The sequence below is a fragment of the Bacteroidota bacterium genome (assembly GCA_020161395.1).
In the GTDB taxonomy this organism is placed as follows: domain Bacteria; phylum Bacteroidota; class Ignavibacteria; order Ignavibacteriales; family Ignavibacteriaceae; genus UTCHB3.
Genome location: JAIUOE010000012.1, coordinates 1 through 57,671 on the forward strand (window position 1 = coordinate 1; position 57,671 = coordinate 57,671).

Genomic DNA, 57,671 nt, shown 5'->3' on the forward strand with positions numbered 1-57,671 from the left:
ATTCAGGATTTGATAACCGGTCTCTTAAGGATCAGGCAGACCGGAAATCTCTTTAAAGCAACCACAATGCTCTTAATGAACATTGACACGGAAAACATGGCTACATACAAACAGGAAATCCTGAATGTTGGGAACAACAAGATGAACGGAGCCGGGGATAACAGTGAACTGGTTATGACGATCTACAACAATCTTCTTGAGGAGAAGTACAACCCCGGCGGAGTGATAGATACAGCCGGCAAGGTGGCACCACTGCTTGCATACCTGAACGGGAACCATCCCGGATCGGAATACACGAAGATGGCAAACCTGTTGTTCAGCGAACTGCCGGAAGGTAACCTTACAAACAAACCCATGGTGAAACAACACCCCGGTGGGAACAAGCCGGAAACGGTGGTTTACGAGTACAACCTGTACAACAACTTCCCAAATCCATTTAACCCTGAAACGGTTATTAAATTCTCACTTAAGGAGAAGAGCAGTTTAATGCTAACAGTTTACAGCATCACGGGCCAGAATGTTGCAGAACTTGCCACGGGCGAGATGGAAAAGGGTCTGTATGAGAAGAAATTCAGTGGGATCTCTCACTCATCGGGTGTTTATATATTCAGGCTTCAAGCCCAATCGCTTGAGAGCAAAACAACATATTCCAAAACGATGAAGGCTTTGCTGTTGAAATAAGGCTGAGGGCAGAAGGCTGATCCGCCGCGGCGGACTGAAGTTTGAAGTCAGAAGTTTGATGTTTGAACATCTGAAGATTGAATTCAAGAGGCTGTCACGAAAGGGGCAGTCTTTTTAATGAATCGGTTCACCTGAAAAATTAGTGGGACACAAGTCAGGCAAAAAATTCGCTGCTCCTTCCCGGACTTTATTTTTTTCGATTCCAAAACTAAACCTTTTTCATCTTTGCCACTATTTATTCCTATAGGCTTTAATCATAAATAATTTTCTTGATTTCCTGATCTCTATTCCCTATATTTGTAAGCTATATTTCTTTAAATTTTTGGAACACCATGGATTCCGAAATTAAGGTCTTCTCAGGAAGATCAAATCGTCCGCTTGCCGAAAAAATTGTAAACTATATGGGCAGGCGTTTGGATGTCGATAAACGGCTTGGGGCATTGGAGATCAAAAAGTTCAGCGATGGCGAGATCTGGGTGAAATACGGTGAAAATGTTCGCGGAAGCGATGTTTACCTCGTCCAGTCAACCAACCCCCCTGCTGAAAATTTGATGGAGCTGCTCATAATGCTTGATGCAGCCAAAAGGGCTTCCGCTAAGCGGATCACGGCTATAATTCCATATTTTGGATATGCCCGGCAAGACAGAAAAGATCAGCCGAGAGTGGCAATTACTGCCAAACTCGTTGCAAACCTGATTACTTCTGCAGGTGCCGACCGTGTGATCACAATGGATTTGCATACCCCTCAGATCCAGGGATTCTTTGATATCCCCTTCGATCACCTTTATGGTTCAATTGTATTTTATAACGAGCTAAAGCATCTCAGCAGTAATCTTGCCGTAATTTCGCCAGATGTTGGTGGTATAAAAATGGCAAGAGCCTATGCCAACAAGCTTGACGCATCCCTTGTGGTGAGCGATAAACGCCGACCCACTCAGAATGTCGCCGAGATTGCACATATCATCGGTGATGTCGAAGGTAAGGATGTCCTCATCGTAGATGATCTCATCGATACCGCAGGAACATTCAAGGGAACCGTTGAATCTCTCAAAAAAAGAGGTGCAAACAAAATTTATGCCTCTGTTACACATCCCGTGCTTTCGGGTCCGGCGTGCGACAGAATTCTGGAATCAGATATTGAAAAAATATTTGTCCTCGATACTATCCCACTCGGAGAGGACAAAATCGAAAAATTAGGAAACAAAATTCAGGTACTTAGCGCTTCAGCCATTTTTGGTGAGGCTATATTAAGAATCAACAAACACGAGTCAATCAGTTCTTTATTCGACAAGGATAAGGGATAGTTGCCTTAACGGAGAAACAAATGGAAACAAAGGTTGTAAACGCGTCTGTAAGGACACTTTTCGGAAAATCAGGAAGGAATCAATTAAAGAGCCAAGCTAAAGTACCGGGCATCTTCTACGCTAACAAGACAGAGCCTGTTGCAATAGAAGCACTTGAAAATTCCATAAAACAAATCTACTTCACTTCTAAAAGCTACCTTATCAATCTCGAGATTGAAGGGAAGGAAACTCAGCAGTGCGTGCTTAAAGATGTGCAGGTTGACCCTGTTACCGACAGAATCATCCACTTCGACATGTACGGTCTCACCAAAGGTGAAAAAGTTACTATCGATGTTCCTGTTAAATATGAAGGAAACTCCATCGGCGTCATTCAGGGCGGTCAGCTCCAGATCAATCTTCACAAGCTTACCATTCAGTGCCTGCCAAAAGATCTGCCAAACGCATTTATTGTGGACATTTCACCATTGAAACTCGGACACAGCTTTAATGTCGGCAAATTGAATGTGGAAAATATTACAATTCTTCACCCTGCTGAAACAGTGCTTTGCACCATTACCATTCCTCGCGGTGTTGAAATTCCTGTAGAGACTGAAGAAGAAATGAAAGAGCCCGAGGTTATCTCGAGAGGCAAGGATAAAGACGACGAATAACTTTGAAGATCATTGTTGGGCTGGGGAATCCCGGCAAAAGATATGAGAAAACCCGGCATAACGCGGGTTTTATCTTTCTTGACTCGTTCGCAACTTTGCATTCTTTAAAGTTTTCTCCCTCTAAACATGATTATTACCAGGCACGGGGCTCCATTAACGGGAACCCCTTTCTGCTGGTTAAGCCTGTTACTTATGTAAATTTAAGCGGTAACGCCGTTAAAAGTGTACTCGACGAGTATGGCGCCTCTCCTGAGGAACTGCTCGTTGTCCATGATGAGATCAATCTGATGCCCGGCACCTTCAAAGTCAAAAAAAATGGCGGCGATGGGGGTCATAATGGTATCAGCTCAATTATTTATGCCATCGAAAACGACAACTTCCCGCGAATCCGGATCGGTATTGGTAACTCCTTCCGCCCCGGTGAAATGGCAGATTTCGTTCTTGAACCTTTTACCAAAGAGGAGGAAGAACTTCTGTCAGGCATTATGGAAAGTTGTTTTGTGTTAATGAACAGTTTCGTTGCTTCGGGAGTAAAAGGGCTTCTCGATGCCAACAGTAAAACGATAAATAAAAAAACAAACGGCGAATAATTAATCCGGGAGATTAAATGGAAAAATATATCATCTATATTTTGCCCCTCTTTGGTATTTTAAGTCTGCTCTTCACTTATATGAAGGCAAACTGGATATCCAAACAGGAAGTGGGCACTGAAAAGATGAGCCGCATTTCAGGATACATAGCAGAAGGTGCGATGGCTTTCCTGAAGGCGGAGTACAGAGTACTGGCAATTTTTGTTGCTATTGTAGCTGTCCTGCTGGCTGTAACCGCCAATATGAAAGAAGACTCGCATCCGCTGGTTGCTGTTTCTTTCGTTTTGGGAGCTTTTTGCTCGGCACTTGCAGGCTTTATTGGCATGAGAGCCGCTACAAAAGCAAATGTAAGAACAACTAATGCAGCACGGAAAAGTCTCGGTGCAGCACTAAACATCGCTTTCACCGGAGGCTCTGTCATGGGGCTGGGTGTTGTGGGTCTTGGCGTTTTGGGTCTTGGTTTGCTTTTAGCCATCTACTCGCAGTTATGGCTGCCACAGGATGTTTTTGCTGACAAGGCAAATCTCGCAAACGCTGTAAGTAAAGTAATTACTGTTATCACGGGATTTTCGTTCGGCGCCTCTTCGATTGCCCTTTTCGCAAGAGTCGGCGGTGGAATCTACACTAAAGCAGCCGATGTCGGCGCTGACCTTGTCGGGAAAGTGGAAGCAGGTATCCCTGAAGATCATCCGCTTAACCCCGCTACTATTGCTGACAATGTCGGTGATAATGTCGGTGATGTCGCCGGTATGGGTGCAGATCTTTTTGAAAGTTATGTCGGTGCTATAGTGGGAACCATGGTTCTCGGCGCCGCTTTTATCCCGGTTCAGACTTTTTCTGAACATTTTGGGGGACTTGGTGCAGTGCTTTTGCCTTTGGCAATTGCCGCCCTCGGAATTGTGATGTCAATCATTGGTACCTATTTTGTTAAGGTAAAAGAGGGCGGAAACCCTCAAAAAGCTCTTAACACGGGTGAATTTTTATCTTCGTTCTTTACAATAATCGGTCTTTGGTTCCTGATCCAGTATATGCTGCCGGGTTCATGGTCTTATAACGACCCCCTCTACGGTCAGGTAAGGGAATACACTTCCAACGGAGTATTCATTGCGACTGTTATCGGTCTTGTTTCCGGACTTTTGATCGGACTTGTAACCGAATATTACACAGGTACCGGTAAAGGTCCTGTTATGAATATTGTCCGTCAGTCGATGACAGGAACTGCAACCAACATTATAGCCGGACTTAGTACCGGTATGATGTCAACAGCAATCCCGATTATCATCATAGCTTTTGCTATTGTGGTTTCTTTCGAACTCGCGGGCCTTTATGGTATCGCAATTTCAGCTGTGGGTATGCTCTCCAATCTTGGAATCCAGCTCGCTGTCGATGCTTACGGTCCGATTTCCGATAACGCAGGCGGTATCGCACAAATGGCTGATCTGCCAAAGGAAGTGAGAGAAAGAACCGATAAACTTGATGCTGTAGGTAACACCACAGCAGCAATCGGTAAAGGTTTTGCAATCGGTTCTGCAGCACTTACAGCTCTGGCTTTGTTTGGTGCTTTTATGACCGCTGCAGATTTGAAGGTAATTGATATTTCGAAGGCAAAGGTTATCGCAGGCCTGTTCCTCGGCGGTGCTGTTCCATTCCTCTTCTCGGCTATGGCTATGATGGCGGTTGGTAAGGCTGCCATGTCGATGATCGAAGAGGTAAGAAGACAGTTTGCTTCGATTCCCGAGTTGAAAGCCGCACTTAATGTGATGCGTAAAAACGACGGAAAAGAAAGAGACACATGGTCGAAGGCTGACCAGGATACTTTTGACTCGGCAGAGGGGAAGGCAGAGTACGGAAAATGCGTTGAGATTTCAACAGCTTCCGCCATCAAACAGATGGTACTACCAAGCCTGCTCGCAGTTATTGTTCCGGTGCTTACCGGCTTCCTTGGCGGTCCCGAAATGCTCGGTGGCTTGCTTGCAGGTGTAACGGTAACAGGCGTTCTGATGGCAATTTTCCAGTCGAACGCAGGTGGAGCATGGGATAACGCAAAGAAAATGTTTGAAGAAGGCGTTGAATACAACGGTCAAATGTATTACAAAGGTTCTGATCCGCATAAAGCCGCTGTTGTTGGCGACACTGTTGGCGATCCGTTCAAGGATACCTCCGGTCCGTCACTCAACATCCTCATCAAATTGATGTCGGTTGTGGCTTTGGTTATCGCACCATTGATTAAGGTAATCAAATAATTTTTTTATTGTTCATTTATTTATTAACCCTACCCGGTTTCCCAAAACCGGGTCATTGCCCATAGGGAGGATTCTTGAGAAGAAATCACTATGAAACAGCCGTAATTATTAATGCGGCTTTGGATGACGAACAGATCGAAGCCGAATTGGTGAAGATCAGCGGTATAATCACCGATGGTGGTGGCGTTATATCGGAAACTGAAAAGTGGGGCAGGAAAAGACTTGCTTACACTATCAACAAAAACAGAATTGGCTACTATGTTATCTACAGGTTCGAAGCACCCGTGGATCTCATCGCAGAATTCGAAAGACTTCTTAAAATTGATGAGGCTGTTGTAAGGTTCCTTACCATCAGACTCGAAAAAGAGGCTCTCGAATATTTTGCAAACAGAAAAACCGAAGCTGAAGCTGCTGAACTTGAAGCAGTCGAATTTGAAGTGGTGGCTGATGATGAAGCAGATGTAATTGAAACCGAAGCTGATGAAGCAGAGGTCGAAGTTGAAGCTGAACCCGTTGCGGTTGTAGAGGAGCCGGTGGCTGAACCAGTCGTCGAAACTCCCGTTATTGAAGCAGCAGAAGAAGTTGTAGCAGAGAAGACAGACGATACCGGCGAACAGTCGAAGTAGATATGAACAGAGGAGATTAATTATGGCTGAGTTGAAGATGCCGGAAATTAACTATGTGGTTATTGCCGGTAATTTAACAAAAGACCCTGTTTACAGGCACACTACCAATGGTACACCTGTAGTCAATTTTACCATCGCATCCAACAGAAAATTTAAGGATTCCGGAAGCCAGTGGCAGGAAGATGTCTGTTTCGTTGGAATTGTCGCTTGGAACAAACTGGCTGAAAGTTGCCGTGAGCGTGTAAGAAAGGGATCAGCCGTACTCGTCGATGGTGAACTGCAATCCAGAACCTGGAGAGGTGAAGATGGCAGCAGCCGCAGTATCGTTGAAATCAAAGCAAGACGGATTCAATTCCTTAATAAACGATTTAAACCGACCGGTGAAGAGGTCTATGAAGAAGCCATTTCTGATTATGACGACGACTCTGCCGGTTACACATCCGATTCTTTCGACAAGTTCCTTACTCAAGAAGAATCTAAACTTATTAAAGAGTAATTATGATACATAACAACAACAATAACTTTAGCAACAACAGAAACAAAATGCGTATGTTGAAGCCCAACAAAGTCTGCAGATTTACTCAGATGGGCATCAAATACATCGATTACAAAGATGTAAAACTCCTCCAGAAATTCGTTACCGAACAGGGAAAAATTATCCCTAAACGAATCACCGGTACATGCGCTAAATATCACCGCCAATTAACAACTGCTATCAAAAGAGCAAGACACATGGCAATTCTGCCTTATGTCGCTGATTCTTTGAAATAACCAACAGGAGAAGTGATCATGAAAGTAATATTAAGACAAAATATCGATTCTCTTGGAAAGGTTGGCGATACCATCGATGTAAACGAAGGCTACGCTCTCAACTACCTCATCCCAAAAAAATATGCCTACGCTGCCCTCAAAGGCAACCTTAGAGCAATTGAAGATGAGAAAAAACTTATTGTTAAGAGAAGAGAAAAAGAAGTTGCCGCTGCTACACAGCTCGCTACTGCCATCGAAAATGTGAAAATTGAACTCACCGTTCAAGCCGGCGAAGAAGACAAACTCTTCGGATCCGTTACTTCACAGATGATTGCTGACGGTTTGAAAGAAAAAGGATTCGACCTCGACAAAAGATCAATCGAACTCCACGAACCTATCAAAGCTCTCGGCATCTACGATGTACCCGTGAAACTTCACTCATCCGTAACCGCAAAGATCAAAGTCTTTGTTGTGAAAGAACAAAACTGATAATTAGTTATGACTTATGACTTATTAGTTATGAGTTTTTGATTAAAGTCATCAGTAACTGCTGAAATAATTAAGCCCCGTCAGAAATGCCGGGGCTTTTTAATTAATAACTCATAATTCAAAACTAATAACTACTATTCCTTCCCTCCAACATAAAAGTTAAGTCCACCTGCGCCGATCCACTTGTTTTCATTTCTGTCGATTGCGATGGAGAGGGCAGAATTGTCTTTTATCCCCGAGTTTGCGGTGGTATATCGTTTGAATTTACCGTGAGTGAGGAAGAAAACTCCTGCATCGGCTGTTGAAACCCATACATTTCCGAGATTTGAAACTGCTATACCGGAGACGATCGAACCGGTTATTCCCGAATTTCCGGGAGTGTAATTCGTGAAATACTTACCGTTGAATGATGAAACACCTACCGGGGAGACTGCTCCAATGTACCCGATCCAAAGGTCACCTTTCTGATCGATTACTATTCTGTTTACGAACTGACCGGGAATGTTCGAGGTAACTGTGTTGTAAATTGTCCAGTTGCCAGTCGCCTGCGACAATAGGGCTATTCCCTCGCCGTGGGTACCACAGAAAACATTTCCAACACCATCGGATTTAACAGCATTAATCCTGTTGGTTGGCAGTCCGCTGTTGCCTGAATTATAAACTTTGAATGATACTCCGTCAAACTTCACGAGACCGGCAGTATATGTGCCGAGCCAGACATTTCCGTAGATATCAATATCTACCGAGTTGATGTAGTTATCAGGAAGGTTGCTGTTCGCTTTGTTAAAAACAGTCCATACACCATTGTCGTATCTGCCGAAGCCCTCTGTAGTGGCTACCCAGATTCTGTTTTGCTTCTCGATCACAAAATCTAGAATGTAATTGTCGGGTATCCCGGAGTTGGAGCGATCGAAGATGGTCCAAGCCTGCCCGTCATACTTTACAAGTCCCTTCCCGTTGGTAGCGAGCCATTTGTTGTCCTGATAATCAATCAGAATTTTATTGATTGTGTTCATCGGCAGTGGTGAATTGGAAGAGTTCCAGTTTTGCCACCAGTCGGCGGGATTTTCTTTCATCTCCAAAGCCATTGTATCCTGCTGGTCACGGGCAACAAGCGTATAGAAAGTGGTGTCCACATATTTGCTCAACTTCAGATCAATTTTATAGAATCCCGGCTCGAGCCCTTCAAGTACAGTTGGCGTGGTTTTCCCCGTATTTTTGTTGTTGAAGAAGACAACAGCACCCTGAGGTTGTGAAACAACAGTAAGACTGCTGAATTTCAAACCCGGAAGCACCGGTGGCTCTTCCTCACACCCGGCGAAGAAAACCGTGAGAAGCAGAAGGAAAAAGAGTGATTTACGCATTCGATCTTTGTTATTGAACGATTATTGACTGATTAATCCACTTGCTGAAAAAGAGATTCCAACAGGTTACAATTTACGAATTTTTTTTTACTTTAAAAGCTCCCAGATTGCCTCTGATAGAGAACTATCTTAAAATAGTGCGATGAAGCTATAATGTGTTCCAAAATCTGTGCCTGAAAATCCTCGTATTTCAGAAATGTGGTCTCTGATGTGAATGCATATATCTCCAAAGGAATTCCCGATTCCACGGGCTGAAGAAGTCTGGCAGAGATATTCAGATCACCCCTTATTTTTTCCTGACGGAGCAGGAACCACCTGATGTAGTTTCTGAACAGCATAAGATTGGTAACATCTATCTCCTTCGAGCCCAGATATGCGTCACTCATCAAAAACTCGTCGAGAAATGGTTTAATTCCCTCTTTTTCGTTGAGTGAAGCGAGTATTTCCGTATCAACACCCCTCACCGATGAGACATCTATTATCAGAGATCTCTTGATCCGGCGGGCGTTCAATTCCTGTATCCGTCTCCAGTTTTTGTATCCCACTTCCATAAGTTTGTAGGTCGGAATAATGGAGATGGTGTTGTCGCCGTTTTGAACCTTTATTGTATGGAGCGAAATGTCGGTTACCGAGCCATCCGCACCAAATGCCGGCACCTCTATCCAGTCCCCTTTTTCCACCAGATCATAGGAGTTTATCTGAATATTAACAATAAATGAAAGAATTGTATCCCTGAATACCAGCATCAGGATGGCAGTCAGAGCACTCAGTCCGGTAAGAATCGACCAGGGGCTCTGGTCCGTGAAAATACCGGCAATCACCACCAATGCCCAAAATCCAATCACTATCTTGATAATCTGGAGATACCCCTTCACTGGTTTTCTGTTCAGATTTTCATTTTTCTCGTAAATTTCAATCAGTGCATCAATCGCAGAAAACACGATCAGTGTGGCAAGTATCGAATACCAGACATAGAGGAAAGTTTTTACTTCGGCTGTATTTCCGCCAAGCAGGTAGGCAAACCTGTTCGCCACTATTGTGGGAAGAATAAAGATTGCCCGGCGGACAAATTTTTTGTTCAGTATAACATCGTCAAACTTTGTCGCTGTCTTTCTGACAAGTTTGCTCACCACTTTAATTGCAACTGCCTGCAGAATCGACCATGCGATTATTGCGACAGCCAGTATGCCAATGTATAAAAAAAGATTTTTGTCAGCCACACTGAAGTCTAAAAACTCCGGCATTTCATCTCCATTTCGTATCTTTGCTGTTTGGATCAGAATATAATAATACAGGAACAACAAAAATAATGAAGTCCATCTTCTTTTTACGCGAAAATGTCATATTTCTCAACCATGGTTCCTTCGGTGCTTGTCCCATGCCCGTTATGAAGGAATACCAGACGAGACAAATAGAACTCGAGCAACAACCCGTCGAGTTCATGGACAGAAGGCACGACGAGCTTCTTTCCTCAGCCAGAGGCTGCCTCGCCGGTTATCTGGGATGTGAAAAAGATGACATCGTATATGTTTCAAATGCGACCACCGGAGTAAATTCGGTCGCAAGGTCGCTCCCCCTTAAACCGGGTGATGAAGTGTTGATCAGCGATCAGGAATACGGTGCCCTCGAAAAGATGTGGAAATTCAGATGTGAAGAAACGGGTTCAAAACTCGTGAAAGCCACAATCCCTCTTCCTGTAACAAAAAGTTCAGAAATTCGTGACGCAATGCTTTCGGCTGTTACACCCGCAACAAAAGTTGTATTCATCAGCCACATTACCTCGGCGACCGCTCTTATTTTTCCCGTAAAAGAGATTGTGGATGCACTCCGCGGGAAAAATATTTATACGGTTATAGATGCCGCGCATGCTCCCGGACAAATACCTGTGAATATAAGCGAAATTGATCCTGATTTTTACACCGGCAACTGCCACAAATGGATGATGGCTCCCAAGGGAACCGCTTTCCTCTATGCGAGAAAGGATATGCAACACCTTCTCGTTCCATCGGTAATAAGCTGGGGAATGACTCACAAAGAACCGACTTCTTCCCGGTTCATCGACGAGTTCGAATATCAGGGCACCCGCGACATCTCCGGGTTCCTCGCAGTTCCTGCCGCAATCAAATTTATGAAGTTTCACGACTGGGAACAAATCTCTCTTAAATGCCACAAACTCGTCCTCGAAACGAAGGAAAGAATGGAGCAGATTAAAGGGATGGAGAGCATTTATCCCTCAGACAGTTCACTTATCAAACAAATGGCTTCGGTAAAACTTCCGAAATCAGCCCCCGAAGACCTGAAGCAAAAGCTTTACGATGAGTTCAATATCGAGATTCCTGTATTCAGCCATAATGGTGAAAGATTCATCAGGGTTTCGATCAACGGCTATAACACACTCGGCGACCTTGACAAACTAATAGAGGCGCTTCACCATTTCCTCGATTAGGAAACCATTTTGCTCTGTTTGTTGTCTAATATTTAAAGAATCCATTAATTAACGGGAATTTTTTGCGTCTCCTGATCATTCTTACCCTTTTTGCTATCACGATTTTTGCCCAGCCGGGTGATATTGGCAATAAAATTATGCTCGCCCAGCAGTTTGAGCAGTTGAACCAGTTCGAAAAAGCAAAAACCATATATCTTGATCTCTATAAAGTGAATCCCGGTGATTACATGTTGCTCGAGTCGGTAGTCAGAGTCTGCAACCGTCTGAAGCAGTTTGACGAGTCCCTCACCTGGCTAAACAAATGGAACGAACGCTCCCCTGGTGACATCAACGGTGTGAACCTCACAGGGAAAACCCTCTTCCTCTCCGGCAAAGAGAAAGATGCTCTTGACCTGTGGCATGGATTCCTCAAAAATGCCGGTTACGATATAAATTACACCAAAATACTCGCCTACTCCGCCATTGAAGTGAAGGGCTTCGAAACAGCGATCTCCCTCCTCGAAAAAGGGAAGGAAGTGTCGGGCAAACCAATTTACTTCCTCCTCGACCTCGGTTATCTCTACGGGTATGTAATGCAGTTCGACAAAGCTGCAGAAGCATATGTTGAATTGCTCCAACTCGAACCGGGGCAGGCGGGCCAAATTGAAGGAAGAATTAAAGCCACCTCCAATAACCCCGATGCTGTTAAGGAATATATCAAAGCTTTCGAGAAAGTTGACGACCCGGGTGAGGCTGCTCTCCGCGTCCTCTTCTCTCTCTATATCGACCAAAGAATGTTCGAAAAAGGGCTTCAAACTGCCCTGAAACTCGAATCTTTTGGCAGGGAAAACGGAGTCTCCCTCTTCAAACTCGGTGAGGAGTCCTTTTATGCGGGTGACTACCCCTCGGCAGTTACTGCCTATTCGACACTTCTCGAAAAATACCCCGGAAGACCCGATAAACCCGTCATCAATCTGAATCTCGTGAAAGCTCTCGAGGAACTTCTAAATCTGAAATACCTTGAGTTGAACCCGGAATGGAAACCGTACGACAGGGAAATTCTGCCTCCAAAAAGTGAATATGAAAAGGTAATCGGTAAATACAGCGAAATAATTTCCACATTCAAAAATTCTGAAACAGCCTCCGAAGCCATCTTCAGAACCGGCTATCTCTGGTTCAAGTTGAAGGATTATGACGAAGCTGAATCATTCTTCGATAAGCTGATTGAAGAGAGACCAAACTCACAGTTTACAGCAAATTGCAGGTTATATAAGGGACTGATTGCCATCAGAAAAGGTGAACCCGCACAGGCTGAACACGCATTCAAGGCGGCAATCACCTCTTTCACTACCGATCCCGATGTAAAAAACAGGGCAAAATTCAATCTGATGATGTGCAGTCTTTTTAAGAATGATATCCCTGCCACCACTTCACTTCTTGCCGAAATTTTAAGCGTGCCCTCGGATAATCTTGCGAACGACGCCCTCGAACTTTCCCCTCTCCTCAATAAAAACATGGCAGACTCACTCTCCTTAATAGCTTTCGCAAAAGGGGAAGAGGAGATCATGAAGGGAAATCTTGAGGAAGCTTATAAGATTTTCTCCGGTCTTGCAGCCGCCAATTCAAAAATCGTCGCATCTGTTGCTGTTTTTCGCACTGCGGAACTTGCAGCCTCTCTCGACCGTTACGATGACGCCATATCTGTCATCAATCAATCCGTCAAGGATCCAATGAACATATATGCGGATAAATCGTTATTTTTACAGGGAGAAATTTATAATTTTGGTAAAAAGGATATCCCAAAAGCTATCGCAGCTTATGAACAAATCCTCATAAACTTCCCAAAGTCCATCTTGTACGATAAAGCCAGGGAAACTATCTTGTCAATTAAAACCAACTGAGAAAATATGTCCAAAAGACTTTCAGAAAAAAATGCCAGGTGCTCTTTCTGCGGAAGAGACTCAGGCGAAGTCAGCCTTATTGCCGGTCCCGATGTTTACATTTGCGAAGTTTGCGTTGAAAGCAGCGTCGAAATTCTCCGCTCAAATATCAGCGCTGTTAGACCGAAACAAAAAAAATCGATGGATGTCACCCCGAGATTCATCTTCGACACACTCGGTGAACATGTAATCGGTCAGGAAAGAGCCAAGAAAACTCTCGCCGTCGCCGTCTACAACCATTATAAAAGAGTGAATCAGATGGATTCATTCATGACCCTGAGCGATGTCGAAATAGAAAAAAGCAACATTATGCTCATCGGACCTACAGGGACAGGCAAAACCCTGCTCGCAAAAACACTCTCAAAAATCCTCGATGTCCCTTTTGCAATTGCGGATGCAACCACCATAACCGAGGCAGGATATGTCGGTGATGATGTCGAGACTGTGCTCGTCCACCTCCTTCAGGCTTCCGACTACAATCTCGAAAAAGCACAGCGTGGCATAGTTTACATCGATGAAATCGACAAAATTGCCCGCAAAAGCGAAGGTTCATCCATAACCCGTGATGTGTCGGGCGAAGGTGTACAGCAGGCACTTCTTAAAATTCTCGAAGGAACTGTTGCCGGTGTCCCTCCAAAAGGCGGAAGAAAACACCCCGAACAAAGCCTTATTTATGTAAACACAAAAAACATCCTTTTTATCGTTGGCGGTGCTTTCGAGGGAATTGAAAAGATTATCTCGAACAGAATAAACCAGAGCAAAATGGGATTTGGTGCCGACGCCATCAGCACAGATCACCTCTCCGACGATGACCTGATCGGCATGGTAAAACCCGAGGACCTGCTGCGGTTCGGACTTATCCCCGAACTTATCGGAAGAATTCCCGTTCTCGCCCCACTTCACTCATTGAGTAAAGAGGCTCTCTCGAGCATACTGCTCGAACCGAAAAATGCCATTCTGAAGCAGTATAAAAAGATTTTTGCCCTCGAAGATGTGGAACTTGAATTCGATCCGTTCGCTATTGACGCAATTGTCCAAAAGGCAATCGAGAGAAAAACAGGCGCCCGTGCCCTCCGCTCAATCGTCGAAGAGTTTATGGTTGATATCATGTTCGACCTCCCCGAAAAAAAGGAAATCGGCAGATGCATCATCACCCGCGATGTGGTGATGGATGGTGCTGAACCAATTTACCTCGAAAGAGAAAAGAAATCAGCCTGATAATGTCAAGGCGTTTCCCGTTTCTGTTTTTTATCCTCTTGCTTTGGGCGAATACACTTCCCCAAAGCAAGATTCTCATCCCCATGGATCTCGCCCAGACCGACCATCTGAAAGCATACGGAGTTACTTATCGTGCACTTGCCAAAGGTTATACTGCCGACTGGCTACTCAACTACCGGGGTGGTTCCTTTGCGATCGATAAATCTGATGAAGTGCTGCTCGACTGCCGTCTGCAGGGTGTGGCTTTTGAAGTGCTTGATCCCGGTGCCGCAGTCGAAATTTACTCGTTTGTGCAGCAGGAAGACCAGAACATGGATGTCGTAAGAATGGAAAAGGCGCCCAAAGTGGCGGTTTATGTACCTCCCGGCTTCCATCCCTGGGACGATGCCGTTACCCTCGCACTCGAATACTCGGGTATCCCCTACGACAAATTCTGGAATGAGGAGATTTTAAAGGGTGACCTCTCAAAATATGACTGGCTCCACCTCCACCATGAAGATTTTACGGGACAGTACGGTAAATTTTACGCCAGCTACGCAAATGCTCCCTGGTACATCGAAACCCAAAGAAGATATGAAGCCGATGCCAAAAGACTGGGCTATGGCAAGGTCTCAAAAATGATGCTCGATGTCGCCAAAGGGATAAAAAGTTTTGTGGCTTCAGGAGGGTTCCTCTTTGCAATGTGTTCAGCGACCGATTCCTACGATATCGCACTCTCCGCCGAGGGTACTGACATCGCCGCTCAAATGTTCGACGGAGACGCTGCAGACCCCCAGGCACAATCGAAACTCAACTACAGCACCACACTCGCATTCACAGATTTTATTCTTGAACAAAATCCGTATGTTTACGAGTACAGCGACATTGACATCCAGCCAACCGAGATTCTCGACTTCGGAAATGACTATTTCACCCTGTTCGAGTTCTCCGCTAAATACGACCCCATTCCCACAATGCTAACGCAGTGCCACACGAATGTGGTCAAAGGATTTATGGGACAAACCACCATGTTCAGAAGAAACCGTGTGAAAAAATCGATCATCGTCCTCGGTGAAAGAAAAGATACCGACCAGCTCAAATACCTCCACGGCACTTTCGGCAGAGGCTTCTTCACCTTCTACGGCGGTCACGACCCCGAAGACTACCAGCACGCCGTCTCAGATCCTCCGACCGACCTCAACCTCTTCAAAAACTCCCCGGGCTACCGCCTCATTCTGAACAATATCCTCTTCCCCGCAGCCAAAAAGAAAAAACAAAAAACCTGAGAATTTAGGTATTAGGTATCAGGATTTATTTTTTTTCGATTTGCTTTGATTTGAGGCTAAATTCGGGTAAAATCAATAAAATAACATAGCAAAATTTCATTCTTGGAAAAGGAGAGACAATCGTCCTCGATTGTCCCACCGCCAAATTCAATTTATGGGGAAACTCGCCCGGGCGAGTGGCATGTTCATAGATAAATTCCGACACCCAACTCTAAAAGGGCCCTTGCGGCGACATATTTTTAGCTATCAACTTTGAACTATGATCTATGAGCTGCTAAAAAAGAGCCCTTGCGGCGAAATGTGGGTAGAAACTTGGCAACCCCAAACAAAAATACCTCCAAGAAATCCCGGAAAACTCGCCTGGGCGAGTGACATGTTCGTAGAAACATCCGACAGCCAATCCCCCAAAAGCCCTTGTGGCGACATATTTTTAGCTATTAACTTTGAACTATGATCTATGAGCTGCTAAAAAAGAGCCCTTGCGGCGAAATGTGGGTAGAAACTTGGCAACCCCAACCAAAAATACCTCCAAGAAATCCCGGAAAACTCGCCTGGGCGAGTGACATGTTCGTAGAAACATCCGACAGCCAATCCCCCAAAAGCCCTTGTGACGATATTTGGAAAGATTTTGTGCTTTGCTTTTGAATCCCTCATAGGTTCGATTTAAGACAGTGATATTGCATATCGTAAATTAAAAATTGAAAAATATTTCAATCCCTCATAGGTTCGATTTAAGACCTGGAAAGCCTTGAACGGTGTTTATTTTGTTTTTAAATTTCAATCCCTCATAGGTTCGATTTAAGACCATGCAACCGGAATTGGAATGAATCTGGCAGAGGATGCATTTCAATCCCTCATAGGTTCGATTTAAGACGGATGTAAGGCATACAGAATTATTACGGGTTACGAGTATTTCAATCCCTCATAGGTTCGATTTAAGACTACATGAAACAGCAGGCTTCTTTAAAACGGCAGTTAGATTTCAATCCCTCATAGGTTCGATTTAAGACTTCTTTCTTGCGGGTCTTTGCAATTCTGCAATGGATTATTTCAATCCCTCATAGGTTCGATTTAAGACCCTTTGGATATTTGCTTCCATTTCTCTACCTGTTTACTTATTTCAATCCCTCATAGGTTCGATTTAAGACAAAGTGGCTCTCAAGTTTCTTCGAGGAGGTAAAGATATTTCAATCCCTCATAGGTTCGATTTAAGACCCCGCAGGCAAAGGAATTCAGGAGAGAGAAGAAACAATTTCAATCCCTCATAGGTTCGATTTAAGACCTTTAACTGACCCTCGACCTCACCTTGCTTCTTTGATTTCAATCCCTCATAGGTTCGATTTAAGACCTTTTGTGCTGGTGTTGGTTTTTGGGTTTATCCAGTATTTCAATCCCTCATAGGTTCGATTTAAGACCTTCGATCAGAGTGGCAGGCACAACCTATCCTGCAATATTTCAATCCCTCATAGGTTCGATTTAAGACAAGGATTCTTCCCGTTTTGACACCACGATAACAAAGGAATTTCAATCCCTCATAGGTTCGATTTAAGACTTATCGTCCGTAAATGTTATGGTTCGGGTTTCAAGGTATTTCAATCCCTCATAGGTTCGATTTAAGACGTGGAGAAGACCCGGGACACCGAGACCAAACGAATTAAATTTCAATCCCTCATAGGTTCGATTTAAGACATGGAAACCCGGTGAACAACAGTACCGGTAATCCGTATTTCAATCCCTCATAGGTTCGATTTAAGACTCAGTTATCGTTTTATGGAAAAGGTCTATGAAAAAGAATTTCAATCCCTCATAGGTTCGATTTAAGACCGATGTACTACCACTTTCAGTTGTTGAATATGTACCTATTTCAATCCCTCATAGGTTCGATTTAAGACCTGGAATATATCGGCCTCTGCCCGGGCAAACACCAATCTATTTCAATCCCTCATAGGTTCGATTTAAGACGTTCTTATAGAGAGTTGCAAACTTGTATTAATACTGGATTTCAATCCCTCATAGGTTCGATTTAAGACTCGATTTCTTGAGCGCTTTCTTTGCGCCAATTACATATTTCAATCCCTCATAGGTTCGATTTAAGACAAATCCGGGAGAAGAATCTGCGCCCGTTTTCGAAACATTTCAATCCCTCATAGGTTCGATTTAAGACACACCGCCACAGGGCTTAAATCAAGAGCAGGAAGAGCATTTCAATCCCTCATAGGTTCGATTTAAGACTTAAGTTCTTCCAGTTCATCTTCCTTTTTCCTCCTTATTTCAATCCCTCATAGGTTCGATTTAAGACCCCGTCCCTTCTGGATGTATCAGGCGGTAGAAGAATTTCAATCCCTCATAGGTTCGATTTAAGACCTGAGCTATTTAAATTTGTTCTGCAGGTTGTATTTGCATTTCAATCCCTCATAGGTTCGATTTAAGACACAAAGCTGTATTTGAGATCAGACCGTTAGCATTATATTTCAATCCCTCATAGGTTCGATTTAAGACGACAGATCTCTCACTTTCGGAGCCTGGTTCAAAGAATTTCAATCCCTCATAGGTTCGATTTAAGACAAGAATGTTACTTTCCGTTTTTCCACAGAGACGGCATTTCAATCCCTCATAGGTTCGATTTAAGACGCGAGATCATACTCACCTCTCCTTGGCTCTCCCTCGTATTTCAATCCCTCATAGGTTCGATTTAAGACCCCAAGTTGCAGGTGTAGATGGGTGAGTTTTGATCCATTTCAATCCCTCATAGGTTCGATTTAAGACCACCCTGACATGGATTGACATATCCGAACATCTTGCATTTCAATCCCTCATAGGTTCGATTTAAGACAATTGTTTACTGTTTGGCGTGTCACAGTAAGATATTTATTTCAATCCCTCATAGGTTCGATTTAAGACCCAAGAGAGTTGAAGGAGAACAGGTACCGGAAAGAAATTTCAATCCCTCATAGGTTCGATTTAAGACACAGTTGCCGGCTGACAAAATAAACATTTTTGGAATATTTCAATCCCTCATAGGTTCGATTTAAGACCTCCTGCGCCTGTTTTGTCCGTGTTTTCCACCGTGCCATTTCAATCCCTCATAGGTTCGATTTAAGACCCTACTGATATTTTTTAATTTTACTTTGTATAAAAAATTTCAATCCCTCATAGGTTCGATTTAAGACTAACCGAAAAAAAATATCTTTACTTATTTCTGCATATTATTTCAATCCCTCATAGGTTCGATTTAAGACCCTAACAAGCTCCCTAAAGCGTTAATTTTAATAGAGATTTCAATCCCTCATAGGTTCGATTTAAGACTTGAAAAAACAGCAACTGAAAAAGACTTATTCAGTTAATTTCAATCCCTCATAGGTTCGATTTAAGACAAGAGGACATGGCTATTAATTTCAAAAGACTATCGGCTATTTCAATCCCTCATAGGTTCGATTTAAGACTCATCATATATATCTATCGGCTCCCCTTTTTTTGCCCATTTCAATCCCTCATAGGTTCGATTTAAGACAGTTTCCCTAACAGTGTTGCCATTCCAAACTTTTCGGATTTCAATCCCTCATAGGTTCGATTTAAGACGGGTCTTTGGCTGATTAACACGAAGGAAGTTAATTACATTTCAATCCCTCATAGGTTCGATTTAAGACGGATGTATTTGCCGTTTTTCAGCTCCAGATTATAGGTGATTTCAATCCCTCATAGGTTCGATTTAAGACAGGAGTAATTGGTCTTATTGGTATGCTTGGGTTTACAAATTTCAATCCCTCATAGGTTCGATTTAAGACTTTCGACAGCACAAAGGAGATGCAAGAGCTTAACGCATTTCAATCCCTCATAGGTTCGATTTAAGACCTGCGGAACACTACAAAAGGGAGTAACCCGTAAGGATATTTCAATCCCTCATAGGTTCGATTTAAGACATAATGCCTACGGAGAACATTTACGCCATCACTTCCGATTTCAATCCCTCATAGGTTCGATTTAAGACAAAAACCGATTCAATTTTATTTTGCCATCCGTCTTTAATTTCAATCCCTCATAGGTTCGATTTAAGACACGGCAGGAACATTCACTAAATTCGTTCTCAATTTATTTCAATCCCTCATAGGTTCGATTTAAGACCAGATGCCATTGCTTGCCATCTCAAAGACAACCAAATCATTTCAATCCCTCATAGGTTCGATTTAAGACCAACCGGTCTCGGTTCTAAGATTGCGGTTATTGACAGATTTCAATCCCTCATAGGTTCGATTTAAGACTTTCAAAGTCTGCATTTTTAGAATGTAATATCTGTTCTATTTCAATCCCTCATAGGTTCGATTTAAGACTCTCCTGCCCGCAACTTTTGCAGGTGTCTTTTTTGCCATTTCAATCCCTCATAGGTTCGATTTAAGACTCGACAAAAGAGCCAAAAGACCCGAAGATAGAGACTATATTTCAATCCCTCATAGGTTCGATTTAAGACGGCGAAAAAGAAAGACAGAGAGTACATTCCGAAGCATTTCAATCCCTCATAGGTTCGATTTAAGACTTAAAGGCTCCTGGTGAGAAGTCAGATATAACAGACCATTTCAATCCCTCATAGGTTCGATTTAAGACATTTCGATAATACAGACTGATTAACTTGTATTGGGTATTTCAATCCCTCATAGGTTCGATTTAAGACCCCCGCTTGATCTTCTAAACAGAAATTCTAAACTCGTATTTCAATCCCTCATAGGTTCGATTTAAGACCAAACTGAATTTTATCCCTTTGGCTGTCGAGAAGGGCATTTCAATCCCTCATAGGTTCGATTTAAGACATTACTTGTCTGTCGTTTGCGGGGTTACCGGTAAGAAATTTCAATCCCTCATAGGTTCGATTTAAGACTATACAGGCAGGAACGCCCGGAACCATCCCTGTTGCATTTCAATCCCTCATAGGTTCGATTTAAGACTAGTCTAACCCAAACTGATTTGTCCCTCCCAAAGAAACATTTCAATCCCTCATAGGTTCGATTTAAGACTCGTTCGTTTGTCGTAATTTGGTTTATCGTCACAGGATTTCAATCCCTCATAGGTTCGATTTAAGACTTGTGATTCTCCTTTATTCGAAAATTCTTTTTAGGGATTTCAATCCCTCATAGGTTCGATTTAAGACGCTGGGTAATTGTCAGTCTGGAGACATCTTCACTCTATTTCAATCCCTCATAGGTTCGATTTAAGACTAAACAGCTTTCATTATTCGCCTTCCATTTCCAGAAATTTCAATCCCTCATAGGTTCGATTTAAGACACTTCGGGAGTTCCTTTAAGTACCGGTCGTATACCTATTTCAATCCCTCATAGGTTCGATTTAAGACGTGTTTTGCATCAACTGTATTGCCTGCAAAATTAATAGATTTCAATCCCTCATAGGTTCGATTTAAGACCCCCTTCCTTCTTCCACTTTTGACATTCTGAATCTATTTCAATCCCTCATAGGTTCGATTTAAGACTCCTGCAACAGCTTTTCTTCAAGAAATGTTTCGATCGATTTCAATCCCTCATAGGTTCGATTTAAGACTCCCGATGTAAAAATAATTGGCAATACTATATATGCATTTCAATCCCTCATAGGTTCGATTTAAGACTTACGATACCAAGGCATTCGGGAATGAGCAGGCAAAATTTCAATCCCTCATAGGTTCGATTTAAGACTATGCCGGAAATGTCATGGCAAAGAAAAAAGGAGGATTTCAATCCCTCATAGGTTCGATTTAAGACTTTGTGAAAGACGGCGGTTGCTACGCTGAAATTCTTGGATTTCAATCCCTCATAGGTTCGATTTAAGACTGTTGTTTAATTTTTCTTTTCGTAAATCGGGTAACCGATTTCAATCCCTCATAGGTTCGATTTAAGACTCGATCGCTATTTGCTCATCGAGATCATTCAGCATCTATTTCAATCCCTCATAGGTTCGATTTAAGACTGGTGCGTCCGCGTATTACATGAACTTGGATGTGCATTTCAATCCCTCATAGGTTCGATTTAAGACTTGATCTGTGCATAGTTCTTTTTCAGAAGGTCAGTCTTATTTCAATCCCTCATAGGTTCGATTTAAGACTTTATCCTGGGATATTATTTTATTTGGAGAAAAAAAATTTCAATCCCTCATAGGTTCGATTTAAGACTCAGAATGTTAATATATATGGCGAGGCAATTGATAAAATTTCAATCCCTCATAGGTTCGATTTAAGACTTATCCCACTATAAGCAACTACAACTGCCTGAGTACCATTTCAATCCCTCATAGGTTCGATTTAAGACAAGAGCTAAAGAAAATGGTAAAAGACGGCTCTTTAGGCAATTTCAATCCCTCATAGGTTCGATTTAAGACCAGGTACAGGCAGAGATAGATTATCGCAATGCCTTAAATTTCAATCCCTCATAGGTTCGATTTAAGACTTGAATGTACAATGAGTTATTGTTGCACCTTTTTCAAGTAATAAATTTCAATCCCTCATAGGTTCGATTTAAGACGCAGAGCCTGCCTGATTTCTACCGGTTGTTGCAACATTTCAATCCCTCATAGGTTCGATTTAAGACTAGCTGCAGAGAACATCAATGCAGCACATCTTGCATATTTCAATCCCTCATAGGTTCGATTTAAGACGACTTGCTGGTGGACAGGGATTTGGTATTAGTTTATTATTTCAATCCCTCATAGGTTCGATTTAAGACCGCTGCCTTTGCTTCATTTGTTTCGATCCTTACCAGAATTTCAATCCCTCATAGGTTCGATTTAAGACGCTCGCATCAAACTCGGTTTCATCAGGGAAAATAGTATTTCAATCCCTCATAGGTTCGATTTAAGACCGGGTTTCCCCATCAATCGTAAAACCTATAATTGTATTTCAATCCCTCATAGGTTCGATTTAAGACCAAAATCGCAAACGATGCGGTAAACGGCACTAAGATATTTCAATCCCTCATAGGTTCGATTTAAGACCGGTCAAAGTGGCGGGGCTTCTACTGCTTCTTTATTACTATTTCAATCCCTCATAGGTTCGATTTAAGACCACAAACCCTGTCACTTTTTCAGGTAACACAGCGACATTTCAATCCCTCATAGGTTCGATTTAAGACCCGGTCTTGGCAAGAATTTGGATGGGTCCTTGGAGGATTTCAATCCCTCATAGGTTCGATTTAAGACCAAATGCGAAAGAAGGTATCAGATTAAAAGGTACTCCATTTCAATCCCTCATAGGTTCGATTTAAGACAATTCAGCCGGTGTTACATTATCTGTTACAAGAGAATTTCAATCCCTCATAGGTTCGATTTAAGACAAGACGAGTACGAGATGCTTTGGGAAACCGAATGGGAATTTCAATCCCTCATAGGTTCGATTTAAGACACTTCAAACTGCCAGAGGATTACAATCAGAATGTATATTTCAATCCCTCATAGGTTCGATTTAAGACAGATGGAAAGCAGATGGCTATCACCTGTTCTTGAACCAATTTCAATCCCTCATAGGTTCGATTTAAGACATAATAAGCAATGTGACTGTAATGAGTTATAAAACAGAATTTCAATCCCTCATAGGTTCGATTTAAGACTGGAAGATCCTTCGAAAGTCTGTGATCTCTTCTCAGCTATTTCAATCCCTCATAGGTTCGATTTAAGACCAGGTCGATGATGCCTTTCTGAAGTGGAAAGATGAATTTCAATCCCTCATAGGTTCGATTTAAGACCTCCTGTGGTTTCAGTTCCAACTCTAATAATATAGTTATTTCAATCCCTCATAGGTTCGATTTAAGACGATATACTAATAATATTTGCAACATTCTTTAGATAATTATTTCAATCCCTCATAGGTTCGATTTAAGACTGAAAATTATTGGTAATACGGTGTACGCAGATAACATATTTCAATCCCTCATAGGTTCGATTTAAGACCAGGCGGGTATATGGGATGTGGGAGCGTTTGTAATAATTTCAATCCCTCATAGGTTCGATTTAAGACTCTGTATTGCAAAAGGTGGTAATTGGACAAACTCTGATTTCAATCCCTCATAGGTTCGATTTAAGACTTGCAAGGGATTCGGATAACCTGACCCGTGTTGAATGATTTCAATCCCTCATAGGTTCGATTTAAGACCGATCCAAATAGCAGCCAACAAAACAGGTAACAAAGTATTTCAATCCCTCATAGGTTCGATTTAAGACGCAATAAGTTCCATGACCGGCAAACAATGGAACTCGCATTTCAATCCCTCATAGGTTCGATTTAAGACGAAACCCGAACCGAAACAGCGGGCTTTTTTGACAGCATTTCAATCCCTCATAGGTTCGATTTAAGACTCGGCGGGGCTGATCTAACTTTCAGACAGGTAACACCATTTCAATCCCTCATAGGTTCGATTTAAGACTGACCTCGATTAATTATATTCTTTGCGGAACTCGATATTTCAATCCCTCATAGGTTCGATTTAAGACTGCCAGAATAAACATATATTTTTTTCCCTGTTGTGGATTTCAATCCCTCATAGGTTCGATTTAAGACTCCATAATGTCACATTGCCGTTTACCCAAATGCCGTTAATTTCAATCCCTCATAGGTTCGATTTAAGACCAATGGGTGCAAATTGCAACTCAATCTTATATCTTGGATTTCAATCCCTCATAGGTTCGATTTAAGACGAGTTTACAAATAACCAGATCACCTATTTTTATATGCATTTCAATCCCTCATAGGTTCGATTTAAGACAGGACGACCTCCCGTTTTAGTTTTTTTTGCTTATTTTATTTCAATCCCTCATAGGTTCGATTTAAGACCTAAAGAAATACTTTGGAATTGGGAAGCATACGATTATATTTCAATCCCTCATAGGTTCGATTTAAGACAAATAGTAACAAAAGGTAACATTTTTGCCAAATAAAAAATTTCAATCCCTCATAGGTTCGATTTAAGACCGATAATACTGTTCACAGGTGTACAATAAAAAATGGATTTCAATCCCTCATAGGTTCGATTTAAGACATTTTAATGATTTTTGAAGGGTCTCATTGCTAACATCATTTCAATCCCTCATAGGTTCGATTTAAGACGTAACCTACACATTTATTAACGACACTAAAGAAGTATTTCAATCCCTCATAGGTTCGATTTAAGACCCGTTCCACCGACATTAGTAGTCAACCAGTCAAAAAATTTCAATCCCTCATAGGTTCGATTTAAGACAAGGTGTCACAACAAACCCTTCAATAAGATATGGTTATTTCAATCCCTCATAGGTTCGATTTAAGACTATTTAAGGGATATGCAGAGGATGGCTCACTTTTAAAATTTCAATCCCTCATAGGTTCGATTTAAGACCTCTTTATTGATTGGCCTTACAATTGATGGAGAAACAATTTCAATCCCTCATAGGTTCGATTTAAGACTCAACCCTCAACCGATCTTATACCTGGGGCCAACCATATTTCAATCCCTCATAGGTTCGATTTAAGACCACCCTGACATGGATTGACATATCCGAACATCTTGCATTTCAATCCCTCATAGGTTCGATTTAAGACTTATTGCCGGCACTGACTTTATTTTTGTCAGGATGATATTTCAATCCCTCATAGGTTCGATTTAAGACTGTGCACATTAAAAAAAGGAACAAAATGCCAGTAATAGATTTCAATCCCTCATAGGTTCGATTTAAGACCAAGATGAGTGTGGAAATTAATTCAGATCCATCATTATTTCAATCCCTCATAGGTTCGATTTAAGACATATATTTTGGTTACGGAGTACCTCTGCAGTAACAATATTTCAATCCCTCATAGGTTCGATTTAAGACAATACAAATGGTAGATCAGAAAACCCACAATACAAATTTCAATCCCTCATAGGTTCGATTTAAGACATAGATTTTCTTGCCTGTTGTTGATATGGTATTAGCGATTTCAATCCCTCATAGGTTCGATTTAAGACCTGCGGATCGATTTCGACTCCTTTAGTCTGCATCTCCATTTCAATCCCTCATAGGTTCGATTTAAGACTGGCAGCGGGCACCCGAAATAAAAACAATACAGATTATTTCAATCCCTCATAGGTTCGATTTAAGACAATCCTGGTCAGAAAAGCTCAGGAAGACGAATCGCAATTTCAATCCCTCATAGGTTCGATTTAAGACTTCGAGTTCCTCTTCCGTGAAGACGGGAAAGTAATCATTTCAATCCCTCATAGGTTCGATTTAAGACCTTGGTATCTTCAAGCATGGGATCGAGCTTCGCACTATTTCAATCCCTCATAGGTTCGATTTAAGACTTTGTTTCTGCATCTATAATAAATCCCTTTACACAATTTCAATCCCTCATAGGTTCGATTTAAGACCTCCCCAATCAATCGAACCGATACGGGATTTTTTTAAATTTCAATCCCTCATAGGTTCGATTTAAGACCAAACCACTATCTCCATACCAAAAGACTCATTCAACCATTTCAATCCCTCATAGGTTCGATTTAAGACTTTCTCCATCCAAAGGGTATCGACTATCCTGATCTATTTCAATCCCTCATAGGTTCGATTTAAGACCCTCATCTTAAAACGCCTCGTAAACGCGTAAAAGCCCATTTCAATCCCTCATAGGTTCGATTTAAGACTGGAACCCGGACAGAGCTGGAAAAACTCTTCTCCATTTCAATCCCTCATAGGTTCGATTTAAGACCACTTGCAGTTTTGGGATTGGTGGCGTTATGATAAGTCATTTCAATCCCTCATAGGTTCGATTTAAGACGAGCTGAAATCGCACTTTCTGAAACGAAATACCTTTGTTATTTCAATCCCTCATAGGTTCGATTTAAGACTTGGTAAAAGAATCCGAAGCCGAGACTAAAGAAATGCTATTTCAATCCCTCATAGGTTCGATTTAAGACCCGTCTTGCATTTGTTTCCGTGGCATTAAAATACTATTTCAATCCCTCATAGGTTCGATTTAAGACGATTTTCAGTTTTACCCCTTCCTCAAGCTCAATCCAATTATTTCAATCCCTCATAGGTTCGATTTAAGACTTTATTGAAAGTTAAATAAAAAGGAAACCAAAAAAATTTCAATCCCTCATAGGTTCGATTTAAGACGAAGTTCGGAAAGGGAGAATACACTTCGCTTAAGCATTTCAATCCCTCATAGGTTCGATTTAAGACAACACGAAATAAACAACCTAACAAAAGGAGCAACAAAAATTTCAATCCCTCATAGGTTCGATTTAAGACGTGATGTTGTTCAAAAGCTTAAGGGGATCGTGTCAGAATTTCAATCCCTCATAGGTTCGATTTAAGACTTTGCGGGGCAACTCGTGGGAGCGAAACGCAAGACCATTTCAATCCCTCATAGGTTCGATTTAAGACTTATTTTATTTGGAGAAAAAAATGAGACCTTTCAAAAATTTCAATCCCTCATAGGTTCGATTTAAGACATATGCCAAGATAGCCAAGAGATTAGAGAAATCAACATTTCAATCCCTCATAGGTTCGATTTAAGACTTGAAACAACCCGTATAACTTACCGTGCCTGCTAAAGATTTCAATCCCTCATAGGTTCGATTTAAGACCATTGAACCAAGAGGGGTAAAAAACCATCTCCCGTATTTCAATCCCTCATAGGTTCGATTTAAGACAAGAGATAAGGCAGGGTATCCTGAAAAGCAACACCACATTTCAATCCCTCATAGGTTCGATTTAAGACCAAGGCAGCCATCAACCTAACCAATACCACACAAGACAATTTCAATCCCTCATAGGTTCGATTTAAGACTCAATAGATGGAACATCATAATCCCATTTTTTACCCAATTTCAATCCCTCATAGGTTCGATTTAAGACAAAAGAACGCCTACAATTGCACGATCAACAACTGGCATTTCAATCCCTCATAGGTTCGATTTAAGACTAGACTCCCTCATGCCCGGATGCAAGCTTTTCACATTTCAATCCCTCATAGGTTCGATTTAAGACCAAAAAGATTAGAAGACCTAACATCTCTAACAAATACATTTCAATCCCTCATAGGTTCGATTTAAGACATATCACGAAGCAGTTAATAACACCGAACATTCTGAATTTCAATCCCTCATAGGTTCGATTTAAGACAAGCAGGATGAACCCCGGGGAAAAGATTTACATCGTATTTCAATCCCTCATAGGTTCGATTTAAGACAAAGCATAAACTATCAATAATATTCACTGTAGAACTATTTCAATCCCTCATAGGTTCGATTTAAGACGTTGCTATCTGACCGTTGAAATTTGGACTTGTACCAATATTTCAATCCCTCATAGGTTCGATTTAAGACAACATTTGAGGGATTTTTCTGTAAGTCTTTACATTATTTCAATCCCTCATAGGTTCGATTTAAGACAATCCAACAGTTTGAAGCCGCCTACAAAACTACCACATTTCAATCCCTCATAGGTTCGATTTAAGACCACAAACCCTGTCACTTTTTCAGATAACACAGCGACATTTCAATCCCTCATAGGTTCGATTTAAGACTCCATCAGGATGTTAAGGTTTATCTCGAATCCATTTAATTTCAATCCCTCATAGGTTCGATTTAAGACGCTGGAAACAGACTGCTGCAAAGAGTCGGCAAAGAAATTTCAATCCCTCATAGGTTCGATTTAAGACATATTTTGGTTACGGAGTACCTCTGCAGTAACAATATTTCAATCCCTCATAGGTTCGATTTAAGACTTTATATAGATATTATCTTACTACATTACTACAATGTATTTCAATCCCTCATAGGTTCGATTTAAGACTTTTTCCTCGCGGACGGATGGCATGCACTTAAACTGCATTTCAATCCCTCATAGGTTCGATTTAAGACTCACCAACAACATAATTACCCACACGACTGATTCCTTATTTCAATCCCTCATAGGTTCGATTTAAGACCGTCATACTGTTTTACAATTAGCTCCGGTATCTCCATTTCAATCCCTCATAGGTTCGATTTAAGACAAGAATTATTTTGCACGGGCTTACAACCTGCAAGAAGAATTTCAATCCCTCATAGGTTCGATTTAAGACTCCGGTCTTTCATCATATCAAGCTTTACCTCTAATCGATTTCAATCCCTCATAGGTTCGATTTAAGACTGTGCCCGATATTTTAACCCTTCACAGGCAGCTTTATTTCAATCCCTCATAGGTTCGATTTAAGACTTGAGATTGACAGAGGGTCAGGTTATGAGGTAGAATTATTTCAATCCCTCATAGGTTCGATTTAAGACGGGCTTCACCTTTCATCGGCTTGTGCGTTCCGACCTATTTCAATCCCTCATAGGTTCGATTTAAGACGAGGAAAATACCGGAGCAGACCCTATAATTTCCTCAGTATTTCAATCCCTCATAGGTTCGATTTAAGACACGGAATACGGTATATCAGTTTTGCCCGTAAAGATATTTCAATCCCTCATAGGTTCGATTTAAGACAAACAGACTTTTTTGATAAATGACAGGGATAATCTTATTTCAATCCCTCATAGGTTCGATTTAAGACGAAGGTATCGGTGGTGTTGGTTGTTACGCTGTTACCATTTCAATCCCTCATAGGTTCGATTTAAGACATGGCTGTTTGGGTCGATCCATCGGTTCACAAAGACCATTTCAATCCCTCATAGGTTCGATTTAAGACTGTTTTTTGGTTAAGAAGTGCCTCGACTGTCGTAATATTTCAATCCCTCATAGGTTCGATTTAAGACTAACCCTCGGGAAGTTTGTTACGCATAATCATAACTATTTCAATCCCTCATAGGTTCGATTTAAGACTGGGTGAAAAAATGAAAAAGTACGAAGAATATGAGATATTTCAATCCCTCATAGGTTCGATTTAAGACGAGTTTTTTCATGACTGGGTTTTTCGAGGATCACAGTAATTTCAATCCCTCATAGGTTCGATTTAAGACAAGCTCTGTCAGGCTCTCTAAACAACAATAAATATTATTTCAATCCCTCATAGGTTCGATTTAAGACCAAGGTACTTAAGACAGTTGTTCGAAGAAAGGAAAGATTTCAATCCCTCATAGGTTCGATTTAAGACTTCCTGCTTTATTTCGATCGCCCGAATCCTTTGTTCGATTTCAATCCCTCATAGGTTCGATTTAAGACCAGTTCAGAAACCAAAAATCTCACAGCCTGTTTATATATTTCAATCCCTCATAGGTTCGATTTAAGACGTGTTCCTGTCCGTGTACCGCAGGCTACCAAACCAATTTCAATCCCTCATAGGTTCGATTTAAGACGTTACGATCGCCGCGCCCCTTTTGGTTACACTCAATAATTTCAATCCCTCATAGGTTCGATTTAAGACACAAATTGTCCATATCAGCTTCAATCGAATATTCACATTTCAATCCCTCATAGGTTCGATTTAAGACTTTTACAACTAAAGCTTTATTTGCTTCTGATATTTATTTCAATCCCTCATAGGTTCGATTTAAGACTAATCTTCTTCTTGTTGCAATACCCATTGCGTCTATATTTCAATCCCTCATAGGTTCGATTTAAGACCGCGTGTTGGATGACTATAAAGCCCGCTACATAGCATTTCAATCCCTCATAGGTTCGATTTAAGACACCAGTTCAACAGCGACCCACAGAGCGTTCAGACGGATTTCAATCCCTCATAGGTTCGATTTAAGACCAACCGCTTACTACGAGTGTGTGCACTGTAATGAAGATTTCAATCCCTCATAGGTTCGATTTAAGACGCGACCTGACATTCCTTCATACTGCGGACTGGCATGCATTTCAATCCCTCATAGGTTCGATTTAAGACGTAAAAATGATTTCAGAGGGTGTTGACATTCCACGATATTTCAATCCCTCATAGGTTCGATTTAAGACCACTCTGTGCCCAGCTCGTTATTATTGTGCTCATAATATTTCAATCCCTCATAGGTTCGATTTAAGACATACGAGGTATCTACGCTCCTTCTGTAGGGCACATGAATTTCAATCCCTCATAGGTTCGATTTAAGACAGAAACCCTTCAGTATTTAGAGGAAGCTATTCTGAATTTCAATCCCTCATAGGTTCGATTTAAGACCAGGTTTTTTACCCGTCTGCACAGTTCTTCATTTTGTCATTTCAATCCCTCATAGGTTCGATTTAAGACCATATCATAGCAATCAGGATCGACCTCGGTATAGCATTTCAATCCCTCATAGGTTCGATTTAAGACTGAACCGGTTTCGGCCTTTAATTTCTGGTAGGATGATTTCAATCCCTCATAGGTTCGATTTAAGACTCACACGGTTTAAGAGCGGTGACGCCCCTAAAGCGGAATTTCAATCCCTCATAGGTTCGATTTAAGACCTATTTCAGACGATACAAAAGATGATCAGATTGAGAATTTCAATCCCTCATAGGTTCGATTTAAGACCAACAAAGATGGATCTCGAGAATGAGATTAATCAATTATTTCAATCCCTCATAGGTTCGATTTAAGACAATTTCACCGTGAAAACCAAGAGTGCTGCCACAACATTTCAATCCCTCATAGGTTCGATTTAAGACTTTGTGTGTCTGACATCTGATAGCCTTCGACAGTTTATTTCAATCCCTCATAGGTTCGATTTAAGACGAGCTTAAAGAAGTCACTCTCTCGGGTGATTATGGATTTCAATCCCTCATAGGTTCGATTTAAGACCCGTACAAAAACATGCGAAAACGGGCTAAAAATAAAGAAAAACATATTGTAAAAATCGTCGAGGACAGATAGTGTAAAAAGTGTGCAGTTTCGACGACTAAATGAATGTGTCGGTATCGTTTTTATCTTTACCGATTACATTCCGGGTTGTATAATTTCGTGAATCAAAAGTGTAATATATAACAGAATCTTCAGAACTGTTAATTATGTTTTTCACTTTTGCCCTGATTTCCTCAAATCCTGAGTTAGTTATTTCACCCTCGAATACTGAATTTTGCACCCACATCAGACGGGTCCTCAAATAGTTTAATATTTTTATTCCCCGTTTCGGGTTTGCAATGTCATAAACCATAATTATATACATAAATCACCACCAGATTACAAAAGGTTTATACTCTTTGTCACCAAGCAGGTGTTTAATCAGTTTATACGCTTCCAGCCTGATTAACTGCCTGTAACTAACGCTTCGCTTAAGCGTTCTGTGCTTGATAGTTGTTTTAAGTTTCTCGTCGAATTCTTTCAGAAAGATTTTTCGTCCTTCCTCTTTAAGGTGACAGAAATTCAGCTCTTTAGTAAAATGCTTTTGCTGAATTATTCCTTTGTTGATCACAGAAAATATTATTCTGTCAGTAAGCAATGGTTTAAATATCTCTGCCAAATCCAGACTCAGGGAGTATCTCGCAGTACCCGGCTCATGAAGGAAACTGATAGTTGGTGTAAGCTGAGTTTTGTGCAACTCTGAAAGAACCACATTATACACGAGCGAATTCCCGAACGAAATCAAAGCATTAATTGGATTCAGGGGTGGCTGCTTACTCCTTTTATCAAAATGAAAGCCAGGGTTAAGAATTTTGTTCCAGCACTGGTAATAAGTCTGCCGTATGTTCCCCTCTATACCCATGATCTCAGCAACTGTTTTCGCCGCGGGAAGTGTGTCCCTTAATCCGTTAATGACCCCGATTTCCTCTTTTAGATCGCAGTCTCTGACATTATAATAGTTGAGATTCTTCAAAATATTCGCACTTGCTCCCAGTATCAGTTTCGACGCAAGCTCTACCCTCTTCTCTTTTTTGGAGTAGTGCATAACCTGATTTACAGTAAGTTTTCCTGAAACAAGTGTCTCCTTCGGAACAAAGGACCCCGTATAATTGCCGTAATAATTGTAGAAGTGCAGAAGAATCCCCTTCGTGGCACAAAAATTAATGAAACGGGTGTTAAACTTTATCTCTCCAAACGAAAAAATGGCTTCAATATCCTCAACAGGGATCGGTTTCCGTGTAATTCTTTGAGGCTCCAGTACCTCGCTCTCTTCAGAATAAGCCTCATTTTCATCCCCTGCCGAGAACTCCTCCTCTTCACCATTTACAGAGTCTCCGGGGTCTTCATAGCCAGGTTCAAAATAAAGTGTATTATTTCTCCGCATCAGTTTTCCGGATGAAAATATATAGTAGTTCCTTTTCAAATCAATTCCTCACTAATCAACATAACAGAGTTCAAAATAGCTGCACCGCCTGCAGAACTTCTTGTGAATGACCTCGGGAGGACTCTCCAACCGTATGATCGACTCAATCTCAGGAATTATCCTGTCAAATACTTCCCTCTCCTTGTCACTCAACTTTACCCGCAATCTTTTCTTGAGTCTGGGGTAATCAATAATACCCGTTACATCAGTAATACCCTTTGATTCGAGGACATAAATGTAATACTGCACCTGCCTCACATGCAACATTTCCATTTTATCTGTCTTCTTAATCTCATGAATGACCTTCCTTTGCCTGTCAAAATAATCAAGTGAGATGCCCTCGATCCTGATCTCATGATTCTCCCGTTTATAAGTGTTCTCAGATATAAACCTGCCAACCGCCACGGTGTCGGAATTGAATTCCATGTTAATGTGGTTTGAGAATAACCACAGGTGCCTTTTACAGTGAAAATAATACTGGAGTTGAGTTCCTGTAATCATATGAAGTTAATATCGTCCGTTCCGTCTATCACATCACTCTCAATCCCGTTTTCGAAAGTGTAAACATTAGAGTACTCCCTTAAATAGAACAGATCTCCGACGAACTCGCCATATTTCTCAACAGCTTTAAATTCCTTTCCGTATCGGGACACACTGAAAGAGAAATTCGACATTAGAGCTGCAATATTTTTTATTTTGGCGGACTTTCTAACAAAGTCATCGTCTTTTCCGGCCAATACACCGTTCCAGATTGCAAAAAGTTCCTTGCCGGAGACACAGTCATTTGAATCCACAAGATCGAAATGCCTTGCCGTTTCTTTTTCTCTTTCTCCCAGCAGTTCAAGTTCAATGGATAGAGGGACAAACACCCTGACCGAATCATCCTCTATCAGTCTGAACTCACGGTCGATACTTTGGAATTCCAGTCTTTTGAAAAGCTTCTTAAACTCTTCGAAACCTCCCGCAAAATTTAACCTGTTTCTTGCATCTATCTTTGAAAGCACCCGATCATAAAATTCCTCGAACCGTTTTTCTTTGAGAATATCAGCATAATCTTCACCGCTCAATTCCTTCTTTACTATCTCAAGCCTTTTATCACCCCTGTAAACATCATTGGCTTTTCCGCTGTTAAAGATAAATACCCTGCAATCCTTTTTGCCGGCGTTTCTGTTTACCCTTCCGGCAAACTGTTCTTCAGCATCAGGAATTGCCCTGTCCTTAAATCCGATATCCATGTCAATATCAACTCCCGCTTCAACAACCTGAGTTGCCACAACAATGACGGGACCCGTAATTTCCCCCTTAAGCCGCTGAATAAGGTCCTTTCTTCTCGGTTCAAGTATGTTTCCTGACAAAAGGAACTTGTTCCTGATAGATGAATAATCCTCACGGTTTAATATTTTGGAATAAAATTCGCCTGCGTTTTTCTTCGTCACAAACTCTATTAAAACCTTTAAATTCTTCTTTTGTGACAATAAAGGCTGAACGATCCCCGAGACTTTTGAAGCAAACTCATCGAGATCAAATTCACCATCTTTCAACAGGGAAAAATCGTACTCCACCCGATGCATGAAATTTGGATTTGTAAAATATGCATCCCTGTTTTTTACCAATGATACAAAAGGATCATTCACCATGTTCAACAACTTGCTGATTTTGGGAAGTGTCGCCGACATGATGAAAAATCTGATGTTCAAAAGATCGGCATATTCATTTATCGCGAATATTAGTTTGTCCCAAATCTCAGGGTTATAACTCTGAATTTCGTCAATTATCACGATTGAGTTTGCAAGACGGTGAAATCCGTAAATCCTGTCCTTTCTGTGAGAGAGCATTAGACTAAAAAACCGGACATGACTCGTTAAAATCACAGGGTAGTTGTAGAAATATTCGGTAAGATAGTTCTGTTTTTCGCTTCCGTACTGACCATCTTTTATTTCGTCTTCCGGATTGTGTTTCAAAGTGCTTCCACTTTTGGAGTGCAACTCTGCCACTTCCTCATTGGTTAGACCGATAGCTTCTGTTAAAGTTTTATGTGTCTGGGTGATCAAGGTTGTAAAAGGAAAAACATAAAAAATCTTGTTGATCCTGTCGTCATTCTGAATCAGTTCAGATGCTGCGAGAAAAGAGAGATTTGTCTTGCCGCTCCCTGTCGGAGCTTCGAGGTAAAAAAGCCGTTTATCTTTATTCTCAGCTATATTGCCCAGCACCTCCGAAGCGAGAGAAGACCTCAAGCGGTTCAGATTCTCATTTGACATTTCAGACAGTGTTGCCGGATCCAATTTCAATTTCTCTCGTTCTTCATCTTTCAATCTCTTGTTGTATTCGATACTGTAAAGATTTCTGCAGAACTTCTCCTTGAGCCTGTCAGAAAAGATGCCAAAATCATTCCAATCCATACCGCTCATAAATTGATTCGTGGCATAGTAGTCAGCAGCTGTTAGAAGAGAAAAGCTCATTTTGATCAATGAATAAGCCGCTGTATTGCCAAGTTTTAAGAATTCTTCCATCAATACTATGTTCTTCCAGGAATTCGAGTCGAATATCTTTGTCAGAATTTCGTGAACAGAGGAGATATCAGGGATAAAAACTTCAGATAGAGCCTTCAACTCTTCGAGCACTTCGGGATTAAACGGAGATGATTCAGAACAGAATGCCTCATACAACTGCCCGTGGTGCATCCTTAATGGATATGATAATGCAATAATCATGTAAAAAACGGGAAATCCCTTCGGCGGCATTCCTTCCAATTTCAGGATACCTCTCTCCAGAGCCAGTTTCATGAAGTGTGCGGTAAAGAAATATGCGCCTGCTTCAGAATGATGGGAGCCGAGTAGAGTATCCTGTTTCCTGAAGCCCGGATTCTTCATTTTTTCATACTGAAAACCGGGGTTGATCTTCCCAAAATCATGGAACAACACAACCCCGGCAAATGCCTCTTTTATCAGTTCAGCAGTTTCCTGAATACCTTCCGATCCGTTCTTTTCAAGGAAATTGAAAACAAGATCGTCTATTACACGATCAAGTCCGTTTGCCTCAACAAGTTTAACAAAGTAGTGAATGACCAGGCTTGTATGCTCATGAAGTGTTTCCCGCTCATTCCCGTCTTTGGAGAGATGGGCAATATATTTTTCATGTTCCCGAATAAACCCGGGTACCGAAAAATTAGTGTTCGCTGTTATTTCCCTGATAGAACGCATCTTTGTTACTCAGTTTAGTTGAACAATTATCTTTTTTTCGCCTTCCTTCAGCAAATAGAGATTTCCGGGATTGTATCTGCCGTCAAACTTCACATTAGTAAGAACGAAGTCACTGAAAGCATACACTCTCCTCTGCTCATCATAACCGGAAGGAAGCCTCTCGAAGTTGAAGACCGGGTTCGATTGAATAAAGGTGAAGAAACCAGGTGATTTTACACCTTCGACTCTCACGCCTTCCTGCTTGATGAATGCCGTCTCTATTTGGTATTGCTCACCATCAGCAGGATGAAATTCCGAGAATTCGTACTCACGAAAATTTTCCCACCAGATCTGGAATTCATTTTTCCCGAGATAAGGAATGTAAACAGCATCACTTTTTTTCAAATTCTCATAAATCACTTTTTGTTCTTCAATGTCAAGATCCAGTTTCAAATAGACATCAAAAGCAGGATTGATAAGAATCTGCTCCTGTACTATAAGGTTGCCGCCTTCCTCATGACTGGCGAAGCCAGTGCTGTTGTTGTATTTCAAATAACTCTTCTTGAACACGGCTGAATCGCCACCTGTAACGGGCTTAATGCCTGCACAAATGGAATTTAACTTCTGATAATATTCAGGAAGCTTTTTTGTGTCTTCAATGTAACTCTGATAGAAACCTCCCAAACCTGCAATTGCGCCCAGAATACCAAGAAGTGCAGGCTTGTGAAGTGAATTGTATGTCAAATACAAATCCTCGTTCATATCAGTCTTCTTTAGAAAACCCAGTGGAGACCTGATTCTGACCGAAATAACCGTCTCTTTCATGACCGGCTCTAAATTTTTTGCGAGTTGAGAAGATTATATTTTTCTATATTCATCCCGTCAAAACCGGTCACAATTGTGTCAGTTGGATTGTAATAGAGTTCGACCTTTTCAATTTCTTCAATCACACTCTTTATTACCTCGGCAGCTCTAGTGGCATCTATTACCACTTTTTTGTCCTTGTCTCTTCTCACATCAATCAGTTCTGTGAAACCGGGAAGTACCTTGTTTGATCCCTCTTTCAGGGTAACAAACAGAGCCATTTCGTTCTCTGACCCGATTTTCCTTGAGGAATCCAAGTAGGTTACAGCTTTTGTCATGGCTTCTTTTAAGACATCGATATCCTTATTGGAAAGATGCCTGGCTAACCTTTTTTCGCCGTCCGGTGTCTCGAGATTTTCCAAAAGTCTGTAATAATCTTCAAGATTCTTTGGATTTATAGAGAAATGATAGACATAATGACCCTCCTGCAGGTTCGTCTGATTGCCAATTGTTGCATTCTGCTTATCATCTTCTTCAGTTCCCGTGCGGAATGGTGACAATATGTCCTCAGTATAAATTACATTCTCATTGAACTTGTTTACAGCGTGATTTATCTGTACCGGTCCATGAATTGAAAGATTTACACTGTCTGTTTTTGACTGTTTTGCAAATGTTGCACCGAACAGTCTTACATCAATGCAGTTAAACAGGTTAAAAAGAGAGGTGAACTTCGATTTGCCCTTCTCTTTTTTTGCTGATTTCGCACCTTCTTCGCTCCCGGAAGATTTAATCATGCCATCAACTGATGCAACCATTTTTTCATAGGCTTCTTCGAGATTGAATGGAACCATGTCGTTATTGTATCTTTTTATGTAAAGAACATGGTTTCCGGGAGTGCCTTCATAATTTTTCTTTATATAGTCTTTGATAGCATATTTCAATGCTTTGTCCGTTGCATACACAGTACCGTCAGGAAGAGTACGGGGTGAATGAGTGAAGTCTGCATTAAAGTTTGAATTGATTGAACGGATTACTGCACATCCGTAAACGCGATTGTTGAATTTTTCTGTAGCCATCTTAATTGGTCTCCTGTATAGTTTCTTTCGATTTATATAAAATGTTATCTCCGAAATATCCCGCAAACAGTACAGGCAACATTTCCTTGTACCCTGTTTCAGGCCTGTATCCTATTACTTCTTCAAACAACCTGTTAAACCTGAGGCTGTTGAAAGAGATTGCGTGTTTGTACTGATTAAACACTCTTATCAACTGGTCGTTAAAAGATTCAACAGTTGTCCTGTTGATGAAAGGTTCAATCAGTGAATGTGTCTTATTGCCTGACTGACTCTGCGAAAGCAAGTAATAGATTAACTGCCCGGCACAGAATGCGTATTCGTAGTCATCCCGAATGTGACTCTCTGATGACTTGACGATTTCTCCAATCCTCTCGAAATATTTGGGTATCTCGCTTGGCATATCTCTTCCTCCGAAATTAGTGTTATTTTTATCGAATTTGTGATTTAAGCTAAATAGTATGTTTAATATGTTTCGGATGCTGTCGAAAGGCAGCTTTTCCGATGACAGTATAAGGTCAGTAACATTTGAAATTATCAGGTTGTAGAAACTTTTACCGGTGATGGCATCCGTCTTCGACTTGTAAATGTATTCGTAAATGGAGTAACGGTATTTTTCGATATTGTTGATAACGGACTTGCACGGTTGTTTGTTGAAAAACCTGTTCGCGCCAAGATCATCAAAATAGTGAAAACTCGGGTTTTCCTTCCCTGTGATAAGCATGTTGTTAAAAATCGCATTTGCAACCCTGAACTCAAAGTCGAATATATTCTTTACATCATCACTTTCTCTTTGATTTTGCATCAACTTGATTATCCTGAAATCTTCCAATTGATAAACAAACTGTTCAACAAAATCGAAATCATTTATTGATATACTCATCCCCTTGCTCCAGTTTAGAAGATAATAGTCACCAAGTTGATCCGCTCCTTTTTCCTTAAAAATTCGCTCTATCATACCCCGGTAAGAAAATTTACCGTCCTGTTTTAGGGTCTCAATTATATCACCGTTCAGTTGTTCTTCGTATATGAAGACCGGCAGAGGATTGGGAATTCTGTTTTCTTTAAGTCGCAATAAAACTTCAAAAACATTCAGGTTTATAGCGGTTCTGAAATCTGTCAGTCTGAATGAATGTGCAAAAGAGCTTTGAGAAAATTTATAGGGTTTCTTCTGGTTAGTGTCAATTTTGAAGGAATGAATCCCATAGTTTCCGTTTTCAATAGTGTAATCATTCACATTGTATATCTTCTTTTTAAAATAATCATCTGATATATCTTGTATGATTTCAAGTGGCATATCGAAAAGAATTGTGATTTTTTTCTCATCGCCAGGATGAAAAAGCCCGACACGACCAATTAAATCTCTAAAAATAGATTGTGCAATCGCATATTCACCGTTTATTTCGGTTCTTGTGAATATATTCTCGTAAAGGTCTCCGGCAGTTGCATAAAAAGCATCTACCGAGCTCTGAAGCTTTTCGAGATTTTTGGTATTTAATTGTATAACAAAGGGATTGTTTGTATAAATCTGCTTTACGAGCGTCTTGTTACTGCTTACTGCTCTCGACAGGAAGAGTTTCTTATTAAACTGAGATTTCGTAATAAACTCGTGAATTGCAACTTCCTCAACATCAGCGGTTAGTTTTCCCTTTTTATCAACTTCAAAGTGATAATGAAGTTTGAAATTCACCGGGTTCTCTGAGTCCTTAACATAAATGAAATACTCTCCTTCTTCGAGAGGTTTACTCTCAAACAGCAGCCAGTTTAATTTATCTCCCAGAGAATTGACATAATTTGAAAGTTCGGTTATCATTTGTCCTCCTTTTTTATTTGTGCAAGTCCGAAACCCATTGAATTTTTATTCCCAAAGCCGCAATCATACCCTGCTTTTATCAATCTGACATCGCCAGTTATTTTGAATGGAGCGAGAATACCAATTACATCGGTGGCTTTTGGGGAATTGGGATTGACAGTAATCTTTTTGGTTACCCGGTCTCTCCTTCTGATGTAATCTTTATCCCACTCGAGAACAACAGAAGCTTTCCCGGTCAGGTCTTCACCGGTTATCAGCAGATGTTTGTTTATGAGATTTTGGGAGAGAATTCTTGATGCTTCCTCCTCCTCATCAGGACGAAGGAAACGGGTGCTTTGTTTCCCGTTATACTCGACGGGTTTTGAAATCACCATGGGAGCAAGGAGTCTGAAGTTCATCGATTCCTTTATTTCAGGCTCTCCCAAGCCGGCAAGCTCTTCGATAATAAAAGTAGTGTACCGGTCGATGGTACCAACTTTAAAAATCGATTTATTTAAGGTCCCGAGGACAAATGAAGTGAAAAATTCTTCAGCTTTAGGGGAAGAGACATAGAGTGTGGTCGCGGGGTCAATAAAATAAAAATGGTCTTTCACCACTTTTATCTGAGAGAACTCGACACCAAACGAGAAGAGTTTGTAATTTTTACCCGATTCAAGTCTGTATCCCTTGTTATGAAGGAATTCAGAAAATTCGGGAGAACCCAACCTTAAAAGGTCGTAAATAGCCGCACTAAAATGATAGTAGAAGTTTGCCTGAATCGATTTTGAAGCACTTCGCAAAGTAAATTTTAGTCGCATGGAAGCCCTAACACATTAATTGGAATCATATATTTTGATAGAGTCAAATTTATGAATTTTTTCCAAATTCCTGCGCAATTAAAATTACTTTTTACAAAAAAATGCGTTGACCGCCTGCAAATTACCCCGAGTGACCTCCACAATTCATGATTTCCGGACAATTTTGCAATCTGATTGCAAATTTGTCCGGTTTTTGTATTTTTGAGTATGATAAAAAGAGAAATTGAGCAAAAGCTTGTCGCCCTGAGCGGGAAATTTCCCGTTGTGGCGATTCTTGGTCCGAGGCAATCGGGTAAGACTACACTTGCCAAAGCCCTCTTCAGTGACTATAAATATGTGAACCTGGAAGAGCCTGACACCAGATTATTTGCAGAGGAGGACCCCAGATCGTTTCTTCAATATCCCAAAATGATTATTGATGAGATTCAAAGGGCTCCGGTTCTGCTGTCGTATATTCAAAGTATTGTTGACAAGGAAGGGATTTCCGGACAGTTTATAATCACCGGGTCACAGAACTTGTTAATAAATGAGAAGATATCTCAAACCCTCGCCGGCAGGGTCGCAATTCTCAATCTTTTACCGTTTACCATGGATGAACTTTTCTCCACAGGAAAATACGGGAATGCGGACAGATTCGATATTATATTCAACGGTTTCTACCCGCCACTGCATGACAGAGGAATTGATCCGAACGACTGGTATCCTAACTATATCTCCACCTATGTTGAAAGAGATGTCAGACTGATCAAAAACATCGGCGATCTTGGAACATTTATCATTTTCCTGAAATTGCTCGCAGGAAGAATTGGACAACTCCTCAACATCAGTTCCATCGCTACTGAGACAGGAATAAGTGTAAATACGGCAAAAAGTTGGATATCACTCCTCGAAACAAGTTTTGTGGTGTTTTCACTCCAGCCATGGTTTTCGAATATAAATAAACGATTGGTAAAGCAACCAAAAATATTTTTTTACGATACCGGTTTGGCTGTGTCACTCCTCGAGATTCAAAAGGTGGAGCACCTGAGAACTTATTTCCAAGCCGGTTCTCTCTTCGAAAATATGATAATTGCTGATATTTTGAAAAAAAGATATAACAGCGGTCTGTCTAATAATTTGTTTTTCCTGAGAGATAAATCGGGGAGGGAGATCGATTGCCTTCTGGATAACGGCACTTCAAAAACGATGATTGAAATTAAAGCCGGACAGACTATCAATAAAGACTTCTTTGCGAATTTAACATACTGGTCTGAATTGGATCCGAATTCCAACGATCAAAAATACCTGGTGTACGGGGGAGATGAAGCCCAACAAAGACTTGGTACTTCAGTTCTGCCATGGAGAGACACAGCCCGGCTCCTCTAACCCACAGCCTCCTCAATCGTAGCTACCGCTCTGATTTTCATGCCGGTTTTCCCTTTGGTTTCGGGGAGATTGGCTTTTGGGATTATTGCGGAGGTGAAGCCGAGTTTTTCAGCTTCCTTCAGGCGGGCGATGATTTGCGAAACTCCTCTTATTTCCCCGCCGAGACCGACCTCCCCGATTACGATCATTCCTGCGGGAAGTGTCTTCTCCTGAGCTGATGAGATTACACTCAGACAGATCGGCAGATCGGAGGCAGGTTCGTCAATTCGCATTCCACCCGATACATTTATAAATACATTTTTGTTGGAAAGGTTTATTTTCGCCCTTTTTTCTAGGACTGCGAGAAGTATTGAGAGTTTCCTCTGATCGAATCCGCTGGTGATTCGTGATGGATTCCCAAAATATGAAGGGACAACCAGTGCCTGCACTTCCGTAAGAATAGCCCTCGTCCCCTCGAAAACAGCAGTGATACAACTTCCGGAATTCACGGTTTTATCTTCGTTAAGGAAAACGCCCGAAGGATTCAAGACCTCCATCAGTCCGCTCCCCTGCATTTCAAATACACCGATTTCATTCGAGCTGCCAAACCTGTTTTTTATCGCCCTGATAATCCTGAAGAGATTGTTGCTGTCTCCCTCGAATTGAAGAACAGTATCCACCATGTGTTCAAGGATCTTCGGACCCGCAAGCGAGCCCTCTTTTGTGACATGACCGATAATCACGGCGGTTCTCCCTGTGGTTTTGGCATTTTCCATCAAGGCATATGCCGACTCCCTGATCTGGGAAACGGTACCTGGGGAGCTCATTAATTCGGGATTGTGGACGGTTTGAATGGAATCGATTACAAAGAGTGAGGGGGAAGTGTCGTTTATGGCACCTAAAATCTTGTTCACATCGGTTTCAGCAAGAATGGTTATAAGGTCAGAACGAATTCCGAGTCTTTCCGCCCTCATCTTGATCTGTTGCAGCGATTCCTCGCCTGTAACATACAACGAAGGTTTTGCAAGAAGTGCCAGCGACTGAAGCAGGATGGTCGACTTCCCTATTCCAGGTTCACCGCCGAGAAGAATCACTGATCCGGGCACAAACCCGCCACCGAGTGTCCTGTCGAGTTCACTGATACCTGAAGAAAAACGGGCAATTGATGAGGACTCAATCTTTTCAAGTTTGCTTATGTTCAACGAACCGGAAAAAGTCCGTTTCCCTTTTGCTTCCTCTTTAACGACAAGTTCCTCACTGAAACTGTTCCACGATTCGCACTCGGGACACTTGCCAAGCCACCTTATGCTTTCGTATCCGCAGGAGGCACAAACAAATTTTGTTTTATCCTTCTTCAATATTCTTTCAGTCTTTTCACTTCATCGAATATTGCAGGCAACACATCACCCGATCTGCCGTTGATGAAAAGTCGCCTTCCTTGATGATGGTCCGATTCATCGATATTGATATCACAAACCATTGCACCCGATGAAAGGGCAGCAGAAGGAAGAAGTGCAGCAGGATATACCACACCCGAGGTACCCACGACTATCATCACATCGCATGATTCACAATCTTCCTCGGCCATCTCATAAACGCCTCCGGGAAGGTTTTCGCCAAACCATACCACATCGGGTCTGATGAGGGCACCGCAGTCGCATCTTGGCGGTTTGTTGTCATTCAGATCGATTTCGCTGTCATATCTCTTTCCACAGAGGGTGCACTTATTGCGGGTGATGTTCCCGTGCAGTTCATAGACGCAGGAACTTCCCGCTCTCTGGTGGAGATTATCCACATTCTGGGTCACAACTGTGACATCGAAATACTTCTCAAAATCTTTGATTGCACGATGACCGGAGTTGGGACGGGCTTCATTAATTATTCGGCGCCTGTACTGGTACCATTCCCACACCAACTCCGGATTCTTCATGAAAGAGTCGAAATTTGCCAGTTCCTGGGCACTGAATTTTTTCCACAAGCCATCATCACCGCGAAAAGTGGGGATACCACTTTCGGCACTGACACCGGAACCCGTAAAAAAAACCACTTTCCTCGAATCTGCCAGTCTGTTTATCAACTCTTTCGGAATTACTATATCATAAGACATTAAAGTTTTGTTCTCCCGTAAAACTTCATACCTGAATGTTATTTTCCTTTGATCTCATTTAGCAGGTTTTTTGCCTCCGCAAGCACTGTCGCATCATCTTCATCAAGGAAAGGAATCCCCGCCACTTTATTCAAATGTGTGCGGGCTTTGTCATACTGATCATCTTCAATATATGCTTTTGCAATCTCGAGATGGAACATTCTGAAATTTGGACGGAGTTTGATCGCTTTATTCAAATATTTTATTGCCTCATCAATATCACCCCAGCCCAGACCAAGAGGGGCTCTAAAGATATAAGCTTTTTCACAAAGTTTATTGTGGGTTCTGCCCAGTACATAATTTGCCGTTGCCTGAATCTCTGATCCGCCGTTACCAAGCTGAATAGCTTTCTCCACATCAGCTTTTACCGAATTAACTATGCCTGCTGCGCTGAACACATTTTTAAAAAGTGCGATTCTGCCGTTGGCGATAGCGCGTCTGAGGTAGTTGACAGATTTGTCCGGAGCAAGTTTTATCGCTTTCGAGGCATAACTCTCCGCGGTTTCAAAGTTGGAAAGCTGTGAATTTCCGCCCGAGTGTTCACCGATGTCAACATAAGTTCTGCTGAGTCTCCAGTAAATCTCCCAGTTGTTGGGCGAAAGTTTGTCTGCTTCCTTGAATTTTTTCAAAGCATCGTTGTTTTTGAACTGCTTTGTGGCAAGTTTATCTCCCTCCTCGACGAGTTTTTTCCAGTCCTGGGATTGTAAACTTCCTGCGTTGAGGATGACAAGTGCTGCCAGCAAAAAGAAAAAAAGTTTGGTCTGTTTCATGCCTGATTGCCTCTGTTGGTTTGACAATGTTAGTTGATTATTGATTTTACTGCCTCTGTTAGTTTGGTCTTGTCTATTGGTCTCTGAAGAATTGCTTTTACTCCCCGCTCCAAATGGAAATCCGAATCCGCTCTCCCGTCATCGCTAAGCAGAACAACAGGGGTTTTGAAGTGGCTGTCTGAAGGATTCACTGCCTCGATAAATTGCTCACACGACATGAGCGGCATGTTTTTCCCTGCTATGATAAGTGCCGGGGCACTCTCTTTTAAGAGATCGACCGCCTCATAACCGTTATCCACGCTGACAAGCTCGTAATCCTTAAACTCTGAATGAATCATTTCCCTGAGTGATTTCTCTTCTTCCGGTTCTGAATCGACTATCATGATGGTGTTCGCAGGTACGGGCAGGGTGAAGTGGAACTCGCTTCCGCTGTCCTCTTCCGAATAAAACCATATCTCCCCGCCATGTTTTTCCACTATCTCCTTCACGAGGGTCAAGCCAAATCCGCTTCCTTTTTCCCCTTTTGAACCCTCTTTAGAGACAATCTTATCGAGGTTGAAGAGCTTCGCCTTGTCATCGGGTGAAATTCCCATACCGTGATCTTTTACAATAAACTCCACCTGCCGGGTATTGAAAAGCCCCGCGGTAATTTCCACTTTACTGTTCTCGAAGGAAAATTTAATAGCGTTGTTCAAGAGATTTGAAATCACCTGACCCGCAAGTCTCTCATCGGCATGGACATATAAATCTATCGGCACATCAAGAACAATCTCAATATTTTTCCTGATGGCATTTCCGGTGAGGTTCGAAACACAATTGTGAATCAGCGCATGAGCCGGCAATCTCTGACTTTCGGGTTTCAATTTTCCCGTTCTGAGTCGTGACCAGTCCAGCAGATAATTAATAAACTGCAACTGTGAGACCGAAGCTTCATAGATGTAAGTAAGGTACTCTATTTTCTCATGTTCCGGAAGATCAGGCTCATTCAAAAGGATCTCGGCAAACCCCAGGATACTGGTATATGGGCCCCTGAGATCATGCGAAAGGATGTTGATAAATCTGTCTTTGGAATCATTCAGCCGTTTGAGGTGTGTCTCCGATTCCTCAAGGTTGAACTGCTTGAGTTTCAGTTTTGTAATATCGGTAACAATTCCCGAAACCTTTTCAGGATCACCTTTGCTGTTTCTCGTGATGTTCCGCAGTTCCGAAACCCAAATCACCTCTTCACTTTTCGTAACCAGTCTGAATTCAAGTTTTACCTTATGCTGGGCATGGTTGTTTTTTGCCTCATTCAAAACCCGTAGAACATTAGTCACATCAGCCCTGTGAATTATCGAGAAGAGCCGTCCGTGCATTTTATTCAACTCCACGGATGTGTAGCCTGTTATTTTTTCAACCTGATCATTAAAACTGACGGGTGCATTGGGATTCATCGGATCACTGTCCTGCCACAGGAAAAAATCGATATCCGAGTGAGACGAAAGCAGATCCTTCAGAACAGGGTCACTGAGTTCATTGTCAGATGTGGTGAGAAAAAAACCGAAAGCAGTGAATCCCTCTTCCTTAGGCACTATCTTTATGAACATTCCGTTGCCCGGAATCTCCCTCGATAGAAAAGAACCGGCAAAGCCGTTTTTTAGTATCGATTCTATGTCGAAAGCGCTTGCGCTCGTTACAGGACGGAATACTTCCCTGAAGTTTCTTCCGTGAAGTGCTGATGCAGAAAGTCTTCTTTCTTTCCCCTTTGTTTCAACACTTTTTATCCTTAACCGGTCGTCGAGATCAATTAGAAAGTCGCTTGTTTGCTGCATTTATTTGTATCGTGAATTTATTAAAACCAAAGTTCAAAATAAATCAAATTTGCATCACTACAAAGTATTGAATTGGGGTTCTTGCTCCGAATAACAGAATAACCCCTTTAAAAGGAAAAAGCATGCGGGATTTCTCCAGCATGCTTTTTATCCGGTTGTTCTCTTTAGAAAACTATTTGAGCTTGTTCAGCGATATCGATCCACCGCTGGTTTTGCAGATTAGAGGAACACCACCACCGTTTACCGTGCCTGTGAAACTGCTGTTGCCTGTTTTTACATTCGATGCCGGGAGTTCGCAACTTACCGATCCGCCCGAGGTTTTCAGCATCACATCTGCCTTGAAGGATTCAGGAACGAATACATCAATGTCACCGCCCGAGGTTGAACATTCAACCCCCTGATTCTCTCCTGTATATTTGAGGCGAATGCTTCCGCCTGATGTCTTTGCTACTATGGAACCGGACTGACTGTCTATATCAACATCTCCACCTGATGTGCCTGCCTCGATGGAACCTTCGACATCCTTCACCTGAACATTTCCACCCGATGTATGAAGTTTTGCAGAACCTTTGAATTTACCAAGCTTTACATCACCGCCACTTGTTCTGGCATCAAGTGACCCTGAAGAATTGGCAACTCCAATGTTACCACCCGATGTTTTAAGAGCGAGGCTTCCGTTCATGTCTTTCAATTTGATAAATCCACCGCTGGTCTTCACTTCAGCACTGTAGCTTGCGGGAGTTTTTACTTCAACCCTTAAATCGAGATTGCTCAGGCTTTTCAGAAAACTTTTTTTCTCAATGGATACAGAAACTGTGTTGCCCGATTGTTCAACTGCGATGTCAACCTTGTCAAGCGCATCTTCATCCCCGTAAATCTTTACGCTTACTTCATTCTGGTTCCATGTGGTTACATCGACATCAGCCGCCACCACTTCAACACCCAGTTTCCCTCCTGCCGTAACCTGAAATGACTTTTCCAGAAGCAGTTTGGCTACCACATCCTTGTGACTGTAATCGCTGTAGTGGGTGGAACATGAGGATGATATCAGGGATACCGCCAAAAGAGGGAGCAAAAAGATCGTTTTTTTGATTGTGTTACTTGAAGATTTCATGTGATTTTCCTTGTTATTAAGTTCTGTTCTTTTGACCACGAAATATCAGAAAAGGTTGCTTGATATTTCTCATTTTTTCAACCGACCATAATTTTATTTTACCGCTCGTTTAGGGGATCCCTGTTTCCGGTGGCAGTCTGACTTGTTTTTTGTTTTAACCATGCTTACTGTGATGAAAACCATGATAAAAAGCACCGGGTTCGATTCATAAACAGGCGAAAACCCGTGGCACTTTTCCAATCCGGCTACACAAGGGTTAACAAATGGTAAAAAGAGGAATATGTGAATATCCAATCCCTCCTCTGCGGGGTAGCTTTTTTTTTAATCGCTTATTTCTTAAGTTTAGGTTCATTTACAATTCATTTTGGATATTCTTGACTGAAGAGATAAAAAAGAAAGTTAACTATTGGTTTGAAATGGTTTTCTATGATTTGGAAACTGCAAAAGCCATGCTTGAGTCAAAGAGGTATCTTTATGTCGGATTTTTTTGCCATCTAATTATTGAAAAGGCTCTTAAGGGTCATTTTTGGTTTAAAATTCAAGAAGAGCCGCCATTCACTCACAATCTGGTAATTTTAAGTGACCGTTCCGGTCTGTCGAATTTGCTCACGATTGAGCAAAAAATACTTTTATCTGAGTTGATGCCTCTTAACATTGCGGGTAGATATTCGCATGAAAAAGAAGAAATTGGAAAAATCCAGACAAAAGAACATTGTAATTTGTTGTTAAACAAAACTGAGGAGTTGGCAAATTGGATACTGAAACAATCTCAGTAATCGACAGATTCATATTAAAAATAAAACAATCATTCAGTCCCAAATATGTCATTTTATTCGGTTCGTATTTAAGGGGAGAGCAGAAGGAATTTAGTGACATAGATATAGCTGTAGTTTTTGAAAAGTATGAAGGCACAAACATTTTGGAAGATAATGCTTTTTTATTTCGACTGGCCTGGGAAGTGGATGCCCGTATCGAACCCGTCATACTCTCTCTTGAAAATGATAATAGTGGCTTCACCCAGTCAGTTTTAAAAAATGGTAAAATTCTTTATGCAGCATAATAGGCCTTGTTTGAAGTTTACAAGTAATTCAGACCAATTGCATAATTTTGAGTAAGATTCTCTGCTACCATCTGATGTTTGAATTTATGATTCACCTAAAAATTTAGTTTTATGGCAAACGAAGTAATAAATAGAGCAATCTCAATATGTAAGAAACATGGTGTCACAAGGTTGATACTATTCGGAAGTACTTTATGCTTGATAAATACTATCTGGAAGAAATTAAGGCCGAACTGGAATCACTCGAAATTGTAATCACCGGGATGGAGAATATCCTATTGGATTACAGGACTCCCGCTCCTGTCGAGACTTTTATTTCCCTCTTGATTATTAACTGATTATAGTGTATTTTTGCAGACTGTTTATCAATTAAAAAGGTGCATAATGGGCAAAGGCGACCCAAGAACAAAAAGAGGAAAGATCTTTAAAGGATCCAACGGCAAATTCAGACCTACCCTGAAGAACATCAACAGGGCAAAAAAAGAAACTGCCCAAGGCGAAACCTCAGCAAAATAGTCAGTTTTTTTTGAGTTTTGGCAGTACACAGTAGTTTGTAAATTATTTTGTACTGCTTTTCTATTTTAAAAGGAATCCATTCTGTCCGATAACAACAGTTGTGTAGTTATTACATTCTACAAATACACAAAAATTGAAGACCCCGAAGAATTTCAGCCGGTTCTCCTTAATTTCTGCCTCCAGGAAGAGATTAAGGGGAAAATCTATCTTGCCAATGAAGGAATAAACGGTTCCATCTCCGGCGAGAGGAAAAAAATCGAAATTTTCAAGCAGTATCTTCAGTCTTTTCCTTTCATTGGCGAAGTTGTATTCAAGGAAGACCCGATTACAGGTCTCTGCCATGAAAAAATGTTCGTGCGAGTAAGAAACGAACTGGTCAATTCGGGGGCAAGGGACATCGACCTGAGCCTCGGCGGCAAAAGACTTTCTCCCGAACAGCTCCTTAAATTCTACGAGGAAGGGAAGGAATTTGTTATCATCGACACCCGCAACTGGTATGAAAGCAAGATTGGCAGATTCAAAAACGCCATGACTCCCCATATCGAAAATTTCAGGGACTGGCCCGGTTTCGTCGACCAGATTGAAGACCTGAAAGACAAAACCGTGATTACATACTGCACAGGTGGCATAAGGTGCGAAAAGGCATCCGCAGTGATGGTGGAAAAAGGTTTCAAGGATGTGTGGCAGCTCGATGGCGGAATTGTCAGTTACCTCCACAAATACCCCGATACCTACTGGGAAGGGGGCATGTTTGTGTTCGATAACCGCAGAGTTGTCGAAGTGAACACCAAAGAGGAGTTGAAACATGTGGCTGAATGCGAACATTGTGGAAAACCAACCTCAAAATACATCAATTGTCACAATCTGATCTGCGACAGGATTTTTGTGTGCTGCGAAGACTGCCGCAAGGTTATGGACTACTCATGCAGCGAGGAGTGTATGAAATCAACCCACAGGAGAGCAAAGTATTACGACTAAAAAACTTTTGATCCTGACCGTTTTCGTGGCAGTTCTCTCACCCCTGTTGAATGCTCAGGACACATTAAAAAATTTTCACCCGAATGGTGCTGTTTCTGAAATTTTTGTCCTTAAAAACAAAGTACGAGACGGAGTCGGCAGGATTTTCGATCCCTCGGGGCACCTTGTTTCCGAAATTCCGTATATATCAGGGAGAGTTGAGGGAGTTGTAAAAAACTACTACAGCAACGGAAGTGTGATGGAGTCTTTTCAGATAGTTGACGGAAGAAGAACGGGTATTTATGAGAGGTATGATTCGCTTGGGAACCTGGTTGCCAGCCTTAATTTTTATAACGGCGCCATAAAAAAGTCAGATCCCGTTTCGCCCGACAATCAGATTGCCGGTGATGACAACGACAACAAAAAATATAATCTCGCCTCCATAAAGCTCACTAAAGAGGAAGTGGCATTCCTTCAAAAATACAAACCTGCGATTCCCCCGGGTGACCCCGCGATTTACGACACTTACGATGAGCCTGCCCGCTTTCTAAGAGGTGAAGAGGAATTCTACAGCAGGTTGTTCTATCCTTCGCGAGCAATGGAAGACGGACTCGAAGGAACGGTCATCATCCGAGCCCTCATCAACACTGAAGGAGCAGTCGAAAAAACAGAAGTGGTAAAATCCCTCGGGCTGGGATGTGACGAGTCTGCAGCAATCACCGTGCGATACACAGCTTTTCTACCGGCAAAGTTGAAGGGACGGGAAGTAAACGCATTCACAGACATAACCGTTAATTTTAAGCTCCCCGCAAAGGGGAACTAACCTCCTGAAAAATTGTATCTGAGCGCCTGAAGCCCCGCTTTTATGACAGGATCAACGATATCCCCTTTAATAAAATAGTTTGAATACTCCCGCCTGAGATTGTAGTGCTTTCTTAAGCTGTCAAAAGCAGCACCTCTTTCCCGGTCGGGAAGTTTGGCAGCTTCATGCATATTTGCGGTATCTGAATCAGGATCATAATCAAAACAGAGAATCCTCTCGACAGTATCTTCGAAACTCCCCGTGTCCCGGTATTCCACCACATTGTTTTCCACCTTGGGCAGAGCGGGAGGCGATTGCCTTTCCAAACCGAGGAAATCGCACAAGGCATCATGGATTATCCGGGTTCCGTTTATTTTCCCTTCAAGAGAGTATCCCGCAACATGGGGTGATGCTATGAAGGTTTTGGCAAGAAGTGAAGGTGAAAAGAGAGGTTCCCCCTCCCACACATCAAGTATGGCGGTAATGTTGCTCTCTGCAAGTTTGAAATCAAATGCAGAGTTGTCAATTACTTCCCCTCTCGATGCGTTTATCACAATGGCATCGTTTTTCAGAAGTTTCATCCTCTCAGCATCAAGCAGATGAAATGTACGGTCAGTCCCTGTGCGGTTAAGCGGTGTATGAAACGAGATGATGTCGCATTTCAATGCATCTTCCAAAGAGCGGAATTTTGGATCGCCTGTTTCCCGATGCAGTGGCGGATCATTCACAACTGTCTCGAAACCGAAAGCTTTTCCTATTCTTTCGACTCGACTGCCGATATTGCCACATCCAACAATACCTATTGATTTCCCTCTAAGTGAAAACCCCTTTCTTACCGCAGCACGGAAAATCGAAATGAAAACATATTCTGCCACTGCATCTGAGTTGCAACCTTTAGCCGACGAAAATCCAATCCCCCTATCAGCAAGATAAGCGGTATCAACATGATCTGTACCTATCGTTGCAGTACCCACAAACCGTACACTGCTCCCCTCGAGGAGTTCCCTGTTTACATTCGTTATCGATCTTACAATAAGAATGTCAGCATCCCTGACAGTCTCCGGGGTGATCTTTCTGCCATGCACCAGTTCTGTTCGTCCGAGATATTCGAATGTTTGTCGGGCGTTTTCTATATTTTCATCTAAAATAATATTCAATTTCATTCAGTATAATTAGTTTTGCTTGAAAATCAATTAATAAATTTAATCTTTTTTGATTTATGATACAATTATATTTGATTTGTTCACCAAATCAACTTAAGTTTAGGATATGGTTTTTATTTCTTCAACAGAGTTGACAAAATGAACTTCGACATAATGATACACAGCGGAATCAAGGTTTTCCGTATTCATAACCCGCGCGCTACCTCAACGATTGCTCCTGAATTCAGGAATCTTCTTATCGAGGAGATTACCATGCACCCGGGTGCGATTATAGCAATTGATTTTTCCAAAGTTGACTATATCGATTCCTCTTTTATCGGGTCACTTGTTGCCGGATATAAGGAATCTCTCAAACACAATGTTACAATAAAAGTTTTTGGAACACAGGAAAGAGTTGAATCAACATTCGAGTCGACAAAGCTTTACAATTTGTTCGAAATATTCAAAAACTTTACACAGTTGAAGAAAACACTGGAATAATGGACCCCTGCAAGGTTTCTCTAAAATTACCGGCTTCTGCCAGACATCAGGTCTTCTTCTCGGAAACGGGGATCAGGATTATTGAGTCCTTCGCCGGAATTGAGAAATCTGCGGAGAACACAAAATACCTTTCAGACTGCAAACTCCTCCTCCACGAACTTTTCACAAATGCCGTCAACCATTCAGGCAGTTCGGAAGTTGAATTTCAATTTTCGTTCGAAGAGGACCTCTTTAGCATCGAAATGGTTTTTGAAGGAGCAGGATTCACGATAAAACCGGTGAAGGAAGACAGCACTCCGGGAACCGTAAAACACAAGCCACCTTACAAAGGACTCGAGGGGGAAAAATTCATCCTTCATCTCGATGCTGATTTTGAAGTGGTGTGTGAAGTGACGGGAGAACATGAGCTTACTCTTAAGAACAGAGAGCGAACCTCACCAAAAGCGGAGGACAGGTTTTCCATCCCTGAACATTTCGGATTGTTTATTATAACAATGCTTGGGCACGATGTACATTATAAAAGGGACAAGGAAGGGAAGAACTTCTTCAGCCTGAAAAAATCCCTCCCCTGAGAGGCATCAGCCTACTTCAGTAATCCTTCAATATCTTTTTCGTATTCCGATTTTGGTATCAATCCCACATGTGTCTTCACAATGTTCCCTTCACGGTCAATAACAAAACTTGTAGGTATCGACTCGATATTTCCGAACAGTCCCACTGTTTTTTCGTCACCGTAAACCACCGGATAGTTGATTTTATATTTGGAAACAAACGGCTCCACATCCTTGATGGTTCTTTTGTCATCAAGACTTATCCCGATAATCACGAGGTCTTTTCCATATTTTTCCTGCAATTCGACAAGGTCGGGAATTCCCTTTCTGCAGGGGGGGCACCAGGTAGCCCAAAAATCTATGATCACTATCTTTCCCTTGTAATCGGAAAGTTTAATCATCTTTCCGTCGGTCGCCTTTAACTCGAAATCGGGTGCCTTGTCGTACACTTTAAATCCGAATGAGAATAAAACCGCAACGAATGCCGTCAAAAATATAAAACTGGATTTGCGCGTCATTTTTACTCCATTAATTTGGTTGAAATAAAAACCATGATAAAAATTAAATTTGAATGGTCAAATTCATAAATTTAGTCCCTAAAGTTACCTCTATGAAAGTATTTTCAACTTATCACCTTCCCGGCAATCTCGAAGAAAAGTTTCAGAGCCACAATATTCAATACACTGAAAATCCGTTTAACCGCTCTTTAACCAGAGATGAAATAATTCAGATGGCAAAAGACTGCGACGGACTCATCTCCCTTCTTAGTGATAACATAGGCAAAGAGGTCATCGGTTCCTTGACCCGCTGCAAAATTATTGCGAACTATGCGGTTGGATTCAACAACATCGATCTGGATTCAGCCAAAGCAAACGGCATTGTGGTAACAAATACCCCGGGTATCCTTACTGATGCCACAGCGGAAATCACTTTCGCCCTCATTCTGGCTGCTGCGAGGAATCTCAGGGAGGGTGAGTTGATGGTAAGGGAAAACCGCTTTACAGGTTGGAAACCGGAATTGCTGACAGGTCCCGGTCTTACAGGGAAAACCTTGGGAGTGGTCGGAGCCGGAAGAATAGCACAGGCTGTTGCCCGGATTGCGGTTGCGTTCAAAATGAAGGTGATTTATTATTCCCGGAGCAGGAAACCTGAAATGCCCGGAGAATTCTCAGATTTGGAAAACCTGATGCGGACTTCCGATTTCATCTCCCTCCACATCCCGCTTAATCCTGAAACCAGGGGATTAATTTCCGCCCCGATGCTCGACCTGATGAAGAAGGATGCAGTTTTCATTAATACATCCAGAGGTGAAATAGTGAATGAAAAACATCTTATTGGAATTTTGAAGAATAATAATATATATGCAGCTGGATTTGATGTTTACACAAATGAACCCGCGATTGACCCCGAACTCCTCTCTCTGGACAACGCAGTACTCCTCCCGCACCTCGGAAGTGCCACATTTGAGACCAGAAAAGCGATGGCGCACCTCGCTGCAGACAACATTATAGCTGTTCTTACAGGTGACAAGCCTCTCTCTCCCGTTGGCTCATGATATGATTTATAATACAAAGTTTTACCATTGAAGGATATTTTACTCCCTTCCCTCAAATATTTTTTGGAAGCAATTTAATTTATTAGTATTTTGCCGTTGATAAAGTTGATATGTTTTGATTATTTTCAATTCATATTTAATATCAATTTTTAACCGAACTATTTAAATGATGCCATGATGAGATATTCAATTACTTCCGGTGATGAAAACCAGGAATTCAGACTTCTTTCTACACCACTTTTTTGCGGAATCAACCCTTTAACCCCTGATGAATCAATTTTCCCTGTGGAGATTGACGCGTCACTGTTTCCAAAAAATTCACAAAGACTCTTTGAACTTGCCGGGGCGAAAGAGTACACGGACATACTGAATATTCACTATGTTTCCCTGTTAAGAGACCGCAGAGTCAGAAAGGTGACCATCGACCAGACCCGTCACCTGATTGCCGAACTTTTTTACGGTGAACCGGGAAGGTTTCTGAAGGAAATTGATAAGAGAAGTGCTCTCAAACTGAAGGAGACATTCCCTGAAAAAATATTTCTCGATGGTCATGAAATGGAAATTACTCCCGTCTTAAGAGAAATTCTTGATCATCCGGCAAAAAGATACCTTCTTAAATTCAGCACAAAAAATAAAAAGTATATTTCAAGCAATCTCTGGATCAAAAAAGTCTACCACATCCACAACCTGCTCGCTTTCTATCCCGATGAGTACCTTAAAAGTGTAACAGTACCAAAAGAGAGCCTGACTGATATGATTCGATCTTTCATGTCGATTATCTCGAGTCAGACCACGGATGTCTACTCTGCAAAGACTTCCCACAAAGATGTCATCGCTGAAGCAGCTCTTATTCTGCAGGCTCTTCACGATATCCAGGATGAGAGGACGAAGGATTTTATTCATCTCCGTTTTGGGCAGGGGCTGGATATGAAGGTTATTGGTAAAAAACACGGTATCTCGTCAGAAAGAGTAAGGCAGAAACTTGTCGCTTTCATCGATGATGCCCGCCACGACATTTCTCCTCTCGAAAGAAAGCTGCAGGCGCACATACTGAACCAACTGGTCAGGCAACCCGAAGTGCTCCAACCTGATTTTTTTCATAATGATATAATGGAGGTGGACACCTTCGTCAGAATGTTGAATACCATCTACCCGAGTATTCCATCATATTGTAACAAGTTTTTTGTTTCTCAAAATATTTATCGCGAAGAAAATCCGCTCTACGGCCACTATCTGAGACTCCGTGAATATTTCAAGGAAAAAGATGGCGTCACCATGGAACAATTCATGGAAGACTTCTCTGATGTAAAGGGCTGGGAGAAACTTAATATTTTTAGAATCCTCCTGGCGATAAAATATTTTAAAATTATCCGCAAAAACAACACATGTATCCTTAGAGGGAGATTGAGCCTGCCCGAAATGGCTGAACACACACTTCAGGGAAGGGATGAGGCTATGAAAATAAAAGACCTCATCGCTCTCATCAAAGATTTGTATGGCAGAGAATACCACGATCTGAAGGTCTCCCTGTGTCACATAAGAATGAACCCCAGTGTCCTGCAGCTCGACCGGGATACTTTCGGCGTCGAAAAACATCTTTCCTATCAGGGTGATGAGTCGCTTGCGATCCAAAAACTTGTTGCAGATTTTCTCGAAGAACAGAAGAAAATTGTTGATGCCTCCGTTCTTTTTAAGCTCGCTAAAAAACAGTTTCCCCGCATCAGATCTAAATATGAACTGGTGCAAATTCTCAGGAGAGGGAAGGATATTGTCGATCTGGGATTCTTCTGCTTTATTCACAGTTCTGTAAAGATGGACCAAAGAAAGATTGTGAATGAGTATCTTGTCGAAGTATTGAGTAAAAACAACTTTGTAATGCATGGAAAAGAACTTCTGGCTGAGATCAATAAAAAAAGGGTTGTCAGCGTTACAGGATTCTCCAGTAAACTTCAGCATGTCGATTTTATCGATTCCTACGGTGGAAACTTTTACGGCTTGAAAGACCACAGGGAAGAGAATAAAAAAACCATCGCCAAAGACCCCCTGTTCATCAGCAACTTCCTCTTCCAGTCGGCATATCCCGATATGAGATTATCGAAGGTACCTGACCTCTTTAAAGAATTCGATGTCGAAACCATTACTAATACAATCCTGACGAGTGATCTTTTTATCCTGTTCGATCATCCTGATTTACAGGACAAACTGATCCTTTCCAAAAGCTGGAAAAGGAATAAACTGTTCTATATCATTCTGTACGCTCAGAAACGGGCAATCACACTTGATGAGCTCAACAATTATATGCAGCCACTGGGATATGATTCCGCAGTTCTGCCAAAAATAAACTTCTATGCTCTTGGTATCGAAGTGGCAAAAGAATACTGCTGGATAAGGGGGAAAACTCCGGTTCCAAAGGACCTGCCGAGACGACGCAGAACCCGCAAAAAGAAAGCTTAAATTAAAATAAAACAAAAAAGGCTGCCCGAAAGAGACAGCCTTTTTTAGTTTTTAGAACTTTAAATGACGGATCAGGAATTTGTTTCCCAGACATTTGCCAGGGTAACTATGTTCTTTACCGACATTTCCATATCCTGAATTGCAACCCATTCTGTTGCTGCATGGAAATTATGTCCGCCCGCAAAAAGATTTGGGGTGGGCAAGCCCATGAAACTGAGTCTCGAACCGTCTGTTCCCCCTCTTATTGCTGACTGGATTGGTTTTATGCCAAGTCGTTTTAGTGATTCAAGGGCGTTATTCTCAATTTCAGGATGCTGATCAAGTATGTATTTCATGTTTCTATACTGTTCCATAACCTGAAACTCGTAATTCGCTCCCGGATATTCGGCAATAACATCCTTCAACAGGTTTTCGAGGAATCTCTCGTATTCTTTCAGTTTATCATCAATGAAGTCACGAATGATAAACTTCAATACCGTCTTTTCCTCAGTTCCGTTGAATGCAACACAATGGACATAACCTTCCCTGCCTTCGGTCATCTCGGGACAGAGCGAATCCTTTGGTAACTTTTCCATGAATCTTGACGCTACCCGAATCGAATT

Annotated in this window: 42 protein-coding genes and 1 CRISPR repeat array (1 of these 43 running past the window's edge); of the genes, 24 read left to right on the forward strand and 18 right to left on the reverse strand. The window is 41.6% G+C overall.

Going from position 1 to position 57,671, the window contains the following annotated elements; translation table 11 throughout:
- The 9 genes from LCH52_14810 to rplI form a co-directional block, all read left to right on the forward strand.
- A partial coding sequence (locus LCH52_14810) for a T9SS type A sorting domain-containing protein (GenBank protein ID MCA0389756.1) occupies nt 1–681 on the forward strand: 681 nt, incomplete at its 5' end.
- Between the two features lie 332 nt (nt 682–1,013).
- Complete coding sequence (locus LCH52_14815) at nt 1,014–1,985, forward strand: ribose-phosphate pyrophosphokinase (GenBank protein MCA0389757.1); 972 nt, start codon at nt 1,014–1,016, stop codon at nt 1,983–1,985.
- A gap of 20 nt (nt 1,986–2,005) precedes the next feature.
- Entirely contained in the window at nt 2,006–2,635 is a 630-nt protein-coding gene (locus LCH52_14820; GenBank protein MCA0389758.1) for a 50S ribosomal protein L25, read from the forward strand.
- 2 nt (nt 2,636–2,637) lie between these two features.
- Nucleotides 2,638–3,225 carry an aminoacyl-tRNA hydrolase gene (gene pth / locus LCH52_14825; protein ID MCA0389759.1) on the forward strand — a complete coding sequence of 196 codons (588 nt, stop codon included), beginning with the start codon at nt 2,638–2,640 and terminating at the stop codon, nt 3,223–3,225.
- Nucleotides 3,226–3,242: 17 nt separating this feature from the next.
- A complete protein-coding gene (locus LCH52_14830; GenBank protein MCA0389760.1) occupies nt 3,243–5,468 on the forward strand; it encodes a sodium-translocating pyrophosphatase in 2,226 nt (741 codons plus the stop codon).
- 74 nt (nt 5,469–5,542) lie between these two features.
- Nucleotides 5,543–6,094, forward strand: coding sequence for a 30S ribosomal protein S6 (gene rpsF / locus LCH52_14835; GenBank protein ID MCA0389761.1), 552 nt, complete (start codon nt 5,543–5,545; stop codon nt 6,092–6,094).
- A 22-nt stretch (nt 6,095–6,116) separates the two neighbouring features.
- Nucleotides 6,117–6,590: a single-stranded DNA-binding protein gene (gene ssb / locus LCH52_14840; protein MCA0389762.1), complete on the forward strand. Its 474-nt coding sequence runs from the start codon at nt 6,117–6,119 to the stop codon at nt 6,588–6,590.
- A 47-nt stretch (nt 6,591–6,637) separates the two neighbouring features.
- Nucleotides 6,638–6,865, forward strand: a complete 228-nt coding sequence (gene rpsR, locus LCH52_14845; protein ID MCA0389763.1) for a 30S ribosomal protein S18 — start codon at nt 6,638–6,640, stop codon at nt 6,863–6,865.
- A gap of 18 nt (nt 6,866–6,883) precedes the next feature.
- The gene (gene rplI / locus LCH52_14850; GenBank protein MCA0389764.1) at nt 6,884–7,333 is read left to right on the forward strand and encodes a 50S ribosomal protein L9; all 450 of its coding nucleotides are present in this window, start codon (nt 6,884–6,886) and stop codon (nt 7,331–7,333) included.
- Between the two features lie 134 nt (nt 7,334–7,467).
- On the opposite strand, the gene LCH52_14855 is transcribed toward rplI, so the two are convergent.
- Together LCH52_14855 and LCH52_14860 are read right to left on the reverse strand one after the other, a co-directional pair.
- A complete protein-coding gene (locus tag LCH52_14855; GenBank protein ID MCA0389765.1) occupies nt 7,468–8,697 on the reverse strand; it encodes a PEGA domain-containing protein in 1,230 nt (409 codons plus the stop codon).
- Between the two features lie 92 nt (nt 8,698–8,789).
- A complete protein-coding gene (locus LCH52_14860) occupies nt 8,790–9,941 on the reverse strand; it encodes a mechanosensitive ion channel family protein (GenBank protein MCA0389766.1) in 1,152 nt (383 codons plus the stop codon).
- Nucleotides 9,942–10,006: 65 nt separating this feature from the next.
- Here LCH52_14860 and LCH52_14865 point away from each other — a divergent pair, with 65 nt between their 5' ends.
- The 4 genes from LCH52_14865 to LCH52_14880 all read left to right on the forward strand — a co-directional run bounded on the left by LCH52_14865 (nt 10,007) and on the right by LCH52_14880 (nt 15,545).
- Entirely contained in the window at nt 10,007–11,143 is a 1,137-nt protein-coding gene (locus tag LCH52_14865) for an aminotransferase class V-fold PLP-dependent enzyme (protein MCA0389767.1), read from the forward strand.
- A 62-nt stretch (nt 11,144–11,205) separates the two neighbouring features.
- Nucleotides 11,206–13,023 carry a tetratricopeptide repeat protein gene (locus LCH52_14870; GenBank protein MCA0389768.1) on the forward strand — a complete coding sequence of 606 codons (1,818 nt, stop codon included), beginning with the start codon at nt 11,206–11,208 and terminating at the stop codon, nt 13,021–13,023.
- Nucleotides 13,024–13,029: 6 nt separating this feature from the next.
- Nucleotides 13,030–14,280 carry an ATP-dependent Clp protease ATP-binding subunit ClpX gene (clpX, locus tag LCH52_14875; GenBank protein ID MCA0389769.1) on the forward strand — a complete coding sequence of 417 codons (1,251 nt, stop codon included), beginning with the start codon at nt 13,030–13,032 and terminating at the stop codon, nt 14,278–14,280.
- 2 nt (nt 14,281–14,282) lie between these two features.
- A complete protein-coding gene (locus LCH52_14880) occupies nt 14,283–15,545 on the forward strand; it encodes an asparagine synthetase B (protein ID MCA0389770.1) in 1,263 nt (420 codons plus the stop codon).
- Nucleotides 15,546–16,184: 639 nt separating this feature from the next.
- Nucleotides 16,185–31,218: a CRISPR direct-repeat array (repeat unit 31 nt; unit sequence ATTTCAATCCCTCATAGGTTCGATTTAAGAC).
- A 97-nt stretch (nt 31,219–31,315) separates the two neighbouring features.
- Here the strand turns inward: LCH52_14880 and cas2 are convergent.
- Genes cas2 through cas6 form a run of 8 tightly spaced genes read right to left on the reverse strand, consistent with a single transcriptional unit; the run spans nt 31,316 to nt 40,346 of the window.
- Entirely contained in the window at nt 31,316–31,582 is a 267-nt protein-coding gene (gene cas2, locus LCH52_14885) for a CRISPR-associated endonuclease Cas2 (protein MCA0389771.1), read from the reverse strand.
- 3 nt (nt 31,583–31,585) lie between these two features.
- Entirely contained in the window at nt 31,586–32,680 is a 1,095-nt protein-coding gene (gene cas1b, locus LCH52_14890) for a type I-B CRISPR-associated endonuclease Cas1b (protein ID MCA0389772.1), read from the reverse strand.
- Nucleotides 32,681–32,692: 12 nt separating this feature from the next.
- Nucleotides 32,693–33,181, reverse strand: a complete 489-nt coding sequence (gene cas4 / locus LCH52_14895) for a CRISPR-associated protein Cas4 (protein MCA0389773.1) — start codon at nt 33,179–33,181, stop codon at nt 32,693–32,695.
- On the reverse strand, nt 33,178–35,880 hold the full coding sequence (cas3, locus tag LCH52_14900; protein MCA0389774.1) for a CRISPR-associated helicase Cas3': 2,703 nt from the start codon (nt 35,878–35,880) through the stop codon (nt 33,178–33,180). Before cas3 ends, cas4 begins: the two co-directional genes overlap by 4 nt.
- A gap of 9 nt (nt 35,881–35,889) precedes the next feature.
- A complete protein-coding gene (locus LCH52_14905) occupies nt 35,890–36,684 on the reverse strand; it encodes a type I-B CRISPR-associated protein Cas5 (protein ID MCA0389775.1) in 795 nt (264 codons plus the stop codon).
- A gap of 8 nt (nt 36,685–36,692) precedes the next feature.
- Nucleotides 36,693–37,739: a type I CRISPR-associated protein Cas7 gene (locus LCH52_14910; GenBank protein ID MCA0389776.1), complete on the reverse strand. Its 1,047-nt coding sequence runs from the start codon at nt 37,737–37,739 to the stop codon at nt 36,693–36,695.
- A gap of 1 nt (nt 37,740) precedes the next feature.
- Nucleotides 37,741–39,549, reverse strand: a complete 1,809-nt coding sequence (locus LCH52_14915) for a hypothetical protein (GenBank protein MCA0389777.1) — start codon at nt 39,547–39,549, stop codon at nt 37,741–37,743.
- Nucleotides 39,546–40,346: a CRISPR-associated endoribonuclease Cas6 gene (gene cas6, locus LCH52_14920; protein MCA0389778.1), complete on the reverse strand. Its 801-nt coding sequence runs from the start codon at nt 40,344–40,346 to the stop codon at nt 39,546–39,548. Before cas6 ends, LCH52_14915 begins: the two co-directional genes overlap by 4 nt.
- A gap of 207 nt (nt 40,347–40,553) precedes the next feature.
- On the opposite strand from cas6, the gene LCH52_14925 reads away from it, so the two are divergent.
- A complete protein-coding gene (locus LCH52_14925) occupies nt 40,554–41,711 on the forward strand; it encodes an ATP-binding protein (protein MCA0389779.1) in 1,158 nt (385 codons plus the stop codon).
- On the opposite strand, the gene radA is transcribed toward LCH52_14925, so the two are convergent.
- From radA to LCH52_14950, 5 genes are all read right to left on the reverse strand, one after another.
- Nucleotides 41,708–43,048, reverse strand: a complete 1,341-nt coding sequence (gene radA, locus LCH52_14930) for a DNA repair protein RadA (GenBank protein MCA0389780.1) — start codon at nt 43,046–43,048, stop codon at nt 41,708–41,710. The two genes, LCH52_14925 and radA, sit on opposite strands and share 4 nt — an antisense overlap.
- A complete protein-coding gene (locus LCH52_14935; GenBank protein ID MCA0389781.1) occupies nt 43,045–43,797 on the reverse strand; it encodes an NAD-dependent deacylase in 753 nt (250 codons plus the stop codon). Before LCH52_14935 ends, radA begins: the two co-directional genes overlap by 4 nt.
- A gap of 38 nt (nt 43,798–43,835) precedes the next feature.
- Nucleotides 43,836–44,606: a tetratricopeptide repeat protein gene (locus tag LCH52_14940; protein ID MCA0389782.1), complete on the reverse strand. Its 771-nt coding sequence runs from the start codon at nt 44,604–44,606 to the stop codon at nt 43,836–43,838.
- Nucleotides 44,607–44,635: 29 nt separating this feature from the next.
- Nucleotides 44,636–46,417 carry a PAS domain-containing protein gene (locus LCH52_14945; protein MCA0389783.1) on the reverse strand — a complete coding sequence of 594 codons (1,782 nt, stop codon included), beginning with the start codon at nt 46,415–46,417 and terminating at the stop codon, nt 44,636–44,638.
- A gap of 172 nt (nt 46,418–46,589) precedes the next feature.
- A complete protein-coding gene (locus LCH52_14950) occupies nt 46,590–47,531 on the reverse strand; it encodes a DUF4097 domain-containing protein (protein ID MCA0389784.1) in 942 nt (313 codons plus the stop codon).
- A 374-nt stretch (nt 47,532–47,905) separates the two neighbouring features.
- Between LCH52_14950 and LCH52_14955 the strand changes: the two genes are divergently transcribed.
- The 6 genes from LCH52_14955 (at nt 47,906) to LCH52_14980 (ending at nt 50,887) form a co-directional block, all read left to right on the forward strand.
- The gene (locus LCH52_14955) at nt 47,906–48,307 is read left to right on the forward strand and encodes a HEPN domain-containing protein (GenBank protein ID MCA0389785.1); all 402 of its coding nucleotides are present in this window, start codon (nt 47,906–47,908) and stop codon (nt 48,305–48,307) included.
- Nucleotides 48,283–48,591 (forward strand): nucleotidyltransferase domain-containing protein, encoded by a 309-nt coding sequence (locus LCH52_14960; protein ID MCA0389786.1) that lies wholly within the window; start codon nt 48,283–48,285, stop codon nt 48,589–48,591. The genes LCH52_14955 and LCH52_14960 overlap by 25 nt, the downstream gene beginning before the upstream one ends.
- A gap of 194 nt (nt 48,592–48,785) precedes the next feature.
- Complete coding sequence (locus LCH52_14965; GenBank protein ID MCA0389787.1) at nt 48,786–48,929, forward strand: hypothetical protein; 144 nt, start codon at nt 48,786–48,788, stop codon at nt 48,927–48,929.
- Between the two features lie 46 nt (nt 48,930–48,975).
- A complete protein-coding gene (locus LCH52_14970; GenBank protein ID MCA0389788.1) occupies nt 48,976–49,107 on the forward strand; it encodes a 30S ribosomal protein THX in 132 nt (43 codons plus the stop codon).
- A 108-nt stretch (nt 49,108–49,215) separates the two neighbouring features.
- Nucleotides 49,216–50,085 carry a rhodanese-related sulfurtransferase gene (locus LCH52_14975; protein MCA0389789.1) on the forward strand — a complete coding sequence of 290 codons (870 nt, stop codon included), beginning with the start codon at nt 49,216–49,218 and terminating at the stop codon, nt 50,083–50,085.
- Nucleotides 50,086–50,092: 7 nt separating this feature from the next.
- Nucleotides 50,093–50,887 carry a TonB family protein gene (locus LCH52_14980; GenBank protein MCA0389790.1) on the forward strand — a complete coding sequence of 265 codons (795 nt, stop codon included), beginning with the start codon at nt 50,093–50,095 and terminating at the stop codon, nt 50,885–50,887.
- On the opposite strand, the gene LCH52_14985 is transcribed toward LCH52_14980, so the two are convergent.
- Complete coding sequence (locus LCH52_14985) at nt 50,884–52,023, reverse strand: 4-phosphoerythronate dehydrogenase (GenBank protein ID MCA0389791.1); 1,140 nt, start codon at nt 52,021–52,023, stop codon at nt 50,884–50,886. The two genes, LCH52_14980 and LCH52_14985, sit on opposite strands and share 4 nt — an antisense overlap.
- Nucleotides 52,024–52,167: 144 nt before the next feature.
- Here LCH52_14985 and LCH52_14990 point away from each other — a divergent pair, with 144 nt between their 5' ends.
- Both LCH52_14990 and LCH52_14995 read left to right on the forward strand, forming a co-directional pair.
- The gene (locus LCH52_14990) at nt 52,168–52,509 is read left to right on the forward strand and encodes an STAS domain-containing protein (protein ID MCA0389792.1); all 342 of its coding nucleotides are present in this window, start codon (nt 52,168–52,170) and stop codon (nt 52,507–52,509) included.
- Nucleotides 52,509–53,081 (forward strand): ATP-binding protein, encoded by a 573-nt coding sequence (locus LCH52_14995; protein ID MCA0389793.1) that lies wholly within the window; start codon nt 52,509–52,511, stop codon nt 53,079–53,081. The genes LCH52_14990 and LCH52_14995 overlap by 1 nt, the downstream gene beginning before the upstream one ends.
- 11 nt (nt 53,082–53,092) lie before the next feature.
- Here LCH52_14995 and LCH52_15000 read toward each other — a convergent pair whose 3' ends face one another.
- Nucleotides 53,093–53,578, reverse strand: coding sequence for a TlpA family protein disulfide reductase (locus tag LCH52_15000; GenBank protein MCA0389794.1), 486 nt, complete (start codon nt 53,576–53,578; stop codon nt 53,093–53,095).
- 92 nt (nt 53,579–53,670) lie between these two features.
- Here LCH52_15000 and LCH52_15005 point away from each other — a divergent pair, with 92 nt between their 5' ends.
- Nucleotides 53,671–54,615, forward strand: coding sequence for a D-glycerate dehydrogenase (locus tag LCH52_15005; GenBank protein ID MCA0389795.1), 945 nt, complete (start codon nt 53,671–53,673; stop codon nt 54,613–54,615).
- 174 nt (nt 54,616–54,789) lie between these two features.
- Nucleotides 54,790–57,069, forward strand: coding sequence for a hypothetical protein (locus LCH52_15010; GenBank protein ID MCA0389796.1), 2,280 nt, complete (start codon nt 54,790–54,792; stop codon nt 57,067–57,069).
- A 71-nt stretch (nt 57,070–57,140) separates the two neighbouring features.
- Here the strand turns inward: LCH52_15010 and pepT are convergent, their stop codons facing one another.
- Nucleotides 57,141–57,671: the 3' portion of a peptidase T gene (pepT, locus tag LCH52_15015; protein MCA0389797.1), read on the reverse strand. Its footprint extends 720 nt past the window's final position; 531 of the gene's 1,251 nt are visible here — the last part of the coding sequence; its start codon lies beyond the right edge, outside the window; its stop codon occupies nt 57,141–57,143.

Bases quoted from the DNA above. Each gene is read 5' to 3' on its own strand.
- LCH52_14815 (MCA0389757.1), top strand. From the start codon at position 1,014: ATGGATTCCGAAATTAAGGTCTTCTCAGGAAGATCAAATCGTCCGCTT.
- LCH52_14820 (MCA0389758.1), top strand. From the start codon at position 2,006: ATGGAAACAAAGGTTGTAAACGCGTCTGTAAGGACACTTTTCGGAAAA.
- LCH52_14830 (MCA0389760.1), top strand. From the start codon at position 3,243: ATGGAAAAATATATCATCTATATTTTGCCCCTCTTTGGTATTTTAAGT.
- ssb (MCA0389762.1), top strand. From the start codon at position 6,117: ATGGCTGAGTTGAAGATGCCGGAAATTAACTATGTGGTTATTGCCGGT.
- rpsR (MCA0389763.1), top strand. From the start codon at position 6,638: ATGCGTATGTTGAAGCCCAACAAAGTCTGCAGATTTACTCAGATGGGC.
- rplI (MCA0389764.1), top strand. From the start codon at position 6,884: ATGAAAGTAATATTAAGACAAAATATCGATTCTCTTGGAAAGGTTGGC.
- LCH52_14855 (MCA0389765.1), bottom strand. From the start codon at position 8,697: ATGCGTAAATCACTCTTTTTCCTTCTGCTTCTCACGGTTTTCTTCGCC.
- LCH52_14860 (MCA0389766.1), bottom strand. From the start codon at position 9,941: ATGCCGGAGTTTTTAGACTTCAGTGTGGCTGACAAAAATCTTTTTTTA.
- LCH52_14865 (MCA0389767.1), top strand. From the start codon at position 10,007: ATGAAGTCCATCTTCTTTTTACGCGAAAATGTCATATTTCTCAACCAT.
- clpX (MCA0389769.1), top strand. From the start codon at position 13,030: ATGTCCAAAAGACTTTCAGAAAAAAATGCCAGGTGCTCTTTCTGCGGA.
- LCH52_14880 (MCA0389770.1), top strand. From the start codon at position 14,283: ATGTCAAGGCGTTTCCCGTTTCTGTTTTTTATCCTCTTGCTTTGGGCG.
- cas2 (MCA0389771.1), bottom strand. From the start codon at position 31,582: ATGTATATAATTATGGTTTATGACATTGCAAACCCGAAACGGGGAATA.
- cas4 (MCA0389773.1), bottom strand. From the start codon at position 33,181: ATGATTACAGGAACTCAACTCCAGTATTATTTTCACTGTAAAAGGCAC.
- cas3 (MCA0389774.1), bottom strand. From the start codon at position 35,880: ATGCGTTCTATCAGGGAAATAACAGCGAACACTAATTTTTCGGTACCC.
- LCH52_14905 (MCA0389775.1), bottom strand. From the start codon at position 36,684: ATGAAAGAGACGGTTATTTCGGTCAGAATCAGGTCTCCACTGGGTTTT.
- LCH52_14910 (MCA0389776.1), bottom strand. From the start codon at position 37,739: ATGGCTACAGAAAAATTCAACAATCGCGTTTACGGATGTGCAGTAATC.
- LCH52_14915 (MCA0389777.1), bottom strand. From the start codon at position 39,549: ATGATAACCGAACTTTCAAATTATGTCAATTCTCTGGGAGATAAATTA.
- cas6 (MCA0389778.1), bottom strand. From the start codon at position 40,346: ATGCGACTAAAATTTACTTTGCGAAGTGCTTCAAAATCGATTCAGGCA.
- LCH52_14925 (MCA0389779.1), top strand. From the start codon at position 40,554: ATGATAAAAAGAGAAATTGAGCAAAAGCTTGTCGCCCTGAGCGGGAAA.
- LCH52_14935 (MCA0389781.1), bottom strand. From the start codon at position 43,797: ATGTCTTATGATATAGTAATTCCGAAAGAGTTGATAAACAGACTGGCA.
- LCH52_14940 (MCA0389782.1), bottom strand. From the start codon at position 44,606: ATGAAACAGACCAAACTTTTTTTCTTTTTGCTGGCAGCACTTGTCATC.
- LCH52_14945 (MCA0389783.1), bottom strand. From the start codon at position 46,417: ATGCAGCAAACAAGCGACTTTCTAATTGATCTCGACGACCGGTTAAGG.
- LCH52_14950 (MCA0389784.1), bottom strand. From the start codon at position 47,531: ATGAAATCTTCAAGTAACACAATCAAAAAAACGATCTTTTTGCTCCCT.
- LCH52_14965 (MCA0389787.1), top strand. From the start codon at position 48,786: ATGCTTGATAAATACTATCTGGAAGAAATTAAGGCCGAACTGGAATCA.
- LCH52_14970 (MCA0389788.1), top strand. From the start codon at position 48,976: ATGGGCAAAGGCGACCCAAGAACAAAAAGAGGAAAGATCTTTAAAGGA.
- LCH52_14990 (MCA0389792.1), top strand. From the start codon at position 52,168: ATGAACTTCGACATAATGATACACAGCGGAATCAAGGTTTTCCGTATT.
- LCH52_14995 (MCA0389793.1), top strand. From the start codon at position 52,509: ATGGACCCCTGCAAGGTTTCTCTAAAATTACCGGCTTCTGCCAGACAT.
- LCH52_15000 (MCA0389794.1), bottom strand. From the start codon at position 53,578: ATGACGCGCAAATCCAGTTTTATATTTTTGACGGCATTCGTTGCGGTT.
- LCH52_15005 (MCA0389795.1), top strand. From the start codon at position 53,671: ATGAAAGTATTTTCAACTTATCACCTTCCCGGCAATCTCGAAGAAAAG.
- LCH52_15010 (MCA0389796.1), top strand. From the start codon at position 54,790: ATGATGAGATATTCAATTACTTCCGGTGATGAAAACCAGGAATTCAGA.